The sequence below is a fragment of the Lentzea kristufekii genome (genome assembly GCF_033949925.1).
In the GTDB taxonomy this organism is placed as follows: Bacteria; Actinomycetota; Actinomycetes; order Mycobacteriales; family Pseudonocardiaceae; genus Lentzea; species Lentzea kristufekii.
On sequence record NZ_JAXAVV010000041.1, the window covers coordinates 1 to 49530 of the forward strand.

49 protein-coding genes, 1 tRNA gene and 1 riboswitch are annotated in these 49530 nt (G+C 68.7%); of the genes, 30 read left to right on the forward strand and 20 right to left on the reverse strand.

Annotated features, from left to right (window positions below):
• Nucleotides 1-32 precede the first annotated feature (32 nt).
• Genes SK571_RS43850 through SK571_RS43860 form a run of 3 tightly spaced genes read right to left on the reverse strand, consistent with a single transcriptional unit; the run spans nucleotide 33 to nucleotide 3126 of the window.
• Entirely contained in the window at nucleotides 33-935 is a 903-nt protein-coding gene (locus SK571_RS43850; protein ID WP_319990029.1) for a carbohydrate ABC transporter permease, read from the reverse strand.
• Nucleotides 932-1885 (reverse strand): carbohydrate ABC transporter permease, encoded by a 954-nt coding sequence (locus SK571_RS43855; protein ID WP_319990030.1) that lies wholly within the window; start codon nucleotides 1883-1885, stop codon nucleotides 932-934. The genes SK571_RS43850 and SK571_RS43855 overlap by 4 nt, the downstream gene beginning before the upstream one ends.
• Complete coding sequence (locus SK571_RS43860; RefSeq protein WP_319990031.1) at nucleotides 1882-3126, reverse strand: ABC transporter substrate-binding protein; 1245 nt, start codon at nucleotides 3124-3126, stop codon at nucleotides 1882-1884. The genes SK571_RS43855 and SK571_RS43860 overlap by 4 nt, the downstream gene beginning before the upstream one ends.
• Before the next feature lie 306 nt (nucleotides 3127-3432).
• On the opposite strand from SK571_RS43860, the gene SK571_RS43865 reads away from it, so the two are divergent.
• The 8 genes from SK571_RS43865 (at nucleotide 3433) to SK571_RS43900 (ending at nucleotide 11286) form a co-directional block, all read left to right on the forward strand.
• Nucleotides 3433-5415: a beta-galactosidase gene (locus SK571_RS43865; RefSeq protein WP_319990032.1), complete on the forward strand. Its 1983-nt coding sequence runs from the start codon at nucleotides 3433-3435 to the stop codon at nucleotides 5413-5415.
• Between the two features lies 1 nt (nucleotide 5416).
• The gene (locus SK571_RS43870) at nucleotides 5417-6214 is read left to right on the forward strand and encodes a DeoR/GlpR family DNA-binding transcription regulator (protein ID WP_065914902.1); all 798 of its coding nucleotides are present in this window, start codon (nucleotides 5417-5419) and stop codon (nucleotides 6212-6214) included.
• On the forward strand, nucleotides 6211-7299 hold the full coding sequence (gene galT / locus SK571_RS43875) for a galactose-1-phosphate uridylyltransferase (RefSeq protein WP_319990033.1): 1089 nt from the start codon (nucleotides 6211-6213) through the stop codon (nucleotides 7297-7299). The genes SK571_RS43870 and galT overlap by 4 nt, the downstream gene beginning before the upstream one ends.
• A 51-nt stretch (nucleotides 7300-7350) precedes the next feature.
• Nucleotides 7351-8871, forward strand: coding sequence for a S1C family serine protease (locus SK571_RS43880; RefSeq protein WP_319990034.1), 1521 nt, complete (start codon nucleotides 7351-7353; stop codon nucleotides 8869-8871).
• Nucleotides 8872-9040: 169 nt separating this feature from the next.
• On the forward strand, nucleotides 9041-9727 hold the full coding sequence (locus SK571_RS43885) for a response regulator transcription factor (RefSeq protein WP_319990035.1): 687 nt from the start codon (nucleotides 9041-9043) through the stop codon (nucleotides 9725-9727).
• A gap of 23 nt (nucleotides 9728-9750) precedes the next feature.
• Complete coding sequence (locus SK571_RS43890; RefSeq protein ID WP_319990074.1) at nucleotides 9751-10611, forward strand: sensor histidine kinase; 861 nt, start codon at nucleotides 9751-9753, stop codon at nucleotides 10609-10611.
• A 5-nt stretch (nucleotides 10612-10616) separates the two neighbouring features.
• Nucleotides 10617-11117 carry a MogA/MoaB family molybdenum cofactor biosynthesis protein gene (locus SK571_RS43895; protein ID WP_089909148.1) on the forward strand — a complete coding sequence of 167 codons (501 nt, stop codon included), beginning with the start codon at nucleotides 10617-10619 and terminating at the stop codon, nucleotides 11115-11117.
• Entirely contained in the window at nucleotides 11104-11286 is a 183-nt protein-coding gene (locus SK571_RS43900) for a hypothetical protein (RefSeq protein ID WP_319990036.1), read from the forward strand. Before SK571_RS43895 ends, SK571_RS43900 begins: the two co-directional genes overlap by 14 nt.
• Nucleotides 11287-11676: 390 nt before the next feature.
• Here the strand turns inward: SK571_RS43900 and mscL are convergent, their stop codons facing one another.
• The 4 genes from mscL to SK571_RS43920 all read right to left on the reverse strand — a co-directional run bounded on the left by mscL (nucleotide 11677) and on the right by SK571_RS43920 (nucleotide 13712).
• A complete protein-coding gene (mscL, locus tag SK571_RS43905; RefSeq protein WP_319990037.1) occupies nucleotides 11677-12117 on the reverse strand; it encodes a large-conductance mechanosensitive channel protein MscL in 441 nt (146 codons plus the stop codon).
• Complete coding sequence (locus SK571_RS43910; protein ID WP_319990038.1) at nucleotides 12117-12671, reverse strand: SAF domain-containing protein; 555 nt, start codon at nucleotides 12669-12671, stop codon at nucleotides 12117-12119. The genes mscL and SK571_RS43910 overlap by 1 nt, the downstream gene beginning before the upstream one ends.
• A gap of 71 nt (nucleotides 12672-12742) precedes the next feature.
• Complete coding sequence (locus tag SK571_RS43915; RefSeq protein ID WP_319990039.1) at nucleotides 12743-13051, reverse strand: FmdB family zinc ribbon protein; 309 nt, start codon at nucleotides 13049-13051, stop codon at nucleotides 12743-12745.
• 94 nt (nucleotides 13052-13145) lie between these two features.
• Nucleotides 13146-13712: a 5-formyltetrahydrofolate cyclo-ligase gene (locus SK571_RS43920; RefSeq protein WP_319990040.1), complete on the reverse strand. Its 567-nt coding sequence runs from the start codon at nucleotides 13710-13712 to the stop codon at nucleotides 13146-13148.
• 38 nt (nucleotides 13713-13750) lie between these two features.
• On the opposite strand from SK571_RS43920, the gene SK571_RS43925 reads away from it, so the two are divergent.
• From SK571_RS43925 to SK571_RS43960, 8 genes are all read left to right on the forward strand, one after another.
• On the forward strand, nucleotides 13751-14635 hold the full coding sequence (locus tag SK571_RS43925; RefSeq protein ID WP_319990041.1) for a UTP--glucose-1-phosphate uridylyltransferase: 885 nt from the start codon (nucleotides 13751-13753) through the stop codon (nucleotides 14633-14635).
• A gap of 17 nt (nucleotides 14636-14652) precedes the next feature.
• Nucleotides 14653-15876 (forward strand): molybdotransferase-like divisome protein Glp, encoded by a 1224-nt coding sequence (gene glp, locus SK571_RS43930; RefSeq protein ID WP_319990042.1) that lies wholly within the window; start codon nucleotides 14653-14655, stop codon nucleotides 15874-15876.
• A complete protein-coding gene (locus tag SK571_RS43935; protein ID WP_319990043.1) occupies nucleotides 15873-16526 on the forward strand; it encodes a GNAT family N-acetyltransferase in 654 nt (217 codons plus the stop codon). The genes glp and SK571_RS43935 overlap by 4 nt, the downstream gene beginning before the upstream one ends.
• A 156-nt stretch (nucleotides 16527-16682) precedes the next feature.
• Nucleotides 16683-17399 (forward strand): divisome protein SepX/GlpR, encoded by a 717-nt coding sequence (sepX, locus tag SK571_RS43940; RefSeq protein WP_319990044.1) that lies wholly within the window; start codon nucleotides 16683-16685, stop codon nucleotides 17397-17399.
• 57 nt (nucleotides 17400-17456) lie between these two features.
• Nucleotides 17457-17529, forward strand: a tRNA-Ala gene (locus tag SK571_RS43945).
• A 201-nt stretch (nucleotides 17530-17730) separates the two neighbouring features.
• On the forward strand, nucleotides 17731-18435 hold the full coding sequence (locus SK571_RS43950; RefSeq protein ID WP_319990045.1) for a hypothetical protein: 705 nt from the start codon (nucleotides 17731-17733) through the stop codon (nucleotides 18433-18435).
• A gap of 93 nt (nucleotides 18436-18528) precedes the next feature.
• A complete protein-coding gene (locus tag SK571_RS43955; protein ID WP_319990046.1) occupies nucleotides 18529-18903 on the forward strand; it encodes a cupin domain-containing protein in 375 nt (124 codons plus the stop codon).
• Between the two features lie 215 nt (nucleotides 18904-19118).
• Entirely contained in the window at nucleotides 19119-19547 is a 429-nt protein-coding gene (locus tag SK571_RS43960) for a hypothetical protein (protein WP_319990047.1), read from the forward strand.
• On the opposite strand, the gene SK571_RS43965 is transcribed toward SK571_RS43960, so the two are convergent.
• From SK571_RS43965 to SK571_RS43975, 3 genes are all read right to left on the reverse strand, one after another.
• The gene (locus SK571_RS43965; RefSeq protein ID WP_319990048.1) at nucleotides 19535-21547 is read right to left on the reverse strand and encodes a hypothetical protein; all 2013 of its coding nucleotides are present in this window, start codon (nucleotides 21545-21547) and stop codon (nucleotides 19535-19537) included. The two genes, SK571_RS43960 and SK571_RS43965, sit on opposite strands and share 13 nt — an antisense overlap.
• Complete coding sequence (locus tag SK571_RS43970; protein WP_319990049.1) at nucleotides 21544-22284, reverse strand: hypothetical protein; 741 nt, start codon at nucleotides 22282-22284, stop codon at nucleotides 21544-21546. The genes SK571_RS43965 and SK571_RS43970 overlap by 4 nt, the downstream gene beginning before the upstream one ends.
• A gap of 82 nt (nucleotides 22285-22366) precedes the next feature.
• The gene (locus tag SK571_RS43975) at nucleotides 22367-23023 is read right to left on the reverse strand and encodes a Crp/Fnr family transcriptional regulator (RefSeq protein ID WP_319990050.1); all 657 of its coding nucleotides are present in this window, start codon (nucleotides 23021-23023) and stop codon (nucleotides 22367-22369) included.
• A gap of 270 nt (nucleotides 23024-23293) precedes the next feature.
• On the opposite strand from SK571_RS43975, the gene SK571_RS43980 reads away from it, so the two are divergent.
• The gene (locus SK571_RS43980; protein ID WP_319990051.1) at nucleotides 23294-25273 is read left to right on the forward strand and encodes a serine/threonine-protein kinase; all 1980 of its coding nucleotides are present in this window, start codon (nucleotides 23294-23296) and stop codon (nucleotides 25271-25273) included.
• A 142-nt stretch (nucleotides 25274-25415) separates the two neighbouring features.
• On the opposite strand, the gene SK571_RS43985 is transcribed toward SK571_RS43980, so the two are convergent.
• Nucleotides 25416-26018 carry a hypothetical protein gene (locus SK571_RS43985; protein ID WP_319990052.1) on the reverse strand — a complete coding sequence of 201 codons (603 nt, stop codon included), beginning with the start codon at nucleotides 26016-26018 and terminating at the stop codon, nucleotides 25416-25418.
• 64 nt (nucleotides 26019-26082) lie between these two features.
• Between SK571_RS43985 and SK571_RS43990 the strand changes: the two genes are divergently transcribed.
• Nucleotides 26083-26604 carry an RNA polymerase sigma factor gene (locus tag SK571_RS43990; protein WP_319990053.1) on the forward strand — a complete coding sequence of 174 codons (522 nt, stop codon included), beginning with the start codon at nucleotides 26083-26085 and terminating at the stop codon, nucleotides 26602-26604.
• The gene (locus SK571_RS43995; RefSeq protein WP_319990054.1) at nucleotides 26594-27253 is read left to right on the forward strand and encodes a hypothetical protein; all 660 of its coding nucleotides are present in this window, start codon (nucleotides 26594-26596) and stop codon (nucleotides 27251-27253) included. The genes SK571_RS43990 and SK571_RS43995 overlap by 11 nt, the downstream gene beginning before the upstream one ends.
• Here SK571_RS43995 and SK571_RS44000 read toward each other — a convergent pair.
• Nucleotides 27240-28778, reverse strand: a complete 1539-nt coding sequence (locus SK571_RS44000; RefSeq protein ID WP_319990055.1) for a dolichyl-phosphate-mannose--protein mannosyltransferase — start codon at nucleotides 28776-28778, stop codon at nucleotides 27240-27242. The genes SK571_RS43995 and SK571_RS44000 overlap by 14 nt on opposite strands.
• Before the next feature lie 24 nt (nucleotides 28779-28802).
• Between SK571_RS44000 and rsmI the strand changes: the two genes are divergently transcribed.
• Nucleotides 28803-29648 (forward strand): 16S rRNA (cytidine(1402)-2'-O)-methyltransferase, encoded by an 846-nt coding sequence (gene rsmI / locus SK571_RS44005; protein WP_319990056.1) that lies wholly within the window; start codon nucleotides 28803-28805, stop codon nucleotides 29646-29648.
• On the opposite strand, the gene SK571_RS44010 is transcribed toward rsmI, so the two are convergent.
• Genes SK571_RS44010 through SK571_RS44020 form a run of 3 tightly spaced genes read right to left on the reverse strand, consistent with a single transcriptional unit; the run spans nucleotide 29640 to nucleotide 31903 of the window.
• Complete coding sequence (locus SK571_RS44010; protein WP_319990057.1) at nucleotides 29640-30368, reverse strand: ABC transporter permease; 729 nt, start codon at nucleotides 30366-30368, stop codon at nucleotides 29640-29642. The genes rsmI and SK571_RS44010 overlap by 9 nt on opposite strands.
• Nucleotides 30358-31290, reverse strand: a complete 933-nt coding sequence (locus SK571_RS44015; RefSeq protein ID WP_319990058.1) for an ATP-binding cassette domain-containing protein — start codon at nucleotides 31288-31290, stop codon at nucleotides 30358-30360. The genes SK571_RS44010 and SK571_RS44015 overlap by 11 nt, the downstream gene beginning before the upstream one ends.
• Before the next feature lie 58 nt (nucleotides 31291-31348).
• Nucleotides 31349-31903, reverse strand: coding sequence for a PadR family transcriptional regulator (locus SK571_RS44020; protein WP_319990059.1), 555 nt, complete (start codon nucleotides 31901-31903; stop codon nucleotides 31349-31351).
• Between the two features lie 54 nt (nucleotides 31904-31957).
• Here SK571_RS44020 and metG point away from each other — a divergent pair, with 54 nt between their 5' ends.
• The 9 genes from metG (at nucleotide 31958) to SK571_RS44065 (ending at nucleotide 43844) form a co-directional block, all read left to right on the forward strand.
• A complete protein-coding gene (gene metG, locus SK571_RS44025; RefSeq protein WP_319990060.1) occupies nucleotides 31958-33751 on the forward strand; it encodes a methionine--tRNA ligase in 1794 nt (597 codons plus the stop codon).
• 26 nt (nucleotides 33752-33777) lie between these two features.
• Nucleotides 33778-34572, forward strand: coding sequence for a TatD family hydrolase (locus SK571_RS44030; protein ID WP_319990061.1), 795 nt, complete (start codon nucleotides 33778-33780; stop codon nucleotides 34570-34572).
• Between the two features lie 302 nt (nucleotides 34573-34874).
• Complete coding sequence (locus SK571_RS44035; protein WP_319990062.1) at nucleotides 34875-36284, forward strand: transglycosylase family protein; 1410 nt, start codon at nucleotides 34875-34877, stop codon at nucleotides 36282-36284.
• A gap of 967 nt (nucleotides 36285-37251) precedes the next feature.
• Nucleotides 37252-38082 carry a 16S rRNA (adenine(1518)-N(6)/adenine(1519)-N(6))-dimethyltransferase RsmA gene (rsmA, locus tag SK571_RS44040; RefSeq protein ID WP_319990075.1) on the forward strand — a complete coding sequence of 277 codons (831 nt, stop codon included), beginning with the start codon at nucleotides 37252-37254 and terminating at the stop codon, nucleotides 38080-38082.
• Nucleotides 38083-38170: 88 nt separating this feature from the next.
• Nucleotides 38171-38264: riboswitch (SAM riboswitch) on the forward strand.
• Between the two features lie 221 nt (nucleotides 38265-38485).
• Entirely contained in the window at nucleotides 38486-39484 is a 999-nt protein-coding gene (locus SK571_RS44045; RefSeq protein ID WP_319990063.1) for a methionine ABC transporter ATP-binding protein, read from the forward strand.
• The gene (locus tag SK571_RS44050) at nucleotides 39481-40164 is read left to right on the forward strand and encodes a methionine ABC transporter permease (RefSeq protein ID WP_319990064.1); all 684 of its coding nucleotides are present in this window, start codon (nucleotides 39481-39483) and stop codon (nucleotides 40162-40164) included. The genes SK571_RS44045 and SK571_RS44050 overlap by 4 nt, the downstream gene beginning before the upstream one ends.
• A gap of 70 nt (nucleotides 40165-40234) precedes the next feature.
• The gene (locus tag SK571_RS44055) at nucleotides 40235-40993 is read left to right on the forward strand and encodes a MetQ/NlpA family ABC transporter substrate-binding protein (RefSeq protein WP_319990065.1); all 759 of its coding nucleotides are present in this window, start codon (nucleotides 40235-40237) and stop codon (nucleotides 40991-40993) included.
• Between the two features lie 54 nt (nucleotides 40994-41047).
• Entirely contained in the window at nucleotides 41048-42013 is a 966-nt protein-coding gene (locus tag SK571_RS44060) for a 4-(cytidine 5'-diphospho)-2-C-methyl-D-erythritol kinase (protein ID WP_319990066.1), read from the forward strand.
• A gap of 64 nt (nucleotides 42014-42077) precedes the next feature.
• On the forward strand, nucleotides 42078-43844 hold the full coding sequence (locus SK571_RS44065) for an ABC-F family ATP-binding cassette domain-containing protein (protein WP_319990067.1): 1767 nt from the start codon (nucleotides 42078-42080) through the stop codon (nucleotides 43842-43844).
• 67 nt (nucleotides 43845-43911) lie between these two features.
• Here the strand turns inward: SK571_RS44065 and SK571_RS44070 are convergent, their stop codons facing one another.
• Entirely contained in the window at nucleotides 43912-45258 is a 1347-nt protein-coding gene (locus SK571_RS44070; RefSeq protein ID WP_319990068.1) for a DivIVA domain-containing protein, read from the reverse strand.
• A gap of 100 nt (nucleotides 45259-45358) precedes the next feature.
• Between SK571_RS44070 and SK571_RS44075 the strand changes: the two genes are divergently transcribed.
• Nucleotides 45359-46972: a fatty acyl-AMP ligase gene (locus tag SK571_RS44075; protein WP_319990069.1), complete on the forward strand. Its 1614-nt coding sequence runs from the start codon at nucleotides 45359-45361 to the stop codon at nucleotides 46970-46972.
• On the opposite strand, the gene SK571_RS44080 is transcribed toward SK571_RS44075, so the two are convergent.
• The 4 genes from SK571_RS44080 to SK571_RS44095 all read right to left on the reverse strand — a co-directional run bounded on the left by SK571_RS44080 (nucleotide 46969) and on the right by SK571_RS44095 (nucleotide 49043).
• Nucleotides 46969-47283 carry a hypothetical protein gene (locus SK571_RS44080; protein WP_319990070.1) on the reverse strand — a complete coding sequence of 105 codons (315 nt, stop codon included), beginning with the start codon at nucleotides 47281-47283 and terminating at the stop codon, nucleotides 46969-46971. The genes SK571_RS44075 and SK571_RS44080 overlap by 4 nt on opposite strands.
• A 35-nt stretch (nucleotides 47284-47318) precedes the next feature.
• The gene (pth, locus tag SK571_RS44085; protein ID WP_319990071.1) at nucleotides 47319-47882 is read right to left on the reverse strand and encodes an aminoacyl-tRNA hydrolase; all 564 of its coding nucleotides are present in this window, start codon (nucleotides 47880-47882) and stop codon (nucleotides 47319-47321) included.
• Nucleotides 47872-48378 (reverse strand): DivIVA domain-containing protein, encoded by a 507-nt coding sequence (locus SK571_RS44090; protein ID WP_319990072.1) that lies wholly within the window; start codon nucleotides 48376-48378, stop codon nucleotides 47872-47874. Before SK571_RS44090 ends, pth begins: the two co-directional genes overlap by 11 nt.
• 62 nt (nucleotides 48379-48440) lie before the next feature.
• On the reverse strand, nucleotides 48441-49043 hold the full coding sequence (locus SK571_RS44095) for a 50S ribosomal protein L25/general stress protein Ctc (protein ID WP_319990073.1): 603 nt from the start codon (nucleotides 49041-49043) through the stop codon (nucleotides 48441-48443).
• Nucleotides 49044-49530: the final 487 nt, after the last annotated feature.

The following is a 49530-nucleotide window of genomic DNA, read 5'->3' on the forward strand; positions in this document are numbered from 1 at the left end:
CGGGCACCTCGCCCCTTTTCCGTTCCGCGCTCTCAGCCCTTCGTCGACCCCAGCGTCAGTCCGCCCACGAACTGCCGCTGCAGCACGAAGAACACCACCAGCGTGGGCAACGCGACCAGCAACGACCCCGCGGCGATCAGGTTGTTGTCGGTGAAGAACGTGCCCTTGAGGTTCTGCAGCGCCGAGGTGACCGGCATCTTGTCGCCGTCCTGGATCAGCACCAACGCCCACAGGAAGTCGTTGTAGATCCAGGTGAACTCGAGCGTCGCCAGCGCGGCGAGCACCGGCCGGCACAACGGCAGGGTCAGCTGCCAGTACTGCCGGAACACCGACGCCCCGTCGACCCTGGCGGCCTCGGTCAGCTCGTACGGGATGGTCTTCATGTAGTTCGACAGCACGAACGTGCAGAAGCCCATCTGGAACGCGATGTGGATCAGGATGACGCCGAGCGGTGAGTCGATCAGCGACTCGCTCTCCGACATCCACGCCGGCAGCTCGATCAGCCGGTACAGCCGCCACAGCGGCGTCACGATCACCTGCTGCGGCAACAGGTTGCCCGCGGTGAACAGCATCAGCAGCGCGATGTTGAACTTGAAGCTGAACCGCGACACCGCGAACGCCACCATCGAGCTCAGCAGCAGCGTGACGAGCAGGGCGGGCACGGTGATCAGGAACGTGTTCCAGTAGAAGTGCGGCAGGTCGCCGATCTCCCACGCCTTCGCGAAGTTCTCGAACGTCAGCGACTTCGCGACGGAGAAGTAGCCGTTGACCGACGTGTCGTCGTACGTCCTCAGCGACGCGTAGACCGCCCACAGCAGCGGCGCCAGCGTCATCAGGCACGTCAGGACCAGGAAGACGTGCAGCGCGACCCGTGCCGGCGTGATCGGCCTGGTCTTCTTCACCGGCACCGAAGGCCGTTCCAGCGTGGCCGTCACGTCCGGTTCTCCTTGCTGAACACCTGGTACAGGTACGGGATGATGACGCCGAGCGAGATCGTCAGCAGGATCACCGCGACCGCGGAACCACGGCCGATGCGCGAAGCCTCACCGATGATGTTGTCGGTCACCAGCACCGACAGCAGCTCCAGACCGTTGCGCCCCTTGTTGATGACGTACACGATGTCGAACGCCCGCAGGGCCTCGATCACCGTCACCACGGCGACCACGATGTTCACCGGCTTCATCACCGGGAAGGTCACGCGGAAGAACGTCTGCGACGCCGAGGCGCCGTCGAGTGATGCGGCCTCCTTCAACGCCGGGTCCACGGACTTCAGGCCCGCCAAGTACAGCAGCATGATGTAGCCGGTGTGCCGCCACGCCGCCGCGACCATCACCGCGTAGAGGTTGATGTCCGAGTCGCCGATCCAGTCGACCGGTTTGTCGAGGCCCAGCACCGAGTTCAGCAGGCCGCCGTCCGGCGTGTAGATCAGCTGCCAGATGAACCCGACCAGCGCGAGCGACAGCACCATCGGCATGTACAGCGCGCTCTGGTAGATCCGGCTGAACCGGAGCTCGCGGTCCAGCAGCACGGCGAGCAGCAGACCCGCCGAGGTCGGCACGATCAGCAGGAACAGCAACCAGATCAGGTTGTGCTGCACCGCAGGCCAGAACCGCGGGTACTCGGTGAAGATCTCGACGTAGTTCCCGACACCGATCCACTCGATGTCCTCGAAGCCGCCGATGCCGTTCCACCTGCTGAACGACAACGCGACCGAGCCCAGCGTCGGAATCCACACGAACAGCAGGTGCACGACCGTGGGGATGCCGAGCATGAGCGCCAGCACCAGTTTGTCCGTGCCGGCGAGGGCCGTGGCACGCTTTCCACGCCGACGAGGCGGCGGCCCGGAGGGGGCCACCGCCTTCGGCTTCTCCTGCAACGCGGTCACTTGAAGATGTTCTTCGCCTGATCAGCCATGCCCTTGAGCACGGAGTCGATGTTGTTCGGGTCCTTGATGAACGAGATGAGGCCGTTGGTGGCCGCTTCGCTCGCGAAACCGGGGTCGGTGTCGCGGTCGAGGAACTGCGTGATGTGCTTGGCGTTCTTGATCGTGTCCGCCACCTTCTTCTGCAGCGGGCTGTAGCCGGCCTGGTCCGCCTTCTGGTTGGTCGCGACCGCGGTCGGGTCGGCCTTCAGGTAGGCGAGCTGCGGCTCGGCGGACGACAGGTACTCCATCAGCTTCAGGGCACCGTCGGAGTTGGACGGCTTCTTCGCCATCATGTAGCCGTCGATCGGCGCCTCGACCGTGTCGATGCCGTGCGTGGGGTTGATCTCCGGGAACGGGAAGAAGTCCAGGTCCTCCTTCTCCGCGTCCGGGAACTGCTGGCCCAGGAACGCGCCGAGCAGGTACATGCCGGACTTCTTCTGCTGCAACGACTGCGCGGCTTCCTGCCAGTCGCGGCCCAGCGCGTTCTCCTGGTGGAACGGCAGCAGCCGCTTCCAGGTGTCGAACACGTCCTTGACCCGCTTGTCCTGCCAGTCCTCCTTGCCCGCCAGCAGGTCGACGTGGAACTGGTAGCCGTTGGTGCGGAAGTTGAGCTGGTCGAACGTGCCCATGGCGGGCCAGCCCTGCTTCTGCGCGAAGGCGATCGGGACGAGGCCGTCGGCCTTCATCTTCGTCGCGAGCGCGACGAGCTCGTCGAGCGTCTTCGGCACCGCGTAGCCGCGTTCCTGCCACACGCTCTTGCGGTAGAACATGCCCCACGCGTACTGGGTGAACGGCACGAAGTACTGCTTGCCGTCGGTGCCCGTGGACGCCTGCTTGAGGGCGTCGGAGTAGTTGCCGCCGACCTTGCTCCAGAGGTCGCTGAGGTCGCCGGTGAGGCCCTGGTCGGCGAAGAACCGCATGCGGTAGCCGGCGAACCACGCGAGCACGTCGTCCGGCTTGCCCTGCAGGTAGTTGTTGATCTGCTCCTGGTACTGCTCGTGCTGCTTGGTGTTGATCGTGACGGAGAGCCCGCCGGACTGGGCCTCGAAGGCCTTCACCGCCGCGGTGATCGCGTCCTTCGGCACCTGGTCGGACAGGTTGTTGCCGAAGGTGACGACCTTCGAGTCACCGCCCGTGCTCGAACCGCCGCCGCACGCTGAGAGCAAGCCGCCGGTCGCGGCGACGCCGGCCCCGGCCAGCATGACTCGCAGCATCGTTCGCCGACCGAAATGCGGTAACGGAGTGGAACCAGGCGTGTGCAGAACCATCATCGCTCCTACAGGTGACACTCGCTCGTGCGAACCGAACAGGACTCCAACAAAGTTGCGCACAATGTGGTCCCAGGCACACATCCTGTCAAGTCCCGTTACGGAGCTGTTAAACCGCTGCACAGCCACGTGTGGGGCATTTCCCGGTACTTGTCCCGGTCGCGGGCCGAACAGACCCCAACGCGAAGTTGTGTTTGCTTGTGTTGACGTTGGGGGTTGTTGTCGGCCACGCTTGCGCCCGTGACGACATGGCCCACAGACCTGCCTGGCCTCGGCTGGGGGGCTGACTACAACCCCGAGCAGTGGCCCGAACACGTCTGGGCCGAGGACGTCGAGCTCATGCAGCGCGCCGGGGTGACCATGGTCAGCCTGGGCATCTTCAGCTGGGCGAAGATCGAGGTCAGCAAGGGCGAGTACCGGTTCGACTGGCTCGACCGCGTGATGGACCTGCTGCACGCCGGCGGCATCCGCGTCGACCTCGCGACCGCGACCGCCGCGCCCCCGCCGTGGCTCACCACCGAGTACCCCGAGATGCTGCCCGTCCGCGCGGACGGCGTGCGGCTCTCGCACGGCTCACGGCAGGCGTACTGCCCGTCGTCGCCCATCTACCGCGACCGCGCGACGGCGCTCGCGGCCGAGATGGCCTCGCACTACCGCGACCACCCCGCGCTGGCCGCCTGGCACGTCGGCAACGAGTACGCGTGCCACGTGAAGCGCTGCTACTGCGACACGTGCGCCGCGTCGTTCCGCGAGTGGCTGTCGAGCCGCTACACGCTCGACCAGCTCAACGACGCGTGGTCCACGGCGTTCTGGAGCCAGGGCTACACCGACTTCGCGCAGGTCCTGCCCCCGCGCGTGACGCCGACGTTCGCGAACCCGGCACACGTGCTGGACTACGACAGGTTCTCCGACGACGCGATCCTCGAGCTCTACAAGGCCGAGCGCGACGTGCTGCGCATGATCACGCCCGGCGTGCCGATCACCACGAACTTCATGGTCAACTGGACGTTCGGCGACCTCGACTACTGGAAGTGGGCCCGCGAGGTCGACTTCGTCTCGAACGACCACTACACCGAGGCCCAGTCGCCGGACCGGCACATCGAGCTCGCGATGTCCGCGGACCTCGTGCGCGGCCTCGCCGGCGGCAAGCCGTGGCTGCTGATGGAGAACTCGACGTCGGCGGTGAACTGGCAGCGGCGCAACATCGCCAAACTGCCGGGGGAGCAGCGGCGGCACTCGTTCCAGAACATCGCGCGCGGCGCGGACGGCACGTTGTTCTTCCAGTGGCGGCAGTCGCGCGGTGGCAGCGAGCGCTACCACTCGGCGATGGTCCCGCACGCCGGCACGGACACCAAGGTGTACCGCGAGGTCTGCGAGGTCGGCGCCGAGTACGCGAAGCTGGCCGAGGTCGTCGGCTCCACTGTGGACGCCTCGGTGGCGGTCCTGTTCGACTTCCAGTCCGGCTGGGCGCTGCGCCAGGAAGCCCACCCGACCAACGACTTCGACTACTGGCAGCACGTTCTCGGGTACTACAAGGCGCTCTGGCAGGCCGGTGTCACGGTCGACTTCGTGGCGCCGGGCACGAACCTCTCGAAGTACTCGCTGGTGGTCGTACCGGCGTTCTACGCGGTGTCCGACGCGCACGCCGCCGTCATCGCGGACTACGTCGCGGGCGGTGGCCATGTCGTGGTCACGTACCTGTCCGGTGTCGCCGACCAGTACACGCGAGTGCGACTCGGCGGGTACCCCGGCGCGTTCCGGGACGTGCTGGGTGTCTGGTCCGAGGAGTTCTACCCGCTGAGGGAGAACGAGACGGTCTCGCTGACCGACGGCTCTACCGCCTCGTTGTGGACGGAGCACCTGCACACGCGCACCGCTGACACCGTTGTCTCCTACGCGGACGGGCCGTTGCCCGGCGTCGCGGCGGTGACGCGCAACGCGTTCGGCAACGGTGTCGCCTGGTACGTGGCCTGCGATCTCGACGAGGGCGGTCTCGGCCGAACGGTGGAAAACGCGCTTTCCGGCGCGGGCGTCGCGGTGTCGCCTTCGCCGATCGAGCTCGTGCGGCGCAAGGGCGACGTATCGTTCCTCTTCGCCGTCAACCACACCGGCACCGACGTGCAGGTCGAGGCGTCCGGTGTCGACGTGTTGTCCGGCGCGCAGGTCTCCGGACGCCTCACCGTGCGAGCCGGGGACGTCGTCGTCCTCAGGGAAGAGGTGTGAGGTGCTGGCACGTCAGCGGCAAGCGGTAATCATCGAAGAGGTCCGTCGTACGGGTGCGGTGCGCGTCAGCGACCTCGTCGTGCGGCTCGGCGTCTCGGACATGACCGTGCGCCGCGATCTCGACGTGCTCGCCGCGCGCGGCCTGGTGGAGAAGGTCTACGGCGGTGCGACGTCCGTCGTCGGGCGCTCGACCGACGAGCCCGGCTTCGAGGCCAAGTCGGTGCGGCAGCTGCCCGAGAAGGAGGCGATCGCGGCCGCTGCCGCGGGCCTCGTGCGTCCCGGCACCGCCATCGGCCTGTCCGCCGGCACCACGACGTGGACGCTGGCCCGGTTCCTCGACGACATCCCGGACCTGACCGTCGTCACGAACTCGATCCGCGTCGCGGACGTGCTGCAGCAGAGCGGGCGCACGGACCGCACGGTCGTGCTGACCGGTGGCGTGCGCACGCCGTCCGACGCGCTGGTGGGCCCCGTGGCCGTGCAGGCGCTGCGCTCGCTGCACCTGGACGTGGTGTTCCTGGGCGTGCACGGCATGGCCGAGCGCTCCGGCTTCACGACCCCGAACCTCAACGAGAGTGAGACGGACCGCGCCCTCGTCGACGCAGCAGGACGCGTCGTCGTGGTCGCGGACCACGAGAAGTGGGGCACGGTCGGCATTTCCACGATCGCTGACCTCGACGAGGCGCACGTCCTGGTGACGGACGAGGGTTTGCCGGACGACGCGCGGGCGATCCTCTCCGAACAGGTCGGCGAGTTGGTGTTGGCTCATGTTCCGGGAAGTGGCGAGGAGTTGGCGTGAGGCGTACCGCGGGAAAGCTGGCGGACGGCCGGGAGATCATCTACTTCGACGACAGCGCTGAGGCGCCACCGAGAGTTGCGGTGGACACCCGGGACCTTCCCGAGACCCAGCCGATGTCGGAAGTCCGGCTGGACCCGTTGACCCGCGAGTGGGTCGCCATGGCGGCTCATCGCCAGACGCGCACGTACAAGCCGCCGGCGGATCTCTGCCCGTTGTGCCCGTCGACGCCGGGCCGGCCCACCGAGGTCCCCGAAGCCGACTACGACGTCGTGGTGTTCGAGAACCGGTTCCCCTCGCTGGCCCAGAACGTGCCGGACGTGCCGTCCACTGTGGATGGTGAGTCGCTGTTCGCGCGCGCGCCAGGCCGTGGGCGTTGTGAGGTCGTGTGCTTCACGTCGGACCACAACAAGTCGTTCGGCGAGCTCTCCGAGTCGCGCGTGCGCACCGTCGTGGACGCCTGGGCGGACCGCGTCGCCTACTTGTCAACGTTGCCAGGGGTCGAACAGGTCTTCCCGTTCGAGAACCGCGGCGAAGAGATCGGCGTGACGCTCTCGCACCCGCACGGCCAGATCTACGCCTACCCGTTCGTGACACCGCGCACCGAACGGATGCTCAACGCGGCTCTGGACTACTACGCCGAGCACGGGCGCCCGTTGTTCGGTGACGTGCTGGAGGCCGAGCTGCGCGCGGGCGCGCGTGTGATCGAAGAATCCCCGCACTGGGTCGCCTTCGTGCCCGCCGCCGCCCGCTGGCCCGTCGAGGTCGTGCTGGCCCCGCGGCGCCAGGTGCCCGACATCGCCGCGCTGTCCTCTGTGGAGCGCGACGACTTCGCGTCGCTCTACCTGAAGGTGCTGCACCGGCTGGACGCGCTCTACGACCGGCCGCTGCCCTACATCGCCGCCTGGCACCAGGCACCGGTCAACGCGGGCCGCGACGAGATGTGGCTGCACCTGCAGGTCTTCTCCGTGCTCAGGACGAAGGACAAGCTCAAGTACCTCGCGGGCTCGGAGTCCGGTGAGGCCGTGTGGATCAACGACGTGACGCCCGAGCAGATCGCCCAGCGCCTCCGGGGAACACACAACTAGCTCCCAGGCTGGTCTAAGGGTTCTCTCAGGACGGGCCGCGAGACTATGGCCATGACCGAGAGCAACAAGCCAGCGCCGCAGCCGGAAGAGTCCAGCTCTGTGCCGACGAGCGCCGGTCAGACAGACTCCGGCGCGCGGGAGCAGGGCCCGTCGCTGCCGGATCCCGGCCAGCCGGATCCTTTGCAGGGGGGATCCGGCCAGGCTGGGGCACCCAGCGCCCCTGCGGGCCTGGGCGACCTGCCCGCCTCTTACTCTTCGGCCCAGCCGCAGGTGCCAGCACCTGACGCGGGTCAGGCGCAGCTCGGCGGGTCCGGACCCGGCCAGCAGCTTCCACCTCCAGGGTCCGGCCAACCTCACCCGCTCGGCCTCGGTGCCACGACCGCGCAGTTCGGCGCGGAGCCGGGCCCCTTCGGCGGACCGCAGCCCGGTCCGCACACGGGTCCTCAGACGGGTCAGTACTACCTCCCGCCCGGCTACCAGCCGCCACCCGTCCCGCCGCAGTCCAAGGGCCGTGGGAAGGTCGTGGCGGGCGTCGCGGCGCTCGTGCTGCTCGTGGGCGGGCTCTCCGGTGGCCTCGGTGGCTACCTGGGCTACAACTTCGCGAACGACTCGTCGTCCGTGAGCTCGCTCGACACGCCCCGCCCGGCCTCGCAGACCTCGAACGCGCCCGCGGGTTCGGTCGAGGACGTGGCGAACAAGCTGCTGCCGTCCGTCGTCCAGATCCAGGTCGTGACGCGGTCCGGCGCCGGAGAGGGCTCCGGGTTCGTCATCTCCGGCAACGGCCAGATCGTGACGAACAACCACGTCATCGAGGGCGCCGCCTCCGGTGGTGACATCAAGGTCGTGTTCCAGGACGGCAGGACGGCGTCCGCCAAGATCCTCGGCCGCGACCCGAGTTCCGACATCGCCGTCATCCAGGCCGACGGCGTCTCCGGCCTGCCGGTCGTCCAGCTCGGCAACTCCGGTGACATGAAGATCGGCCAGGGCGTCGTCGCGATCGGCTCGCCGTTCGAACTGTCCGGCACCGTCACCTCCGGCATCGTCAGCTCGGTGAACCGCCCGGTCTCGGCCGGTGGCGACGCCCGCAACTCGCAGGCGACCGTGCTGAACGCCATCCAGACCGACGCCGCGATCAACCCCGGCAACTCGGGCGGGCCGCTGGTGAACATGCAGGGCCAGGTCGTCGGCATCAACTCCGCGATCTACAGCCCGAACTCCGCCGGCGGCCAGGCCGGGTCGGTCGGCATCGGCTTCGCGATCCCGATGGACCAGGCACGCCGCACGATCGACGAGATCGTGAAGACCGGCAAGCCCAAGCAGACGGTGCTCGGTGTGAAGGTCGAGTCGACCGAGCAGGGCGCCCGCATCTCCGAGATCACCTCCGGCGGTGCCGCGGAGAAGGCCGGGCTCAAGGCCGGAGACGTGATCACGAAGTTCGGTGACCGCCGCATCGACGAGTCGGACACCCTGGTGGCCGCCGTGCGGTCCAAGGCTCCCGGCGACAAGGTCACGATCACGCTGTCCGACAACAGGACGGTGGAAGCCACCCTCGACGGTGTCGAGGTGGGATAGGTCGGGGGACGCTCGGTGTCCGGCATCCGCCGCCCGCCGGAGACCGAGCGTGACGACCCCGGAGAGACCCCTTGCTGTGCGCACCTGCCCCGCACACAGGAAGGGGTCTCTTCTTACGTCCTCGTGACAGACACGGGCCGTGCGGGCGTTCGTGGCTTAGCGTGGTGACGTGGTGGAACGGGTCCTGGTCGTCGACGACGACACGACGGTGCGCGACGTGGTGCGCCGCTACCTCGAACACGCCGGGTACGAGGTCGAGCTCGCCGGTGACGGGGAGCAGGCGCTGCGGCTGATGGGGGCGAGCGAGCCGGACATCGTGGTGCTGGACCTGATGTTGCCGGGCATCGACGGTCTTGAGGTGTGCCGGCGGATCCGGGAACGCGGGAGCACGCCCGTCGTCATGCTGACGGCGCTGGGCGAGGAAGAAGACCGCATCGCCGGGCTGCAGATCGGCGCGGACGACTACGTCACCAAGCCCTTCAGCCCGCGTGAGCTGGCGTTGCGCGTCTCGTCGGTGCTGCGGCGCTCGCATCGGGCCTATGAGCCGCGGGTGGTGCGGGACGGGAACCTCGTGCTGGACGTGGCCGCGCACACCGCGACGCTGGACGGGCGGCCGTTGCAGCTGACGACCCGTGAGTTCGACCTGCTGGCCTTCTTCATCGGCAACGCCGGCAAGGCGTTCGGGCGGGCGGAGCTGCTGGAGCGGGTGTGGGGCTGGCAGTTCGGCGACCAGTCGACCGTGACCGTCCACGTGCGACGGTTGCGGGAGAAGATCGAGGAAGACCCGGCGAAGCCCCGGCGGCTGAGCACGGTGTGGGGCGTCGGCTACAGGTATGACCCGTGTTCGATCGACTGAGCCGCGTCTCCCTCACCACCGCGATGACCGTCATGGTCATCGTGCCGGTGGTCGCGACCATCGCCGGCGTGCTGGTGGTCAGCGGGTTCATGTTCACGCCGATGCTCAACGCCACGCTGATGGCGTGCCTGGTCGTCGGGCTGGTCACCGTGCCGTTCTCGATCATGCTGGGCCGGGCGATCGCGCGGCGCACCATGTGGGAGCGCGAGGCCGAGGCGGCGCGGCGGCAGCTGGTGGCGTGGATCAGCCACGACCTGCGGACGCCGTTGGCCGGGATCCGGGCGATGACCGAGGCGCTGGAGGACGGGGTCGTCTCCGAGCCGGGCGAGGTCGCCGTCTACGCCAAGCAGATCGCCCTGGAGGCCGACCACCTCTCGAAGCTGGTGGACGACCTGTTCCAGCTCTCGCGGATCACCGCGGGCGCGTTGAACCTGCCGATGCACGACGTGGCTCTGGCCGACGTGGTCAGCGACGTGGTCGCCGCGTCCCGTCCCGTCGCCGCGCGCGAGGGTGTCGAGTTGCGCGCGGACGCTCGCGCGTGGCCTGTCGTGAAGGGCTCTGATCCGGAACTGATGCGTGTCGTGCGCAACCTTGTGTCCAACGCCATCCGCCACACACCGGCGGGCGGCTCGGTGGCCGTGCAGGTCGATGTGGACGGACCTGAGGCGGTGGTGCGGGTGGACGACGCGTGCGGCGGCATACCCGATGACGTGCTGCCACAGGTCTTCGACGTGGGATTCCGCGGCTCGTCCGCACGCAATCCGTCCGGTGCCGGACTGGGTCTTTCCATCGCGCGAGGCCTCGTCGACGCGCACCACGGGCGAATTGGCGTCCAGAACCACGGTCCTGGCTGCCGCTTCGAAGTCAGACTCCCGCTACGGTGATCGGTATGGAACGCAGCGCGCAGCGCCTTGGCCGCGCTTTGGTCGTGATCGTGGACGACCGGGTGGCGCACGGCGAGCAGGACGACAACTCCGGGCCTCTCGTCACCGAACTTCTGGAAGAAGTGGGCTTCATCGTCGACGGCACCGTCGCGGTCGAGGGTGAGGTGGTCGACATCCGGGCCGCTCTCAACACGGCCGTCATCGGTGGCGTCGACCTCGTGGTCACCGTGGGCGGCACAGGCGTGTCCCCGCGCGACGTCACCCCCGACGCCACGCAGGGCGTGCTCGACCGGCCGATCCACGGCATCGCGGAAGCCCTCAGGGCGTCCGGGCTGGCCGCGGGGGCGGTCGACGCGGGCATCTCGCGCGGCCTCGCAGGCGTCTCCGGCAGCACGCTCGTCGTGAACCTCGCGGGCTCACGCTCCGCGGTCCGCGACGGCATGGCGACGCTGTCGGCTCTGGTGCCCTACGTGATCGAACAGCTGAGTGGTCTTGACGAAGAGTGAGTCGCCGAAGCCGGCCGACGACGACGCCGCAGCGCGTCGTCGCCGGTTGGCCGAGGTGTTCGGCGACGTGCTCCCGGAGACGACGTCGGACGAGCGCGGTGGCGGGGTCTCCCCGGACGACCGCGAGGCCTGGTACCGGGAGAACAGGCCGCCGCATCACGGCGGTTGACGCGGTTGACGCGGTTGCGGCGGGTGTTGTGGGTTTCGGGCTCTGCCCACGTGGCTGAACGGCTTGGGCGCGTTGCCGGCGGGCTGACATCGCAGAACGTCTGGCGTGCGGGCCGTTCGACGCGGTTGTGGCGGCGCTGCTCGGCCTTCGGACTTCGCTGGTACGACTGAGCTCGTACACGCCGCAGGCGGCTGCTGAACGTCCGAGCACGGGTGCCGGACTCGTCGTTGCGCCCGGAAGACTTCGAGGTCCTGAAGGCCTCGGCTCACGGTCTGCGGTTCAGGATTCGCCGGTCTCGCCGCACCGGCGGCTGGCTGGGCCAGGACAAAGCGCGCGGGACCGCGGTGAGGCTGCGGGTGCGCGCTTCGTCTCGGCGGGGACGGGTGGAGATCAGATCGCGGGACCGCGGCGGTCCGGCGCCGTGTTCTGCACCGGGGTGGTCTGCTGCCGGTTCGCGAGCAGGTCGCGGATCTCGATCAGCAGCTCGACGTCCGTCGGCTCGGACGGGCCGGCCTCCTCGCCCCTCTTGCGGCGCTCCTGGATCTTCTGGATCGGCAGCACCAGGACGAAGTAGACGACAGCGGCCACGATCACGAAGTTGATCGCGGCGTTGATGACGTTGCTGAAGTCGAGGTACGTGTCCTCCTTGCCTGACCGGATGTAGAAGCCGAGGCCCTTCGTCTCGGTACTGCCGAGCGAGGCGATGAGCGGCTTGATGAGGCTTGTGGTGAACGCGGTGACGATCGCGGTGAACGCCGTGCCGATGACCACGGCCACAGCCAGGTCGACGACGTTCCCACGCATCAGAAAGTCTTTGAAACCCTTCAGCATCAGCGGAGAGTAACGGCTAATGCATGATCCAGTGACATCGCGGCCACACGAGTTGCATTAAGTCTCGGCAACGTGAGCACGACGACTTCGCCGCGTGTCTCGCGCACCGCCGCGTTCTCCGCGAGCACCTCGCCGGACGACGACACCACGTCGACCCGGCTGCCCAGCCGCACCACGTCGGCCAGGCCCTGGTCAGCCACCCGGACGGCGACCGACGCCTGCTCTTCCGAGGTGCTCGCGAGGTCGAAGTCCGTCAACGGGACGCCTGCGCGCGCAGGGGACGCCAGCGGTCTGCCGACCAGCTCGGCGGAATCGGGAAAGGTCCCCGGTACGGGTGAGGCCAGCGAGACCAGCCGGAGGTCGGAGGCGGACAACGACACGCCTGCCGGCAGATCTCTGGCCGCGACGACCGCCGGATGGCCCACGTCGGGCCAGAAGAACGTCAACAGGGCCATCAGGGCCAAGCCCAGGGCCAGAAAACGGCGCCACGCAACGGTAGGGCGGCGGCGTGACAGCGTGCGGACCCGGTCCAGAACGGTCGCGGAAAGGCTCATGCCTCCGACCGTAGGGCGGTCGGAGGCAGGTCGGACGGGGCTGAGCGCAAGTTGTGGACAACTCGCGATCTTCAGGACGCGGCGGCCGCCGGAGCGCTCGTCGAGGCCTTCGAGTCCGATGAGGACTTCGTGTCCGAGGACTTCTTCTCGGACGGCTTCGAGTCCGAAGAGGACGTCGTGGCAGACGCGCTCTTGGACGAGCCCGACCGGCTGTCCGTGCGGTAGAAACCGCTGCCCTTGAAGACGACGCCGACGGCGCCGAAGAGCTTGCGCAGCTTGCCCGAGCACTCGGGGCACTCGGTGAGGGAGGCGTCGCTGAACGACTGCACCGCCTCGAACCGGTGCTCACACGCGGTGCAGGCGTACTGGTACGTAGGCACTGGGTTTGCTCCTAGCTCTGGCACTCGACCGTTGTGAGTGCCAACACGATTTTCGCTCAGGACCTTCCCGGAGCGCAAACATGCCAGGTCAAAGTCACAACCATCGCAGGCCTGCCGAGGGCGTCAGCACGCCGTTCATCCGCACGTCGTGAGGTTCGCCAGGCACCTCGGCGAGCACCTCGCAGTCCCGCACGACACCGACCAGCGGGGCTGTGACCAGCGGCAACGAGCGGTCGTAGTGACCCTGCCCCTTCCCGATCCGCACCCCGTCCACCGACACGGCCAGCGCGGGCACGAGCACCAGCGAGGCTCCAGCGATCGCCGAGGCGCCGAGCCGGGGACCGGTGGGCTCGAGCAGCTTGAACCCGGCGGGCGCGAGCGCGGACGGCCCGTCGTGCACCGCCCAGTCCAGCGGCGAGTCGCCCGTCACGATCGGTAGCAGCACCCGGCACCGCAGCCCGTCGAGCCACGACGCGTCACCGGGCTCCGATCCGACCGGGAGGAACGCGCACACCGTCTGATCAGGCGTGACGTCCAGAGCGGCGACGTGCGCGGCCAGCGCGGCGGCTTCGGAAGCGCGGACTTCGGGCGACAGAGCGCGCCGCGAGGCCAGCAACCGTGAACGCAACGTGGCCTTACGGTCACGAAGATCGGACGTCATGATGGGTATCCCTCGGTATGTCGTTAGCATCGCAGCCCATGAGCAGCGCCTTCCACACCGCTATCGTGCCCGCGGCCGGTCTGGGCACCCGTTTCCTCCCCACGACCAAAGCCGTGCCGAAGGAACTGCTGCCCCTCGTCGACACCCCCGCCATCGAGTACGTGGCGCGCGAGGCGGCCGAGGCCGGCGCGAAGAAGCTGGTCATCGTGACGTCGCCGGAGAAGGCGGCGGTCGCGAACTACTTCGACGCGAACCCCGAACTCGAGGAGACGCTGGCCGCGCGCGGCAAGGCCGACCTCGTCGAGAAGATCCAGCGCGCTCCCAAGCTGATCAAGGCGGAGACCGCGATCCAGGAGCAGGCACTCGGCCTGGGCCACGCCGTCGGCTGTGCCGAGGGCAACCTGACCGGCGAGGACGAGGCCGTCGCGGTGCTGCTGCCCGACGACATCATCCTGCCGACCGACGCCCTGAAGAAGATGGCGAAGGTCCGCGAGGAGAAGGGCGGCAGCGTCCTGCTGGCGTTCGACATCCCGCGTGAGCAGATCTCCGCGTACGGCGTGTTCGACGTCCGCGACACCGGCAACGACGACGTCAAGCAGGTCGTCGGCATGGTCGAGAAGCCGAAGCCGGAGGACGCTCCGTCGACGTTCGCGGCGGCCGGGCGCTACCTCCTCGACCGGGCGATCTTCGACGCGCTCAAGCGCATCACGCCCGGCGCCGGCGGGGAGCTGCAGCTCACCGATGCCATCGCACTGCTGATCAACGAGGGTCACCCGGTGCACGTGGTGGTCCACCGCGGCGGGCGACACGATCTTGGTAATCCCGCCGGATTCCTGCGGGCTGCGGTTGACTTCGCACTCAACACCCCGGAGTACGGACCCGATCTGCGTGAGTGGTTGCGGGAACGCCTCGACAACTCCTGAGCGCGAGGACCAATCACATGAGGTCAGTGGACGAGCAGCTCGCTCGGGTGATCGCGGCCGCGGTGCGGCCCGCACCCGTGCGGGTGGCGATCTCGGAGTCGCAGGGCCTGCTCTGCGCCGAAGAGGTCGTCGCGGAACGCGCGTTGCCCGGCTTCGACCAGGCCGCCGTGGACGGCTACGCGGTGCGCAGCGTCGACGTGTCCGGCGCGAACGCGAGCCCCGTGCAGCTGCCGGTCGTGGGTGAGATCCCGGCCGGCTCCCGGCAGCCGCGCAGGCTGCAGCCCGGCCAGGCCGTGCGGATCGCGACCGGCGCGCCGCTGCCCACGCTGGCCGACGCGGTCGTGCCGCTCGGGTACACCGACGGCCACCAGGCCAAGGTGACGGTCAACCGCAGCGTGCCGTCCGCCGGGTTCGTCCGCCGCACCGGTGAGGACGTGCAGACCGGCGACGTCGCCGTCCGCCGCGGTGCGTCCATCGGTGCTGCTCAGGTGGGTCTGCTGGCCGCTGTCGGACGCAACAAGGTGCTCGTGCACCCACGTCCGCGCGTGTCCGTCATCTCGCTCGGCGAGGAGCTCGTCGACGTCGACCGCACGCCCGGCCAGGGCCAGGTCTACGACGTGAACTCGTACGCGCTGTCCGCCGCCGCACGCGACGCGGGCGCCGAGGTAAGCCGGGTCGGCATCATGTCGGCCGACCCGCGCCGGCTGCGCGAGGTGATCGAGGGCAGGCTGCTGCTCTCCGAGATCGTCGTCATCGCCGGTGGCGTGGGCGGCACGGTCGGCGACGAGGTCAGGGCCGCGATCGCGGACCTGGGCGACATGGACGTCACCCGCGTCGGCATGCACCCCGGCTCCGCGCAGGGCTTCGGCCGCCTCGGCCCGGACGCCGTGCCGACGTTCCTGCTGCCCGCGAACCCGATGAGCGCGCTCGTCGTGTTCGAGGTGCTGGTCAGGCCCCTGATCAGGGCCGCGCTGGGCAAGAAGAACCCGTACCGTCGCGCCGTCAGTGCACGCCTGCTGTCGCCGCTGCAGTCGACCAAGGGCCGCCGGGGCTTCCTGCGCGGCCAGCTGCTGCGCGACGCGGACAACGGCGAGTACCTGGTGCAGCCGCTCGGCACGTCCGGGTCGCACCTGCTCGCGTCACTGGCCGAGGCGAACTGCCTGATCATGGTCGAGGAGGACGTCACCGAGGTGTCCGTCGGTGCAGAGGTGCTGGTCAGCTTCCTTGCGCAGCGTGGATGAGCGTTTTCGCCGATCTGGGCAGACACCCCGGCTGGCCGGTCCGGCTGGGGCCTCTCCAGGTGCGCGCGGGAACCGTCGAGCTGCGCGGGCCGAGGCTCTTCGACGGCGGTAAGTGGTCGAGGCTGCGCATCCGCGACCGCGCCTACCTCGAACAATGGGAACCGACGGCGCCGGAGGGCTGGGACGAGCGCAACGCGACGCTGTCCTGGCCCGCCCAGTGGTCGTCGTTGCGCGGCATGGCCCGGCGCGGCACCACGCTGCCGTTCATGATCCTCGTGGACGGTGAGGTCGCCGGTCAGATCACGGTCGGCAACATCGTGCGCGGCTCGTTGCTGTCCGCGTGGATCGGCTATTGGGTAGCCGCTGATCGGGCGGGAGGCGGCGTCGCAACGGCGGCCGTGGCGTTGCTCACCGATCACGCTTTCCGCGGCGCTGGTCTGCACCGGCTCGAAGCCACCGTCCGTCCCGAGAACGGCGCCTCGATCCGCGTGCTCACGAAGTCCGGGTATCGCGAGGAAGGCCTCTTCAAGCGTTATCTGGATGTTGCCGGGCAGTGGCGCGACCACCTCTGCTTCGCGCTCACGACCGAAGAGGTCCCGGATGGCCTAGTGCGCCGTTTGGTCGCACGCGGAGAGGCCCGTCTTCCCTGACGTTCGCTTCCGTTTGCCGTAATCACTTCACCCAAAAGTGGGTGATACACCACACTTTGGTACGCACCGAGTTCGGCGTGCCTCCGAGACAGGTGTGACTGTTGTGACTAGCGTGGTTGACAGCACCACGCGTGGGCCGGGGGAGGTGAACGGGGAATGCCGAGTTCGCTGATCATCGTTGCGCTGGTCGTCGCCTGGCTCGTGGTCCTCGTCCCCATGTTGGCCCGCAAGCGCCAGGAGAGTGCGCGCAGCGTGGGGGAGGAGTACGACGCCATGCCCGATGCCGAGTACGACGACATCCACGACATCGACGACGACTACTTCGACGAGGAGGAGTACGTCGAGCGCCCGTTCCGGCGTGGCCGTGGTGGCTACGACCCGGAAGCCGCCGTTCTGGTGGCGCAGGCCAAGTACGCGTTCCGCCGCAGAGTGGTGGCGTCCCTCCTGATCGCCGCCGTGGTGTCGGGAATCGTCGCCGGAGTGTTCTACGCGAAGCTCTGGTACGGACACGCCGCACTCGACCTGCTGCTCGTCGGCTACCTGACGTACCTGCGCCGGCAGGTGCGGATCGAAGAGGAGATCCGCGCCCGCCGGCTCGCCCGCCTGCAGCAGGTGCGCCGTCGCCGTGAGACGGGCCCGCAGCAGCAGGAGACCCCGGCCGTCGCCGCCGAGATCCCGCAGCAGGTCGCCGAGGAGTCCGAGACCACCCAGGTCGAGGTCGTCGACGACGGGCCCGCGTTGCCACCGCTGCCGCGCTTCGAACACCGCGTGCTTCCGGGCACCATCCCGGTCGACTCCGACGACGAGGACCCGGTCTTCGTCGAGTTAGACGGACTGGAGTCGCTGCGGTACCGAGGTGCTGTCGGGGCTTAGGAGGGGGTGGTGAAACACCCCTTCTGGGACTGCTATAGTTCTCTCGTAACACCGCAAGGGGCTGTAGCACAGTTGGTAGCGCGTCTCGTTCGCATCGAGAAGGTCAGGGGTTCGATTCCCCTCAGCTCCACTCGTTCCGAGGGTCGAGAAGTATCTGCAGAAAGCGCAGATCTTCTCGGCCCTCGGTGTTTTCTGGGGGCCGAGCCCCCAGACCCCAGCCGGGGGCAAGCCCCCGGACCCCCGTAGGTTCGATAACCCGTTCGGGCTTTTCTTCGGCGGCGGATATCTTCTGCGCGTGAACAATCTTGGGGGATTGAAAGCTCTATTCGTCGTGGCGGTAGCACTCGCCGCCGTCAGCTGCTCCGCGGGTTCGGGGGACCAGCAGGCGACGACGCAGCAGAAGCACTTCGACGTCACCGGCTGGGGCAAGCTGAAGCCCGGAATGTCCAAAAAGGACGCACTGGCCACCGGTGAGCTCGGTGCGACCGCCGCCGGCAAGACCGGCGACTGCGAGGACTACCGCTACCAGGGCGCGCCGGCGCCCGATCCGAAGCAGCTCGCGGAAGACGCCGAGATCGAGCAGAAGTACGAGGCCGCGAAGAAGGCGGCCGACGATGCCGACGCGGCGGTCGGTCCCGCGCCGGGAGCGAATGCGGGCGCCGCGGCCTACGCCGCCCACGCCGAGAAGCTCGCTGCGGCCGCGGAGGCGGGGGCCAAGTCGGTCGAGCTCTCCGCGGAGTCCACCAAGCGCATCGCCGCGCGGGCCGAGGCGCGCGAGGCCAACGGTGGTGTCATGTTCGCCGGCGACAAGATCCGGATGATCGTGCCGCCGCCGGGAGCCACGACGGCGAAGAACATCGGCATGGGCGCCACGGTCGAGCAGCTCAAGGCGGCCTACCCGAACGCCGTGGACAAGGACGGCAAGGGCTTCGAGGTGCCGGTGCCCGATCAGCAGGGTGTCGTGCTGAGCTTCCACTTCACCGACGGGGAGCTGACGACGTTCCTGCTGTTCAACGGTGAGGCCAAATGCAGCTGAACTGAGTGGGTCCGGGCCGTCCGCAGTAATGTGGGCGGCCCTTTCGTCTATAAAACGGCCGTAAGCTCGTTCGGCTCCCGAAAGGCTGTTCCCATGAGCGACGTGCCGCAGGACAAGGTCACGGTCCTGTCCGCCGAAGCCCTCGCCCAGCTGAAGGCGTTCCCGCTGCACGGCGACGAACGGCTGCAGAACAAGCTGCTGTGGAAGTCGCCCAGCGGCGACACCATCGTCGGCCTGATCCAGATGGCGCCGGGCGCGCGCGACGACGGCCACAACCACCCGTCGGCGACGCAGCACACGTGGGTCGTCGACGGCACCGTGAGCATCGGCGGGGTGGAGGCGACGGCGGGCTCGTACGCGTTCGTGCCGCCGGGTGTCGACCACGAGACCGTGGCGGGCGACGAGCCGGTCACGATGTTCTACGTCTACCAGCCGTTCGCTCCCGAGCACGACCACCACGACCACTGACAGGTCGATGTTTGCAGCGTTTTTCGCGCTCACCCACCCGTGGGGTGAAGTTCAGTGAGCAACGCGGCGTCCACAAATAGTTTTGTCTCATGAGATCTGTGGTCGCCGCGTTATTACTCGGGGCCGTCACCTCCAGCGGTGCAGCGGCGTCGACCGAAGCCCCTGCCGCCCGGTGCACGGCCGCCCGTCCTGTCGTCTCCAGCACGGAGACAGCTGTGGAAGCGCGCGTTCTCACCGGCTGCACGGCCGGTGAGCTCGTCGTCTTCCGGGCCGCCCTGACCTTCCGTGCCCACGGCACGGCCTGCACCGCTGTCTCCGAGGAACTCGAAGCGGACCCTGCCACCGAGCCGCAGTGGATCCGCACCCGCCTGGAACTGGCCTGCGCACCCGGCGAGAAGGGCCTGCTCGGCTCGCAGATCACCGTCGAGATGCACGACCAGCAGAACACCAGCGTCGCCACCTACGGCCTCGGCGACTCCTTCACGGAGCGCAACCCCGCCGCGCGGCACCTGTGGACCGTCGAGTTCATCGCGGGCCTCGGCGACCTGCCGGTGGCGTCCGGTCCGGCCGTGCCGACCTCCAGCGCCTCGGCGGGCAGGGGCAGTTCGCGCACCACCTCCGACCACCAGGTCTACGACGGCTGACGCTTGCGCGCCTTCTGCACCTTCCGCGCGATCCGGAAGATCCGGCGGATCTCCGAACGTTTCGTGGGGTGCTGGAAGGTCACGGCCTCGACGGCGTCCCTGCGGCGCCACCACGACAGGTCAGGGGCGATCAGCGACGTCAGCCGGACGAGTTCGGCCGCCTTCGCCTCGTCCCACCTGGCGTGCAGAGCCAGGTCGCCGAGGCGCGTGAGCAGGTGCTCGCCGTACTCGTCGTCCGCGAGAGCGTGTCTGAGCAGGTCCCTGACGTGCTTCGGGAACGCCTCGCCGAACTCGATGAAGTAGGCGCGGCGGTGCTCGTAGAAGCCCGCCACCCACAGCGCCAGTGCGAGCGTGATCGGTTGCAGGCCGGTGCGGCGGTACCGCGCTCCGGTCCACGACACGACCGTCTCGATGGCGATACCCCGGATGTCCTCGTTCACCAGCATTCGCAGCACGCCGGCGACCACCGCGTTCTGCGACGTGTAGTACTCGGCCTTGCCGATCTCGGTCAGCTTCTCCAGTGACTTCGCGAGGTCGCGACGACCGAACTCGGACGAGTAGACCCGTGCCACCGTCCACTTCTGGTACGCGCCGCCGTACTTCGTCCACTTCTCCAGGGTGCTCTCGACGAGCGGACGGACGAGGTTGTCGTCCATCAGGACCTCGAGTGCCCTCGCCGCCAGGGCCCGCCGCCCGAACTGGCGGTGGGAGCCCAGGTTCTCGATGATCGCCAGAGGTTCGTGGGCCGGGACGGTCCGCACGACCTCGCAGACGGCCTGGACGCTCTCCTCGGTGAACCTGTCGAGCGTCGCGTCCTCGCCCATCCAGTCCCGCAGAACCTCCTGCGCGGCCGGGTACTGCCGCCAGACGTACTTGAACACACCGCTCGCCCAGTCGCGCCGTTCGAACCGGATGGTCTCCTCGAAGAGGTCCTTGTGCTTGGGGTGGGCGCGGATCTCGGTCTTCGCCCGGATCTCCTTCAGCATCTCGTTCTTGGGCTTGTCGAACACGCACCGCGGGCGCAACTTCCCGTCCTCCGGCAGGCGAGCCTTCCGGATGTTCTGGTCCAACGCCCACGCTCGCTGCATCACGTGCTCGAACGGCTGGTTCTCCAGCACGGCGACGGCGAACGAGTACGCGTGCGCCCGCACGTCCAGTTCCTCGAACCAGTGCGCGACCGCTTCGGTCACCTCCTCCTTCAGCGATTTGATCGCTTCGGCGACTTCGAGATCACCCAGCTGGATCTGCACGGCCAGATCGGCCGCGAGCACCGCCTTGTCCGGGGCGGCGTCCTCCAACGCCGGTGCGAGATCGTTCTTGATGGTCTGCAGCGAAGCCTCGTCCACGTGGCCGAGGCGCCGCAGTGCCGCCTGGGCCACCTCGACCGGTGAGGGCCGCGTCAGCTGAACCGTGTGCTTCAACGCGCTGATGGGTGCCTGCGAGACGTGGTCGAGCAAGATCACGAGGCGGCACTGCGCGTCTCTCATCATGCTCAGGCACTGCGAGAACTCGCGGTCGGTGAACGGCCGGTCGCGGCTGTCCCGCACGTCCAGCACGATGCCGGTGCCGGCCTCCAACTCGGCCTCGCGGATGCTGCCGAGCGTGCGGGAGCGGTTCATGTCGGCGATCTTCGTGAGGCCGAACTCGTGTGCCAGCAGCCGAAGCGCGGTGAACGTCCGGCCGGTTCCCTCACCGCACAGGGCGACGACGTGTTCCCGCCTGAGGGTGGCCAGGGCGTCGTCGAACCTGCCGGGAACGACGAACTCCTTCCGCACGTCCCTGATGTCCTGAGGCGCCGCGTAGCGAACTATGAGATTCGCTTGGGCCGAGGTGACGGGGGCGAACACGTTGACGTTGCCGTTCACGTCTCCGGTCTGCACGCCGTGCATGTCGCCGTGCGTGACGTTCGTCGGCATGTATCTGGGTTCGTCCGGGGAAAGCGGCGATGACGGCTTCTTCTCCGCAGGCTCTTCAGCGGCAGGTTCCTTGTCGTCGCTCATGGCCGGCGACCCGCGTGGAAGTTGAGGTCGCCGCTCACGTTCCCGGCCTGGACGCCGTGCATGTTGCCGTGCACCACGTTCCGGACGCGTGCCACTGGTTCCGGAGCGGTGGTGGTGTCGGCGAGCGCGGCCAGGCTGCGTGAGTCGAAGCCCGGCACGCGGACCCACGCGTCGTGCCGGTACTCCTTGTGCGACACGGGCAACGAAGCGAAGTCACCTCGCCGCGCCACCTCCGTGTGGTCACCGCTGAACGCCGTGTCCAGCGCCTCGGAGGAGACGATCAACGCGGTGGTCGCGGTCTCTTCAGCGGTCGCGCCAGTGGCCTCGGCGTGGCAGCGCTTCAGCAGGTTCTTGAACTCCGGCGCGTCGAGCAGCCGCGTGTGGGTGATGCGGGCGCGGTGGAAGCCGTCGTCGCCGACCGGACCGACGTGGACGGCCACGCGCAGCCGCACCTCTGGTTTGCGCCAGCGGTTGTGCTCGACCGTGAGCTGGTCGAGCCGCACGGCCGCGTCGAGGATCGCGCCGAGCCTGCCGCTCGGCAGCACCATCAGGACCCCGTCACCGGGCGATTCGAGGGAGAGCACCTCGCCGTCCGGGTCGATTCCGCTCTGCCGCAATGCGGAACCGACGAGGTTCGAGATCGTGCCGGGGATGGCGTTCAACAGATGCCCAGGCAGTTGTGCCGAGCCGACGACGTCTACGCCGAGCAACGCACGGTGCTGCGGAACTTGGTTCACTCGCTGCCTCCAATTCGAAGAAGACAGCGAGTTTGGTGGTTCGGGTCCGCACGCTCACCCGGAATGCAGGGACAAGAAGTTGTCAGTTCATGCCATCCGCGTTGGCAATGAAATGGCCAAGACCGTCCGCTGACGGCAGCACGAAGCGCAGCCGGCTGGTCCGGAGCAGGCCCTGCTCGCGCAACGCGTGCAGGAACGGTTCGATCGTCTTCACCGACATCGCGACGGCGTGGGCCACGTCCTGCTGGCTCACCCCGCGCAGTTCGAGGCCCGACTCGGTGCCGGTGCCGAACTCGCGCGCCCACGTCAGCAGGCACATCGCCACCCGAGCGGCTCCGGAGCGCATCTGCCTGCGCAGGTTCTCGTCGGCGTTGCGCTGCCGTTCGCGCCACGTCTCCTCGATGAGCCGCTGGACGCCCCTGTCGTCCCGCAAGGCCAGGAAGCGGCTGCCCGCCACGTGCCACGCCGCTCCGGCGACCAGGGCGATCACGTGTGCGCTGCGCGGGGCACCGCTGGTCACGCCGATCTCGCCGAGCAGCGAGCCGGCGCCGTACAGGCCGGTGATCGGATCGCGGGCGCCTCCGGTCGGCAGGACCACCTTGACCAGGCCGGACTCCAGCAGCAGCACCTCGTCACTCGGCGTGCCCGCGGTGATCAGGTGCTCACCGCGGCGGAAGGAGCGCGGTCGCCTGCCGACGCGCAGGACGGCGCGACCCTGATCACTTCGCGAGTCATCCATTAGTGCGGACCCTTGCCCGTGCGTGTGACGCTTGCCGGCCCCCGGCCGACATCACCGATGAGGTTCAACGGGAGTGGGCGCTGATGCGTTCCAGTAGACGACGGGGCATCGGTTCTCATGGGCTTGAAGCCTGGCAGAGCAGATCACGACGGAGGTACAACGCGGTGATCAAGGAAAGGGTTGCTGTGGCGTCAACCGCAAACCAATCACGCACCGTACGCTGACAGACCGCCTAGGCTGGGGGTGATCTCGGAAGGGGTGGTGTGAGTCGTGGGGCTCGCTGAGTCCTTGCTCACGTGGCTGCACGGCTTCGTGGGTGCGAGTGTCTGCCCCGGTGACTGGGTGTGGACCACCACGGCGCTCGGCGCGGCGCTCGGGTTGTTCCCGACGATCGGGGCGCTGCTGTCCATCGCGGTGCGCCGCGTGGTCGGCAACTCCTACGGACCCGTGACCGGTGCCATCTTCACCGTGCTCGGCGTCGCCAGCTGCCTGGTGCTGCCGTGGCTCGTCATGCGCGGCACCGTGCAGGGCCTGTCCAGTCGCGCCATCCCCGGATCGGCTTCCCTCGACGAGTCCACCTGCTTCGGGACGTTCTCCCAGGGCAGCTACCTGGTCGACGGGGCGCCGTCGATCATCGGCGTGATCCAGCGGCCGACGGAGCAGCCGCTGTTCCTGGCGGCCGCGGGCATCACCGCGGCGCTCGCGCTGCTGTGCCTGCTGTTCGTCATGCTGCAGTCAGGCTCGGCGTTCCGGCTCGGGCCGAACTGGCCGCGCCGGGTGTTCTGGCCGATGTTCCTGGTACTGCTGGTGACCACGTCGGCATTCCCCGTAACGCTCGTCGGCCATGTGCTCCTCGGGTTTCTGCCGATTGCGATAATCGGCTCACTCGTCGTGCGGATTTTCGGGTTGACTACCGCCATGCTGAACCGCCCCGGCCGCGACCGGTCCCAGGACCGGAACTCGCAGAACTCGCCACCACCGCAGCCGGTGGCACGCACGCCGCAGCAGAAGAACAACCAGCTTCCGGCAGGTCAGCCGCAGAAGAAGGCGCCGACCAAGCCCATCACGGCCGCGCAGCACCAGCCGCCGCCGCACAACCCGGGCCAGAACCCGCCGCCGTACCAGCCGGCGCAGGTGCCGAAGTACCAGCCGGCGCCGATGAACCGGCCGATGCGCCCGGTGACGCAGCCGCAGCAGCAGCCGCAGAACCAGCCGCCGCGTCAGTACCCGCCGACCCGCGTCGCCGAGGTCATGCCGCAGCCGGGTCCTCCGCAGCCGTCGAACCCGGCGGTGCTCGCGGACACGCCGGGCCCGCTGCCGTTCGGTCCGGGCGCGGCCAACGCCGAGTCGCCCGCGCCGGTGCAGAAGTCGGGCAAGGTCTGGAACCCCGGCAACGGCAGGTTCCGCCGCGTTCGCCAGCTCGGTTCCGGCGGCTTCGGCACGGTCTGGCTGGCCGTGGACGAGCAGCTCGACCGCACGGTGGCGGTGAAGCTCGCCCACGCCCCGGACAACGAGACCGAGGCGCGGATGCTCCGCGAGGCACGAGCCCTGGCCGCGGTCCGCCACCCGAACTGCGTGCGGGTCTTCGACATCGTCCAGGACCCGGACGGCCTCGCCCTGGTCATGGAGTACATCGAGGGCGCCTCGCTGTCCGAGACGGTCCTGAAGAACGGCCTGATCGACGACAAGCTCGCCGCCCGCCTCTGGCTGAACATGGCCGACGCGCTGGCGGCGGCCCACGACCGCGGCGTCCTGCACCGCGACGTGAAGCCGTCGAACGTGATCGTCGACAACCAGGGCACCGCGCACCTGATCGACTTCGGCATCGCCCGCTCCAAGGGCGACAGCACCCTCACGGCCACCGGCATGATGGTCGGCACCCCGGACTTCCTCGCCCCGGAAACGGCCCGCGGCGAAACGGCGTCCCCGGCATCGGACTCCTGGCAGCTGGCCGCCACGGTCTCCTACGCCCTGACCGGCCACCCGCCGCGCGGCTCCCGCGAGAACCCGATCTCCTCGCTGATGGCCGCGGCCCAGGGCGAACCGATCACCAAGCTGCCGCAGAACAGCAAGCACGCGAGGCTCCTGCTCGCGGCGATGGACCCCGAACCGGGGCGCCGTCCGTCGCTGGCCCAGGTGCGCGGGCAGCTGTCGCAGTTCCTCGACCAGGAGGGCATGAGCAAGGAAGGCCCGGTCACCAAGATGATCAGCAAGCCGACGCCGCCGCCCACGAGGCACATGCCGATGTAGGCATCCGGGTGAACGTTGGACCGGTCCGTAACGGTGATTCACCGTTCAACGACCTAAGCCGTGGTTCACTCGGAAGGCCTCGGCATCTCACGGGATGCCACGCGAAGAGTGGTGAGGCGGTTTCCGCCGATCGCCTCACCACTCACCTTCGGCCGTTCGGCCGCAACCTCTTGCGCAGCAGCAGGAACACACCGGCCGCGCCGGCGACGACGAGTCCTACGAGCCACACGGGCAAGAGCTTTCCCGAGGACTCCTCCGGCACCACCGCGGCGGCCGGGGCGGGCGAGGCGGAGACTTCGAGTTTCGGCAGTGGCGGCGCGATCTCCTGCCACGGCGACGGGCCGTCCACCGTTCCCTGCACCCTCTGCGGGTCCACCGGCTTCACCAGCAACGTGCCCGGCACGGTCAGCGTGCCCAGCGGGTGCTCCGGGAACACGCCCTGCACGCCGAACACCTCGTACGAGCCGGCGGGCAGTGAGAACGTCACGGCGTAGTGCGCGGGTTCGCCCAGTGCGACGCCGACGAAGTCCCGCGTGTCCGCCCCGGACTTGAAGCGCAGCCCGGTCTTGCCGAGGTCGCCGGAGAACGGATGGGTGCCGTGCTGGAGCACCCAGTAGCCGACCGTGTGGGTCACGGAGGGCTGGATCGACGGCACCGGGTCGACGTACGTGACCGCCCAGCCGCCCGCGAGCGCACTTGGTGCGCTGATCAGCAGGAAAGCGCATGACAAGGCCAGAATTCTCATGACGCGAATACACCGGGAACCGATGCCGGGTTCCCGGTGTAGAGAGGGCATCACGGACGAAGCGGTGGCACGGGCGATCGCAGGCGACCAGGCGGCCTACGGCGAGCTGGTCGCCCGGTACACCGCGCTCGCGCACCGGACCGCGTACCTGCTCGGGGCCGGTGCGGACGCCGGTGACGTGGTGCAGGAGGCGTTCGTGAAGGCGTACCGGAAGCTCTACACGTTCAGAGCCGAAGCCGACTTCAAGCCGTGGCTGCTCAAGATCGTCGCCAACGAGACGAAGAACCTGCATCGCGGCAGACGGCGGCGCAACCTGATGGAGCTCAGGCTCGCCGCCATCACGGAGACCGTCGACCACGACGATCCCGGCACGCTCGTGGACGACTCCCGCGCCAAGCTCCTGAAGGCCGTCCAGAGCCTGAACGAAGCCGATCGTCAGGTCGTCACGTGCCGGTACCTGCTGGACCTGAGCGAGGCCGAGACCGCGCAGACCCTCAACCTGGCCAAGGGAACCGTGAAGTCGAGGTTGTCGCGCGCCCTGGCGAAGCTGCGCCCGATGCTGGAGGAGGTGGCCCATGACCGATGACCGGGCAGAGGCCGCCCTCCGCGATCTGGGCCGGCAGATCCACGTGCCGGAACCGCCGGACGTCACGGCCCAGGTGCTGGCCAGGATCAACGCGCCACGCAGGCGGAACCGCTGGCTCAGGGCACTGGTGGCCGCGATCACCGCGTCAGCGATCGCCTTCGCGGTGTCCCCGGCGGTGCGGGCGGGCGTCCAGCAGCTCCTGGAGTTCGCCGGCGTCGAGTTCCGCACCGAGGCGCCGCGATCAGTCGCCCCTCCGTTGCCGAGCCGGCAGGTCTCGCTCGACGAAGCGAAAGCCCGGATGCCGTTCGAGATCCATCTGCCCGCGGAACTCGGCACGCCGGACCACATCACCGTCCACGAAGGACGGTTCGTCAGCCTGCACTACGGCGGCCTGAGGCTCGACCAGTTCGACGGCACCATCAGCTCGACCGTCGGCAAGCTCGTCCACCAGGAGGGCGTCGAGCAGATCGGCGACAAGATCTGGATCCCGTTCCCGCACGTGTTCTTCTACATCGACCGCGACGGCGCGTGGCACACCGAGGAACCGCGGCTGACCGGCCAAACCCTGCTCTGGCAACGAGGTCAGGTCACCATGAGGCTGGAAGGCGACCTGACCAAGGAAAGAGCCCTCGAGATCAGCGCCAGCTAGGCAGCCACAGCTGCTGCTGCCACATCTCCGGTGTGATCGGGTTGCCGTTCAGGATCGGCCACAGCCACACGAAGTTCGCCACCACGATGCCCACGTACAGCGCGACGACGAGCAGTCCGGTGCCGCGCCGTTCGGAGCCCGCGGTGCGCCGGCCCAGGATCTCGCCCAGCGCCAGCACGATCAGCAGCACCAGGAACGGCGCCATCGGCGTGACGTAGAAGAAGTACATCTGCCGGTCGAGGTTGAGGAACCACGGCAGCAGGCCCGCGGCGTAGCCGACCAGGACACCGGCGTAGCGCCAGTCCATGCGGCCGATGGTGCGGTACAGCGCCCAGCCGATCACCGGGAACGCGAGCCACCACATCGCGGGCGTGCCGATGAGCATGATCGCGCCGAGGCACGATGCCGCGCCGCAGCCCGTGACGGAGTTGTCGTAGTAGTAGAGCATCGGACGCAGGCCCATCGGCCATGTCCACGGCTTCGACTCCCACGGGTGCCGGTTGGTCTCCGAGGTGACCAGCTCGACGTGGAACTTGTAGACGTTCTTCGCGTTGTACCAAAGCGACTGCAGGACGTCGGGGATGTACGAGATGTCCTGGACCTTGCCGCCGACCACGTGCCGGTCGATGCCGGTCTCGCTGGCCATCCACGGGAACCACGTCGCGACGTAGACCAGCACGGGGACCGCGACCAGGCCGCCCAGCGACGGCAGGACGTCCTTCACCAGCGCGCCCAGCCACGGCTCCTCGACGCCCGCGGCACGCCGTGCCAGCGCGCTCCAGATGACCGTCAGCAGACCGAACGCGGCGATGTACCAGATGCCGGACCACTTGATGCCGCACGCCGCACCGAGCATCACGCCCGCGCCGAAGCGCCACCAGCGGAAGCCGATCCACGGACCGAACGCCGAGTTGTTGATGAAGCCCTCGCGCACGGCCACGGCGAGTCGTGCGCGCATCTGTTCGCGGTCGGCGACCAGGCAGCCGAACGCGGCCACGACGAACAGCGCGATGAAGATGTCGAGCATGCCCATCCGCGACTGGACGTGCGAGACGCCGTCCGCGATGAGCAGGATGCCGGCCAGCGCGCCCAGCAGGTCCGACCGGGTCAGGCGGCGGGCGATCCGGACGATCAGCAGGATCGTGATCGCGCCGGCGAGCGCGGAGGCGAACCGCCAGCCGATGCCGTCGTAGCCGAAGAGCTCCTGGCCGATCGCCATCAGCTGTTTGGCGAGCGGCGGGTGCACGATCAGCTCGTAGCCGGGGTTGTCCTCGTAGCCGCCGTTGCGCAGCACCTGCGCCGTCTGCGGCACGTAATGCTTCTCGTCGAAGATCGGCGTGCCCTTGTCCGTCGGATATCCGACGTTCCAGAAGCGCACGACGGCACCGATCAGCGTCACGACGGCCGTCATGAGCCACCCGCGCATGCGGTCCCCGGATGGTGGCGGGTCTAGTACCGCCGCACGATCCGTGGGCGGCTCCTCGACGACGACGGGCGCCTCTCCTGGCTGCACGAGGACTGTCACGCCGCCGATCGTAGGGTGAAGCTTGTGAGTCCTGTATCCGGTTCAGGCCGTCTGGTCCTGGCAGCCACCCCGCTCGGGGACATCCGCGACGCCTCCGCGCGCCTGATCGAGGCACTCGGAACGGCCGACGTGATCGCCGCCGAGGACACCAGAAGGCTGCACAGCCTCGCGGCGGCGTTGCAGGTCAAGCCGTCCGGGCGGGTGATCAGCTTCTACGACCAGAACGAGGTCGGGCGCCTGCCGGGACTGCTCGAATCGCTCCACGACGGCGCGACCGTGCTGCTCGTGACGGACGCCGGAATGCCGTCCGTTTCCGATCCGGGCTACCGGCTCGTCGCCGCGTGTGTCGAGCAGGACCTCACGGTCACGTGCCTGCCGGGGCCGTCCGCGGTGACGACGGCGCTCGCCCTGTCCGGCCTGCCGAGCGACAGGTTCGCGTTCGACGGCTTCCCGCCGCGCAAGTCCGGTGAGCGCAAGCGCTGGTTCGCACCTTTGGCCACCGAGCAGCGCACGGTCGTCTTCTTCGAGGCGCCCCACCGGCTCGCGGACACGCTCGCGGACGCCGTCGAGGTGCTCGGGCCGGACCGCCGTGCCGCCGTGTGCCGCGAACTGACGAAGAAGTACGAAGAGGTCGTGCGCGGCTCACTGGCCGAACTCGCCGAGTGGGCCGTGGAAGGCGCACGTGGCGAGATCACCGTGGTGCTCGGTCCCGCCCCCGTCGAGGACAAGCCCGACCTCGACACGCTCGTCGCCGAGGTCAAGCAGCGCGTCGCCGACGGCGAGCGGATGAAGTCGGCCGCCGCCGAGGTCGCGGAGGCGGCCGGCATCAGCAAGAAGACGCTCTACGACGCGGCGATCAAGTCAAGCTGACTCCTTGTTGAACGTGCGGACGCCGTAGAACACGCCGACCAGCACCAACGCCGCCACGGAGATCAGCCCGTACAGCATCGTGCCGGGGTTGAAGATCGACCGCTCGGCGTCGACGACGTGCGCCAGCGGGTTGATCCGCGACAGCCAGTAGAGCCACTGCGGGCCGTTCGACATAGGCAGCAGCACGCCGGAGAGCAGCATCAACGGCACGATCGACGCCGACAGCACGGACGCGAAGACGTACTCCAGCTTCACCTTCAACGCGATCGCGTACGACACCGAGCCGATCGCGATGCCGAGCAACGCGACCAGCCCCAGTCCGAGCAGCACCTGCCCGGCCGTGGCCCGGAAGCCGAACAGCATCGCGGCGAGCATGATCAGCAGGCTCTGCACGACCAGCAGCACCACGTCCTTGCCGACCCTGCCGACGAGCAGCGCGATCCGGCTGACGGGGGTGACTCGCAGCCGTTCCATCACGCCCGTGCGCACCTCGGGCAGCAACGAGAAGCCCGCGTAGGCGGTGCCGAACAACGCCATCTGCACCAGCAGGCCCGGTACGAACCACTGCCAGCCGGTGTCGCCGAGCAGTGGCCCGAAGAGCCCGAGGTAGAGCAACGGCTGGGCGATCCCGAACACGACGGCCACGGGGTTGCGCACGACCGGCAGCATCACGCGGCAGAACACGAGCCAGGTGTCACCCAAAAGGTTCCTAGGCAGCATTGGCTTCCTCCCGCAACGAGCGGCCGGTCATGGTCAGGAACACGTCGTCGAGCGTCGGCCGGTGCACCTGCACCGAGTGCAGCTCGACGCCGATGTTGTCGAGGTCGCGCAGAAGGCCCGGCAACGCGCGGTCGCCGTTCGGGATCCGGAAGCTGACCTGCTCGCCGTCGACGACGGCGTTCTCGAACTTCGAGGCGACGACCGAGGCCTGCGGTGTGCCGAGCACGACGAGGTCGCCGGACACGCGGTGCTTCAGCTCGTCGGGTGAGCCCTCGCCCACGATCGAGCCGTGGTCGATGACCAGCAGCCGGTCGCTGAGGTAGTCGGCTTCGTCCAGGTAGTGGGTGGTCAGGAAGACCGTGACGCCGTCGGCCTTGAGCTGTTTGATGTGATCCCACAGGTTGCGGCGGCTCTGCGGGTCGAGGGCCGTGGACGGCTCGTCCAGGAACAGCAGCCGCGGGTCGTGCAGCATGCCCATCGCGATGTCGAGCCGGCGCTGCTGGCCGCCCGACAGCGTGACGACGCCGCGCTTCTCCAGGCCCTGGAGGTCGAACCGTTCGAGCAGGCCGGCGACCTTCCTGCGGGCGTCGTGCCGGGACAGGCCGTAGAAGCGCGCCTGGAACTCCAGCTCGTCGGCGACGCGCTGGTCCTGGCCGGCGCCGTTCTTCTGGCCCACGTAGCCGATGTTGCGGCGCACCCCGGCCGGGTCGGTCAGCAGGTCGTGCCCGGCGATCTCCGCCTCGCCGGCGGTCGGCTGCAGCAGCGTGGTGAGCATGCGCAACGTCGTGGACTTGCCTGCCCCGTTCGGGCCGAGGAACCCCACGAGCTCGCCCTCGGCGACGTCGATGTCCACCCCTTTGACCGCGTCCACCGGACCGGTCTTCGTGGTGAATCGGCGCGCGAGGCCGCGTGCCTTGATCATGACGGAATCCCCTCTAGTCAACTTTGACTAGAGGCTAGTGGGAACTAATCAAATTTGACTAGTCCTTCAGCTCGTACGCACCGGCCTCTAGGCGTTCGATCAGCTCCTGAGTCCAGCGCACCTGGCCTTCGAGATGGACGAGCCAGAGTCGAAACAGCTCGCTGACGTGCGCGGGCTTGCACATCTCCGGCATCGACCCGATGCCGTGCCGGGTGGGGGTGAGCTGCCCTTCGAGGCCCGCCAGCCGGTTCTTCAGCAGCACGACCGCCTGCTTGCGCGGGACGAGGTTGAGCATCGCCACGCCCGCGGAGACCTCGTCGTTGCCCGCGGCGGGGTCGGCCAGCGCGTGCCCGAGCAGGTCCTGCAGCTCGTGCTCGCCGGCCGCGGTGATCCGGTAGGTGGTGCGGGCGGGGCCCTCGCCGGACTCCTCGGTGCCGACCGGCTCCAGCAAGCCGTCCTTGGCCAGCGACTTCAGCGCGTGGTAGATCGAACCCGGCTGCACGTTCGCCCAGCTGTCCGCCGACCACGACTTCAGCTCGCGGCGCACCACGTAACCGTGTGCCTCGCCGACGAGCTTCACCACGCCGAGCACCAGCATTCTGGTCGCGGACAAACAGACCTCCCACTCGGTGAAAACCCCCTGGCACCGCCTCCGTAGGCTATTGCCATGAGTGCCTCCGTACTGACCGCGGTGGCCTGGCCTTACGCCAATGGCCCCAGGCACATCGGTCACGTCTCCGGTTTCGGTGTCCCGTCCGACGTCTTCTCCCGCTACATGCGAATGTCCGGACACCGGGTGCTCATGGTCAGCGGCACGGACGAGCACGGCACACCCATCCAGGTGCAGGCCGAGAAGGAAGGGCTCACGGCTCGTGAGCTCGCCGACAAGTACAACCGTGTGATCGCCTCCGACCTCCAGGGCCTCGGCCTGTCCTACGACCTCTTCACCCGCACCACCACCGGCAACCACTACCAGGTGGTGCAGGACCTGTTCTCCGCGCTGTGGAAGAACGGCTACGTCGTCCCCAAGACGGAGATGGGCGCGATCAGCCCGTCCACCGGCCGCACGCTGCCCGACCGCTACATCGAGGGCACCTGCCCGATCTGCGGGTACGAGGGCGCGCGCGGCGACCAGTGCGACAACTGCGGCAACCAGCTCGACCCGTCGGAGTTGATCAACCCGCGTTCGAAGATCAACGGCGAGACGCCGAAGTTCGTCGAGACCGAGCACCTGTTCCTCGACCTGTCCGCGTTCATCGACTCGCTGGGCAGCTGGATGGGCACGCGGTCGGACTGGCGTCCGAACGTGCTCAAGTTCTCGCAGAACCTGATCAAGGACCTGCGGCCGCGCGCCATCACCCGCGACCTCGACTGGGGTGTGCCGATCCCGCTCGACGGGTGGAGCGACCAGCCGATGAAGCGGTTCTACGTGTGGTTCGACGCGGTCATCGGGTACCTGAGCGCCTCCGTCGAGTGGGCGCGGCGCACCGGCGACCCCGACGCCTGGAAGGAGTTCTGGACGGGTGACGCCCAGGGCTACTACTTCATGGGCAAGGACAACATCGTCTTCCACTCGCTCATCTGGCCGTCGCTGCTGCTCGGGCAGAACGGCGCGGGCGACAAGGGCGGCGAGCCCGGCCGGTTCGGCACGCTGAACCTGCCGACCGAGGTCGTGTCGTCGGAGTACCTGACGATGAGCGGCTCGAAGTTCTCCACCTCGCGCGGCACCGTGATCTACGTCGGCGACTTCCTGAAGGAGTTCGGGCCGGACGCGCTGCGGTACTTCATCTCCGTCGCGGGTCCCGAGAACCAGGACACCGACTTCACCTGGGAGGAGTTCGTCCGCCGGACGAACTTCGAGCTGGCGAACGAGTGGGGCAACCTGGTCAACCGCTCGATCTCGATGGCGCACAAGAACGTCGGCGCGATCCCGAAGGCCACGGCGCTGTCCCCCGCCGACCACGAGCTGCTCGCGCAGTCCAAGGCGGCGTTCGACACGGTCGGCGCGCACCTGCGCCGCTCGCGGTTCAAGCAGGCCTCCGGCGAGGCCATGCGCGTGATCTCGCTGGCGAACAAGTACCTGTCCGACCAGGAGCCCTGGAAGCTCAAGGACGACCTGGACCGCCGCGACTCGGTGCTGCACACGGCGCTGCAGGTCGTGCAGGACGCGAACACGCTGATGACGCCGTTCCTGCCGCACTCGGCGCAGAAGATCCACGAGGCGTTGGGCGGCACGGGCGTGTGGGCCGCACAGCCGGAGATGACCGAGGTCACCGACCTGGACATCCCCGAGCGCTCGTACCCGGTGCTGACCGGCGACTACGCCGGTGAGCAGGCCAAGTGGGAGTCCACGCCGCTCGAGGTCGGCCGGCCGCTGCAGAAGCCGTCGCCGCTGTTCGGAAAGCTCGACGCGAAGCTGGGCGAGACCGGGCCCGAGTGGGCTCCGATCGTCACCGACTAGTGGCGGACAAGCGCGAACGACCGCCGGTGCCGGAAGCTCTTCCGGCACCGGTGATCGACGCCCACACGCACCTCGACGCGTGTGGTGCCTCCAACGCCGCGGACGTGGCGGTCCTGCTCGATCGGGCAGAGGCCGCCGGCGTCTCGCACGTGATCACGGTCGCGGATGACCTGAAGGCCGCGCAGTGGGCCGCCGAGGCGTCCACTTGGGACCCTCGGGTCTACGCAGCTGTGGCCGTGCACCCGACGCGCACCTCATCGTTCGGTGACGAGGAGAAGGCCGAACTGGAGCGGCTGGCCGTTCTGCCCCGCGTGGTCGCGATCGGCGAGACCGGTCTGGACTACTACTGGGACTACTCGCCGCCGGCCTCCCAGCACGAGGCTTTCCGTTGGCACATCGACCTTTCCAAGCGCGTCGGGAAGCCGTTGATGATCCACGACAGGGACGCGCACGAGGACATCCTCAAGATCCTCGACGCCGAGGGCGCACCGTCCACTGTGGTGTTCCACTGCTTCTCCGGCGACGCGGACTTCGCCCGGCAGTGCGTCGACGCGGGGTACGTGCTGTCGTTCGCGGGCCCGGTGACGTTCAAGAACGCCCGTGCGCTGCGGGAAGCGGCGGTGCTCGTGCCGCAAGATCAGCTCCTGGTCGAGACGGACGCGCCGTTCCTGACGCCCCATCCGTATCGTGGGCGCCCAAATGAACCCTATTGTGTGAATTACACAGTTCGCGATCTCGCTACGCTGCGTGGCGAAGATCTTTCTGAACTCTGCGTCGCCGTCACCCGTACTGCTCAACGAGTGTTCGGGCTTGACCACTGAAATGCGACTTAGAGCGAACGGAGCAAAGGGTTCCTACCTCCATGGGGTGACTGAGGTCACAACATTGGCGGGGGTGTTTGCGCAACGTCGGCTACCCCGTTACTGTCCCGTGACCGTGCCACCTGAGCCGACCTTGTCGGTTCGGAGCACGCCCGCAGTCGGGGCGGGACCGAAGCCAGAAGCGCGAAGAAGCGAGACCACGTAGGAGGAGTTGCCGGGAACCTTCGAGCTCCAACTCGAATGATCTTGTCAACGCCAACTGTGCGGTGGCCTCACAGCTTCCGCAATGGAGGTATCGACCCTTGTCTGGTAGCGACAGAGCTGCTGCTCCGTACGACTTCAACGACGACACCGACTGGTTCACGCCTGTCGGCGGCACGGCCGTTGACGTCGCCGACCCCCACCCGAGCTTCCCCGCCGGTGCGCTGACCATCACGCCCGCGGACGTGCTCGAGGTGCTCGGCCCGGACGCCGACGACCTGCTCGCCTCGGCCAACGTCGACGTCGACGAGCTGATCCGTCTCATCAACGCCGAGACGACGATCATGCCGCCGCTCGTCCTCCCGTCGGAGGACGAAGAGCTCAACGACCCGCAGGTCCTCGTCAAGGCAGCCTCGACGTGGAAGCGCCGCTTCCTCAAGGGCACCGTCGCCGCGGTCCTCGTGTCGATCTCCGGTGGCGGCGTGACCGCCATGGCGATGGACAAGTCGCTGACCGTCGAGGTCGACGGCGCGATGCAGACCGTCCACTCGTACGAGGGCACGGTCGGCGAGGTCCTGGCGGAGGAAGGGATCGTCGTCGGTGAGCACGACGCCCTGTCCCCGTCGCTGAACGCCCCGATCTCCGACGGCGGCAAGATCAGCCTCGACCGCGGCCGCCTGCTCAAGATGAGCATCGACGGCCAGGCCCGCGAGGACTGGGTCCGCTCCGTCACCGTCGAGGAGGCCGCCAAGCAGCTCGGCGTGCCGCTCGAAGGCGCCTGGATGTCGGCCCCCGGCTCGCACGACGTGCCCCTCGAGGGCATGAGCGTCGAGGTCAAGACCCGCAAGAACATCAAGCTGTTCGACGGCGCGAACCCGGTCCGCGAGGTCCAGACGACCGCACTGACCGTCGACGAGCTGCTCAAGAGCGAGAACCTCTCCCTCGGCCCGGAAGACGCCGTCGCCTCGGGCACGGACGTCAAGCTGGCCACGGGCGCCGAGGTCTACATCTCCCGCACCGGCGTCACGGTCATCAACGTGAACGAGCCGGTCGCCCCGCCGGTCGAGAAGACGAACGACCCGAACATGACCGCGGGCCAGCAGACCGTCACCGACCCCGGCACCCCGGGCGAGCAGACCAGCACCTACCGCGTGACGGTGAAGAACGGCAAGGAGATCAGCCGCGAGAAGATCGGCGGCAAGATCACCAAGGAGCCGAAGCCCAAGAAGATCACCGTGGGCACCAAGCCGCTGCCCGACGGCGAAGTCTGGGACCGCCTCGCCAAGTGCGAAGCAGGCGGCAACTGGGCCATCAACACCGGCAACGGCTACTACGGCGGCCTCCAGTTCTCGGCCAGCACCTGGGCAGCACACGGCGGCCAGGCCTACGCCTCGCTCCCGCACCAGGCAACCCGCGAACAGCAGATCGCCGTGGCCACCAAGCTGCGCGACCGCGCAGGCGGCACGTACGGCGCCTGGCCGGGCTGCCGCGCGAAGCTCGGCCTGCCGTAAACCTCTCTCCGTCCCCTGACTGAGGCCGCCCTGGTTCGCCACGGGCGGCCCCAGTCGTTGCCGGGCCGCTCACGTCGAGATCCGCCGAACTGGACGAGATGCGGCAGAGCGGTAGCGGGCGAGCACCGGACGCGACGTGGCCGGGGCGGGTATCGGCGAGCACCTGACGGGGTGTGGCAGAGCACGGTGGAACAAACGACGGGCGAGATGCGGCGTGCGGATGCGGCATGCAGGCATCACGCAGGCCGACCGCCAAGCCACCCTCTCGCCCATGGCACTGGCGAATCCGAGGCGTCCCTCCGCACGCAACGGGCGACGGCGTAGCCGCGCCACCCTGCCGCCAACCGCAATGGCGGGGCCGAGGCGTCCCGCCAGGCGCCAGGGCAACGGCGTAGCCGAGTCACCCTGCCATCCAACGCAACGGCGGAGCCGAGGCGTCCCTCCACGCGCGAAGGGCAACGGCGAAGCCGAGCCACCCTTCCGCCCAAGGCAATGGCGAAGCCGAGGCGTGTGAACCTAGGTCTGCTGGTCAAGCGGTGGTGACGCAACCACCGCACTGCGATTGGGGCTTGACCTTGAGTGGGCGGGATGCTCCCCTCATGGGCACGGCCGGGCGCTTTTCAGCCCGGCCCTTTTCCGGCCGTCACAGCATCCCGCCAGAGGCTCAAGGTCAAGCCCCAATCGCTATCGACGCGAAGCGGCGATGACCGGCACCGGCCCGGTACTGCCCGCCCAGCCACCCACGCAAGGCGACCCGAGCGCATTGGCGACCCACCCCGCTGGAACCGGCGCCAGCCCACGCAAGCCGACCCGCACGGTGCCAACCCGCCCGCCCCCGCAAGGCGACCACCCCGCCGGAACGCGACCAAGCCAACGCAACCCGACCCGGCACCCCCACCCCAAGCCCACCCGGAGAGGTCCCAGCCCACCCCTCCACCACCAAGCCTGCGAGAATGCCCAAGTGAGCCTGCTGGGACCTGCCGAAGTCCGCCGTCTAGCCGCAGAGCTGGACATCCGCCCAACCAAGAAGCTGGGCCAGAACTTCGTGCACGACCCCAACACCGTCCGCAAGATCGTCACTGCAGCAGGCCTGACCGAGGACGACATCGTCCTGGAGGTAGGCCCAGGCCTGGGCTCCCTGACGCTCGCCCTGCTCCCCAATGCCAGCAAGGTCGTAGCGGTCGAAATCGATCCCCCACTGGCACACCGCCTCCCGCAAACGGTCCAGGAGATGGACCCGGAGAACGCCGGCAAACTCCACGTCGTCCTCAAGGACGCCATGAAAGTCACCCAAGAGGACCTGCCGGCGCAACCCACCGCGATCGTCGCGAACCTGCCGTACAACGTCGCGGTCCCGGTGGTGCTGCACCTCCTGGCCGAACTTCCCAGCCTGCAAAAGGGTCTGGTGATGGTGCAGGCGGAGGTGGCCGACCGCATGGCCGCCAAGCCCGGCAACAAGATCTACGGCGTCCCCAGCGTGAAGCTCGCCTGGTACGCCGAGGCGAAGAAGGCCGGCGCGGTCGGCAAGAACGTGTTCTGGCCTGCGCCCAACGTCGACTCCGGCCTTGTTTCCTTCCAGCGTCACGAAAAGCCGCTGTCCACAGTGGATCGGAAGAAGCTCTTCCAGATCGTCGACGCCGCGTTCGCCCAGCGCCGCAAGACGTTGCGGGCCGCGCTCAAGGGCTGGGCCGGCAACCCGGGGAACATCGACGAACTGCTCGAGAAAGCGGGCATCGATCCCCAGGTCAGGGGCGAGCAGCTGAGCGTGATCGACTTCATCCGGATCGCCGAGGTCTAGGCCGGGGATCCTTCGGCCAACAGTGTGATCTGTCGAACGAATCCGGTTTTGGCTTGCGCAACCGAACGTCCGTCCGGTTGACTGCTACTTGCCATCCGGAGCGACTGAGAGACCTGGCTCTACGACGTCGCAGCAACCACCCGCTGGATGCGGGCAGGTGCTAACGCCAGGACCGATGGAGGAGCACCATGGGTACCGTGCGAATGCTGACGCGCCGTCGAGTCATCGACCAGTGCCGTCGCTCGTCTTCTGCATGTCGTCGCCAACTCGTCTAGGGCGCCTTCTCAAAGTCCTCTGACGCGCACTCATTCAACGAGTGGCGCACACACCTGAGCAGAACCTTCGACCGCGCACGTCCGCCACGAACGGACTGTGTGCCGTCGCGCGCAGCCGTGGAGCAGACGTGATCACTGTCGAAAACCTCACCAAGTCCTTCCAGGGCGTCAGTGCCCTCAACGGCGTGACCCTCGACGTCGAGGCCGGAACCGTGCTCGGCGTGGTCGGCCCGAGTGGCGCCGGCAAGTCGACGCTCGCTCGTTGCGTCGCCCTGCTGGAGCGCCCCGACTCCGGGGCGATCCGCGTCGACGGCACCGACATCACCAGCCTCGACGGGTCGGCCCTCAGGGCCGCTCGCCGGCAGATCGGCGTTGTGCCGCAAGGGGATTCGCTTCTCCGTCAGCGCACGGCGGCCGGCAACATCGCACTGCCGCTGGAGTCCGCGGGCGTCCCCGGACCGCAGCGCCGCACCCGTGTGGGCGAGCTGCTGGACCTCGTCGGGCTCACCGACAAGGCCGCCTCGTACCCCGACCAGCTGTCCGGCGGGCAGCGTCAGCGCATCGCCGTGGCGCGTGCCCTCGCCGCCAACCCGTCCGTGCTCCTCGCCGACGAGCCCACGTCCGCCCTGGACCCGGAGACCACCGGTTCCGTGCTGACCGTGCTCGACCGTGCGCGCGCTGAGCTGGGTGTGACCGTGCTCGTCGTCACGCACGACATGAGCGTGGTCCGGAAGATCTGCGATGACGTCGCCGTGCTGGAGCAGGGCCGCGTCGTCGAACACGGCAAGGTGCTCGACCTGGTCAACGACGTCGCGAGCCGCACGAGCAGTGCGCTGCTGCCCGCCGTCGACCTCAACCCGATCAACGAGAGCAGCTACGACCGCGTCGCGGACATCGTGCTCGTCGGGTTCGCCGCGGTCGGCGCCCTGCTGCCCGAGGCCTCGCACCGGTTCGGCGTCGAGCTGAACATCGTCGGTGGCGGCCTCACGCGGCTGGGCGAGACGCCGGTCGCGCGGTTCCGGCTCGGCCTGAACGGCGAGCGCTCGGACTCCGCTCTGGAGTGGATCGGTGAGGCCGGCGGCTCCGTGCAGAGGTCCTTGAAGGGCCCCCAGGGAGTAGCTGCGTGAGGTCTGCAACACCCTGGTCCGACGTCGTCGGCTTCCTCGTCGAGGCCACCGGCGAGACGCTCTACATGGTCGGCGTCGCGACCGTCATCGCCACGGTTTTCGGAGTTCCCGCAGGAGTCTGGCTGCAGCTCACCGCCAAGGGTGGGCTGCGGCCGAACGCCGCGGTGCACAGGATCCTCAGCTTCGTCACCGACCTGGGCCGCTCGATGCCGTTCATCGTGCTGCTCGTCGCGCTCACGTCGGTCACCCGCCTCATCGTCGGCGGCTCCATCGGCAGCACGGCGGTCATCGTGCCGCTGGCCGTGGGAGCGATCCCGTTCGTGGGGCGGCTCGTGCAGAACATCCTGTCCGAGGTGCACGTGACCGTGGTCGAGGCCGCGATCACGACCGGCGCCTCGACGTTGAAGATCGTGCGCAGCGTGCTCATCCGCGAGTCGCTGCCCGCGCTGATCAACGCCATCGGCGTCACCGTGATCGCCCTGATCGGGTACTCGGCGATGGCGGGTGTGATCGGTGGCGGCGGCCTCGGTGACCTGGCCATCCGCGAGGGCTACCAGCGCTTCAACGACCGGATCCTGTGGAGCACCGTGGCGTGGCTCGCCGTGCTCACCACCGTGATCCAGTTCGGTTTCACCCGTGCCGCCCGTGCGTCCGACCGGCGCCGGCACGCCTCCGTCTGACCCGTAGCAATTTCTCAAAAGGAACGTCATGCGTATTCGTGCTGCCCTGATCGCAGTAGCTTTGACCGGTTTGACTGCTCTGTCCGCTTGCTCGTCAGGTGGTTCCAGCGCGTCCGACACGCTGAAGGTCGGCGTCTCGCCGGTCCCGCACGCCCAGATCCTCAAGTACGTGGCCGACAACCTCGCCGCGCAGAAGGGTCTGAAGATCGAGGTCGTCGAGTTCACCGACTACGTGCAGCCGAACACGGCGCTGGTCGACGGGTCGCTCGACGCCAACTACTTCCAGACCGTTCCGTACCTGGAGACGTTCACGAAGGAGAGCGGCGCGAAGGTCGAGTGGGTCCAGCCGGTCCACGTCGAGCCGCTCGGCCTGTACTCCAAGAAGGTCAAGAAGCTCGACGAGCTCGCGAACGGCGCCAAGATCGCGGTGGCCAACGACGCCACCAACGAGGCCCGCGGACTGAAGCTGCTGGAGGCCAACGGCCTGATCAAGCTCAAGGCCGTCGACCAGCCGACCGTGCGCGACCTCGCGGAGAACCCCAAGAACCTGCAGTTCGTGCCCCTGGAGGCCGCCCAGTTGCCCAGGTCGCTGGAGGACACCGACGCGTCCGTGATCAACGGCAACTACGCCATCGACGCGGGCCTCAAGCCGGCCACCGACTCGCTCGCGCTGGAGAAGGCCGAGGGCAACCCGAACGCGAACGGCCTGGTCACCCGCACCGAGCTCAAGGACGACAAGCGCGTCCGCGACCTGGCGGAACTCCTCGGGTCGCAGCAGGTCAAGGACTACATCAAGCAGACGTTCAGCGGTTCGGTCATCCCGGTCTGACCGTGACACCGACCGGGGGAGGAGTCCGGGACCCCAGAACGCCCGTACGCTGACATGGTGCTCGCAGTCGTTCCTCCCCCGGTCACAGTTCGCGTCCCGGCCAAGGTCAACCTGCACCTGGCCGTAGGTGACGTGCGCCCGGACGGTTACCACGACCTGGTGACGATCTTCCAGGCGCTGTCGCTGGTCGACGAGGTCACGGTCGCGGTCGCCGACGAGCCAGGCGTCGAGGTCCACGGCGAAGGCGCCGACCAGGTGCCCACCGGAGCCTCGAACCTCGCCTGGCGTGCGGTCCAGCTGCTGGCCGCGCACGTCGGCAAGGACGCGGACGACCCCAAGGTCCGCGTCGTCATCCGCAAGGCCATCCCGGTCGCGGGCGGCATGGCGGGCGGCAGCGCGGACGCGGCGGCGACGCTGGTCGGCCTGTCGTCGTTGTGGCGCCTGGACATCAGCCGCGACGAGCTGGCCGGACTGGCCGGCAAGCTCGGCGCGGACGTCCCCTTCGCCCTCTACGGCGGCACCGCCCTGGGCACCGGCCGCGGCGAACGGATCGTGCCCGTGCTGGGCCGCCACCAGTTCCACTGGGTGCTGGCGTTCGACCGCCGTGGACTGTCCACTCCGGACGTCTTCGACGAGCTCGACCGCCTGCGCGCGGACGGAGATCCGCCGCGGGTCGGCGCCGTCGAGGCGGTGCTGGAGGGCCTGTCCTCCGGCGACCCGAGGCAGCTCGCCCTGCTGCTCGGCAACGACCTGCAGGCCGCGGCGGTCTCGCTGCGCCCGAACCTGCGCCGGACGCTCCGCGCGGGCGTCGACGCGGGCGCGCTGGCCGGCATCGTGTCCGGTTCCGGCCCCACGACGGCGTTCCTGTGTGAGGACGCTGACACGGCTGTGCGCGTGGCCGCCGAGCTCGCCGGTGCCGGTGTGTGCCGGACGGTGCGCGTGGCGCACGGGCCGGTGCCCGGAGCGCGCGCGATCGCGACTGAAGAGCCCAAGCCGACGCCACCCGAGGTGCACGCGTGACCGAGGGCTTCGGCCTTCCTGGGTAGCCTGCATCGGGCAGTTTCTTACTAGTCGTGAGGTTTTGATGGCCAACCTGGTCAACCTGGAGTCCGTGTCGAAGTCGTTCGGCGTCCGGCCGCTGCTCGACGGCGTGTCGCTCGGCGTCAACGAAGGCGACCGCATCGGCGTCGTCGGCCTGAACGGCGGTGGCAAGACGACGCTGCTCGAGGTGCTGGCCGGGGTGGAGCCCGCCGACGACGGCCGCGTGTCGCGGTCGCGCGACCTGCGGATGGCCGTCGTGACGCAGCGCACCGAACTGCCGGACGGGTCGACCGTGCGCAACGCGGTGATCGACCCGCTCGGGTTCGACGCCGAGCACGAGTGGGCGGCCGACGCCCGCGTCCGGTCCATTTTGGACGGACTCGGCATCACGGCGCTGGGCCTCGACTCCGTGGTGTCGCGGATGTCCGGCGGTGAGCGGCGTCGGGTCGTGCTCGCGGCGGCGTTGATCCAGGACCTCGAACTCCTCGTGCTGGACGAGCCGACCAACCACCTCGACGTCGAGGGTGTGCGGTGGCTCGCGGAGCACCTGCTGGCCCGCAGGTGCGCGCTCGTCGTCGTCACCCACGACCGGTGGTTCCTCGACACCGTCTGCAACCGCACGTGGGAAGTGGTGAACGGCAAGGTCGAGCAGTACGAGGGCGGCTACGCCGACTGGATCTACGCGCGTGCCGAACGGCAGCGGCTCGCGGACACGCTGGAGGAGAAGCGGCAGAACCTGGCGCGCAAGGAGCTCGCCTGGCTGCGCCGCGGCGCTCCCGCCCGCACCTCGAAGCCCCGCTACCGGATCGAGGCGGCGGAAGCGCTGATCGCCGACGTGCCTCCGTTGCGGGACAACGTCGAGCTGCTGGCGTTCGCGAAGAAGCGCCTGGGCCGCACGGTCATCGAGGTCGAGGACGCCACACTGTCCATTCCGGACCGGGTGCTGGTGCGCGACCTGACGTGGCGCATCGGGCCGGGCGAGCGGATCGGGCTCGTCGGCGTCAACGGGTCGGGCAAGACGACGCTGCTGAAGCTGCTGGCCGGTGAGCGCGAACCCGAGACGGGCAAGCGGATCCAGGGCCAGACGGTCAAGATCGCGCACCTCTCGCAGGAACTGCTCGACCTCAACGGGTCGATGCGCGTGCTGGAGGCGATCGAGGAGGTCGCGCGCCGCGTCGTGCTCGGCAAGTACGAGATGTCGGCGTCGCAGCTGGGCGAGCGGTTCGGCTTCTCGTCGCAGAAGCAGTGGACGCCGGTCTCCGACCTGTCCGGTGGCGAACGGCGCCGGCTGCAGCTGTGCCGGTTGCTGATGGCCGAGCCGAACGTCCTGCTGCTCGACGAGCCGACGAACGACCTGGACATCGACACGTTGCAGCAGCTGGAAGACCTGCTCGACTCGTGGGCCGGCACGCTCGTCGTGATCTCGCACGACCGCTACCTGGTCGAGCGCGTGTGCGACAAGGTCGTCGCGTTGTTCGGCGACGGCGGGCTGACCGAGCTGCCCGGTGGCATCGAGGAGTACCTGAAGCGCCGCGACTCGATGCGCGACAGGGAGTCCGCCGCCCCGGCCGCGGGCAAGGCCCCCTCGAACGCCGCCGACCAGCGTGCCGCCCGCAAGGAGCTGTCACGGCTGGAGCGGCGCCTCGAAGTGCTGCACAAGAAGGAAGCCGAGCTGCACGCGGCGCTCGCCGAGGCCTCGACCGACTCCGCCAGGCTGCTGAAGCTCGACGCCGAACTCCGTGCCGTGCTGGCGGAGGAGTCCGACGTGGAGGCTCAGTGGATGGCCGCGGCCGAGGTCGTCGAGGGCTGACGGCGTCTGCAAGTACCACCAACTCCGAGTTGGTGGTACTTGCAGACGCCCGAGAACAAGGGCCGGGTTACTTGCCGCGGCGGCGCAGTTCGGCGGCGAGCAGGGGCAGCAGCTCGTCGATGAACGACGTGTCGTAGCCCTGGCCAGAGAGCAGCGCGTAGCTGAAGCGCGCCTTCATGACCTCGTCGGCGGTCGCGCCGAGCATGCCGTCGAGCGCGACGCCGATCTCCTCCAGCATCCGGTCGACCTGCGCGGTGCGGTAGCCGCGCTGCCCGGACGCCGCCTGCGGGATCCGCAGCTGGCGCAGGTCCTTCCACGACTTGACCGTCGGCATGCTGCTGCGCACCGGTCCGGAGAGCTGCTGCTCGATCTGGCCGAGGAACCCGTCCACCTCGGTCTCGTCGTAGCCGCGCCTGCCGATCAGCGGGCGGGAGAACCTGACGTCGCGGACGTCCTTCGCGGTCAGGTTGTCCTGGCCGAGCAGCGTCGCCTCGATGCGGTCGAGGAACGCGTCCACCTGGGACTCCTGGTAGCCGCGGCGGCCACGGGGAGGGCGGTGGAACGCGATGTTGCGGATGTCCGCCGCGGTGAGCTTCGGCGAGTCGATGGCCTTCTGCAGCGCGGGCTGCTGGGCGGGCTGCGACGGGGCGGGCTGGGGGCGTCGAGGCTGCTGGGGACGCTGGTCCTGCCGCGGGCGGGGATCCGGTTGCGGGCTGCGCTGCTGCGGCCGTTGCTGTTGCTGCGGGAGCGGCGGGAGCTGCGTGGTCGGCGGGCCCGCGTCGCGCGGCGGCGGAGCGACCTCGAACATCAGCACAACGAGGTCGAGGAACGTGTCGACGTCTTCCTCGTCGTAGCCGAACGTGCCGGGCGCGGTCTCGCCGAACACGGCGTCCTGCACCTGTTGCGCGGTCAGGTTGTCCCTGCCGCGCAGGGTCTGCTCGATGCGGTCGAGGAACGCGTCTATCTGGCCCTCGTGATAGCCGCGGGTCCCCGGTCTTGGCTTGTGGAAGCGCACAGCGGCCACGTCGTCGGGGGACAACCGGACCGCGGGTCTCATCGCCTGCGACGTGGCGTGCGCGCCCTTGGCCGGCGCGGAGGCCTGAGCGCGTTGCGGAGTGGACCTCAGCGTGTCCGCGACGAGTTCCATGAAGACGTTGACCTCGTTCACGTCGTAGCCCGGGTCCCGGGTCGCGGTGCTGAACTTGACGTTGAGCACGTCTTCACGCGTGAGGATGTCCTTGCTCTTCATGGTGCCCTCGACCCGGTCGAGGAACGCGTCCACCTCAGCCGCGTCGTACCCGCGCTGACCTCGCGGTGGACGGTGGAACGCGACCAGGGCCACGTCCTGCGCGGAGAGCAGAGGTGCCGGATGCGCGGGTAGACGATGTTGCGCTCCGGGGCCGCCCCGATCCACCAATGACCTCCTCCTGCGTACCTGTACTGGGGAGTATCGCGTTTCGCGTGGCATAACGTTTCGCCCTGATGGACCAAACGGCGCCACTACGATCGCGAACATGAGTCAGTTCGTGGATGTGATGCTGGCGACGGCCTCCAGCGGCGGGGACAGGGGCATGACGACGGGTGAACCCGCCGAGCCAGTCCGCCGGACCTGGGCCGAGGTGCACGAACGCGCCCGGCGGATGGCCGGTGCGCTCGACGTGGCGCCGGGCACCGCGATCGCCGTGCTCGCCGCCGAACCAGCCGTGATCGCCCCAGCCGTGCAGGCCGCATGGCTGTGTGGAGGCAGCGTCACGATGTTGCATCAACCCACACCACGCACCGACCTGGCCGAGTGGGCCGAGGACACGCTGCGGGTGCTTGCCATGATCGATTCGCACCTGGTCCTGCTCGGCAGCCCTTTCGACGCTCTGGCTGCCGTTCTGGACCAGCACGGAGTGCCTTACAAACTGCTCTCCGAACTCGACGCGGAACCGATCGCTGCTCCTGTTCCCACCCCCGAGGATGCCACGGCACTGCTGCAGTTGACGAGTGGATCGACCGCCGATCCGAAGGCGGTGCGCATCACGCACCGCAATCTCATGGCGAACGCCGAGGGCATGCGCGTCGCGGCGGCGCTCGATCCCGCCTCTGACGTCATGGTTTCGTGGCTGCCGCTGTTCCACGACATGGGGATGGTCGGGTTCCTGACCGTCCCGATGCTGTTCGGCCTGGAATTGGTGAAGGTCACACCCGTCGACTTCCTGTCCCGCCCGACGTTGTGGGCAGACCTGATCACCCGGTACCGCGGCACGATCACGGCCGCGCCGAACTTCGCCTACGCGATTGTGGCGCGTCGGCTCGCCTCGTCGTCCGATTCCTTCGACCTGTCCTCGTTGAGGCTGGCGCTGAACGGTGCCGAGCCGATCGACCCGGCGGCCGTGCAGTCGTTCGTGGACGCCGGCGCGCGGTTCGGACTGCGGCCCGAGTCGATCCTCGCGGCCTACGGCATGGCGGAGACCACTCTGGGTGTGGCTTTCGCGCCTTTGTTCACCGGACTGTCGGTGGACGTCGTCGACGCGGACGCGGTGGAGGCGGACAAGAAGGCCGTGCCCGCCGCGGACGGGCGGGCGTTCCCGTTGCTCGGGCCGCCGCTGCCGGGGCTGGAACTGCGGGTGGTCTCGGACTCCGGTGAGGTGCTGGGCGTCCGGGACGTCGGCGAGCTCCAGATCCGCGGCGAGGCCGTCACGCCCGGCTACCTCACGGTGAACGGTCCACTGGCGACACAGGACGCCGAAGGGTGGCTGTCCACCGGGGACCTCGGGTACGTGGTGGAGGACGGCCAGGTGGTCGTCTGCGGGCGCCGCAAGGACGTCATCATCATGGGCGGCCGGAACATCTATCCGACCGATGTGGAGCGTGCCGCCTGCTCGGTGGGCGGGGTGCGGCCCGGCAACGCCGTCGCCGTGCGGCTCGACGCCGGGACGCAGCGCGAACGGTTCGCCGTCGTGGTGGAGTCGAAGCTGGCCGGGGACGCCGAGGCCGAGAGGGATCTGGTCAAGCAGGTCACGGCCCGCGTTGTGGACGCCGTGGGGCTGCGGCCGTTCGCGGTGGTGGTCCAGCCACCGGGGACGTTGCCCAAGACGCCGTCCGGCAAGCTCAGGCGGTCCGCAGCGGCTGCTCTGGTCTAGTAGAGGGCGTCGAGCTCGTCGAGTCGCTTGCGCAGCTCCCTCGCGCTCCTGCGGGGGAGTGCGCGGGCGACGAAGCCTAGGAGCTCACGGGCCTCGGACGGGTCGGCGCAGCACCACGAGATCCCGCAGCCCTTCGAGTCGAAATCCCAAAGCCTGCGGTACGGGTCGTGCACGAACTCGGTCCATGCCCGGAGAGCGATCTCCACGGCGAACGGGCCGAGGTAGTTGCGGCTCAGTTCCAACCGCACGACGTCTGACGTGAAGCGCTGGGAGAACTCGCCCAGCGCCATGCGGGGGTGCCTACGCGGCATGGACCTTTCGGTTCGTCATGCCGTCCATTGTGCCGCTAGTGGAAGGCGTTTTGTGCGGCTTCCAGGCCCTTGGTGACCAGCGCCTCGGCCGCGTCGGCGGCCCGGTCGATCTCCAGCGCGAGCTGCTTGCGCTCGACGGTCGAGAAGTCCTTCAGGACGTAGTCGGCCGGGTCCTGGCGACCTGAGGGACGGTCCACGCCGAAGCGGAGGCGGTGGTAGTCCTTGGTGCCCAGGGACTTCGTGATGGAGCGGAGTCCGTTGTGGCCGTTGTCGCCGCCGCCGAACTTCATGCGCAGCGCGGCGAACGGGAGGTCCAGCTCGTCGTGGATCACAACGACGGTGGTGGGCTTGAAGAACTTCACGGCGCTCGCGACGGGGCCGCCGGAGAGGTTCATGAAACTGCGCGGCTTGGCGAGGACGACGCGGTGGCCGGACAGGCGGCCCTCGACGATCTCGGCGCCGGACTTGTGGGCCTTGAACTTGCCGCCGACGCGGGCGGCCAGTTCGTCGAGGACCAGGAAGCCGATGTTGTGACGGTTGCCCTCGTACTTGGGGCCTGGGTTGCCCAGCCCGACGATGAGGGCGAGGTCAGCGTCCACGGAACCGCAACTCCTGCTCGAGATCGTCCAGCAACGTGTCCACGGCCTGCACCTGGTACCCCTTGCCCAGCAGGCCGGACGTGGTGCTGAACCGGGTGTTGCGGACCTCGGTGGAGGTCATGGCTCCCCGGCCGTCCAGGTTGGCCGCGGCCCGGATGATGAAGGCGTCGACTTCGGCGCGATCGTATCCGGTGCTGGATCTCGGGAGCTTGCGCGCGTACAGGTCCTCGCCGGTGTTCAGGCCCGTCGGCGGCACGATGCCGTTGCGGACCTGGAACTCCAGCAGGTGCAGGACGCCGTCGACGCTGAGCGGGTCGTAGCCGTTGGGGACCGTGGCGAACCTGACGGTGCGCACGTGGTCCGGGTTCAGGCGGAGACGACCGGCCAGGGCGTCGGCGACGATCTGCAGGAACTCGTTCACCTGGTCCGGGTCGTAGCCCTGCCGCTTGCGGCGGAAGGTCTTCGACCGGACGTCGGCGGGCCGCAGGTACGGCAACGGCGCGTCGCCCCCCTTGTGAGGAGGTGACGCGCCGTCGTTTCGGCCCGACGTGATGGGGCTCAGCTTTCCTCGGTGGCCTCAGCCGCCGGAGCAGCCTCGTCACCCTCGAGCTGCGCCGCGGACGGCGCCTCGTTCACGGCGACGACGAGCGCGTCGGCGTCCGTGATCAGGACGGCGCCCTCGGGCAGGGTCAGGTCGCTGGCGTGGATCTGCGTGCCCGCGGTGACACCGGCGATCGACAGCTCGATCTGGTCCGGGATGTTCATGGCGTCGGACTCGATCTGGATCGTGCTGAGGTCCTGCGTCAGCAGCGTGCCCGAAGCGGGCTCGCCGGAGATGACCAGCGGCACCTCGACGGTGACCTTCTCGCCGCGCTGCACGAGCAGCAGGTCGACGTGCTCGATGTAGTTCTTGATCGGGTGCGTGGTGACGGTCTTGGTGAGCGCCAGCTCAGCCGCGCCGTCGAGGGCGAGGGTGAGGACAGCGTTCTGGCCGTGCTCACGGACGACACGGGCGAACTCGAGCGCCGGCAGGGCCAGGTGCTTCGGGTCGGAACCGTGGCCGTAGAGCACCGCGGGGATCTTGCCGGCGCGACGGGTACGGCGGGCGGCGCCCTTGCCGAATTCAGTGCGCTGCTCAGCGGCGAGACGGACCTCGGACACGGTGGGGTACTCCTTACAAGTCTGGCCTTGTACGTCGGGGCGGTGCACAAGTATCAGCGGTTCAGCTTTGGGGTGGTGGCCAGCGGCGGCGAGCAGCGCGGAACAAGGTCAACACGCGCGGCATCAAGCCACCGCGTCGATCACGTTGAGCTGGGAAGCTCGCCCTCGCCGAGGCAACCCGACCAGTGTAGGTGAGTGGGTGGCTGGGGTGTTAATCGGGGGTGGGCACCTTTGGGTGATGGGGTGTGACCTGGTGGCCTGGTGGGTGGTGGCCCGGCGGGTGGTGACCTGGTGGGTGGTGGCCCGGCGGGTGGTGACCTGGTGGGTGGTGGCTTGGCGGGTGGTGACCCGGCGGGCGCGACCTGGTGGGTGGGTCGCCTTGCGGGCGGCGAGCTTGCGGTTGCGTGCTTTCCCCTGGGGGCTCTGCCCCCAGACCCCCGGCAATCTGATCGGGGGGTGGCGCCGTGGGCGGGTTGATGGCACGCCT

What these genes read in the sequence shown, in the direction of transcription:
- SK571_RS43860 (WP_319990031.1), bottom strand. Translation starts at nt 3,126, where the DNA reads ATGCTGGCCGGGGCCGGCGTCGCCGCGACCGGCGGCTTGCTCTCAGCG.
- SK571_RS43880 (WP_319990034.1), top strand. Translation starts at nt 7,351, where the DNA reads ATGACCGAGAGCAACAAGCCAGCGCCGCAGCCGGAAGAGTCCAGCTCT.
- SK571_RS43890 (WP_319990074.1), top strand. Translation starts at nt 9,751, where the DNA reads ATGACCGTCATGGTCATCGTGCCGGTGGTCGCGACCATCGCCGGCGTG.
- SK571_RS43895 (WP_089909148.1), top strand. Translation starts at nt 10,617, where the DNA reads ATGGAACGCAGCGCGCAGCGCCTTGGCCGCGCTTTGGTCGTGATCGTG.
- mscL (WP_319990037.1), bottom strand. Translation starts at nt 12,117, where the DNA reads ATGCTGAAGGGTTTCAAAGACTTTCTGATGCGTGGGAACGTCGTCGAC.
- SK571_RS43910 (WP_319990038.1), bottom strand. Translation starts at nt 12,671, where the DNA reads ATGAGCCTTTCCGCGACCGTTCTGGACCGGGTCCGCACGCTGTCACGC.
- SK571_RS43920 (WP_319990040.1), bottom strand. Translation starts at nt 13,712, where the DNA reads ATGACGTCCGATCTTCGTGACCGTAAGGCCACGTTGCGTTCACGGTTG.
- SK571_RS43925 (WP_319990041.1), top strand. Translation starts at nt 13,751, where the DNA reads ATGAGCAGCGCCTTCCACACCGCTATCGTGCCCGCGGCCGGTCTGGGC.
- glp (WP_319990042.1), top strand. Translation starts at nt 14,653, where the DNA reads ATGAGGTCAGTGGACGAGCAGCTCGCTCGGGTGATCGCGGCCGCGGTG.
- SK571_RS43935 (WP_319990043.1), top strand. Translation starts at nt 15,873, where the DNA reads ATGAGCGTTTTCGCCGATCTGGGCAGACACCCCGGCTGGCCGGTCCGG.
- sepX (WP_319990044.1), top strand. Translation starts at nt 16,683, where the DNA reads ATGCCGAGTTCGCTGATCATCGTTGCGCTGGTCGTCGCCTGGCTCGTG.
- SK571_RS43955 (WP_319990046.1), top strand. Translation starts at nt 18,529, where the DNA reads ATGAGCGACGTGCCGCAGGACAAGGTCACGGTCCTGTCCGCCGAAGCC.
- SK571_RS43965 (WP_319990048.1), bottom strand. Translation starts at nt 21,547, where the DNA reads ATGAGCGACGACAAGGAACCTGCCGCTGAAGAGCCTGCGGAGAAGAAG.
- SK571_RS43975 (WP_319990050.1), bottom strand. Translation starts at nt 23,023, where the DNA reads ATGGATGACTCGCGAAGTGATCAGGGTCGCGCCGTCCTGCGCGTCGGC.
- SK571_RS43985 (WP_319990052.1), bottom strand. Translation starts at nt 26,018, where the DNA reads ATGAGAATTCTGGCCTTGTCATGCGCTTTCCTGCTGATCAGCGCACCA.
- SK571_RS43995 (WP_319990054.1), top strand. Translation starts at nt 26,594, where the DNA reads ATGACCGATGACCGGGCAGAGGCCGCCCTCCGCGATCTGGGCCGGCAG.
- SK571_RS44010 (WP_319990057.1), bottom strand. Translation starts at nt 30,368, where the DNA reads ATGCTGCCTAGGAACCTTTTGGGTGACACCTGGCTCGTGTTCTGCCGC.
- SK571_RS44015 (WP_319990058.1), bottom strand. Translation starts at nt 31,290, where the DNA reads ATGATCAAGGCACGCGGCCTCGCGCGCCGATTCACCACGAAGACCGGT.
- metG (WP_319990060.1), top strand. Translation starts at nt 31,958, where the DNA reads ATGAGTGCCTCCGTACTGACCGCGGTGGCCTGGCCTTACGCCAATGGC.
- SK571_RS44060 (WP_319990066.1), top strand. Translation starts at nt 41,048, where the DNA reads ATGGTGCTCGCAGTCGTTCCTCCCCCGGTCACAGTTCGCGTCCCGGCC.
- SK571_RS44065 (WP_319990067.1), top strand. Translation starts at nt 42,078, where the DNA reads ATGGCCAACCTGGTCAACCTGGAGTCCGTGTCGAAGTCGTTCGGCGTC.
- SK571_RS44075 (WP_319990069.1), top strand. Translation starts at nt 45,359, where the DNA reads ATGAGTCAGTTCGTGGATGTGATGCTGGCGACGGCCTCCAGCGGCGGG.
- SK571_RS44080 (WP_319990070.1), bottom strand. Translation starts at nt 47,283, where the DNA reads ATGCCGCGTAGGCACCCCCGCATGGCGCTGGGCGAGTTCTCCCAGCGC.